The following is a 57,671-nucleotide window of genomic DNA, read 5'->3' on the forward strand; positions in this document are numbered from 1 at the left end:
ATAAATTTTACATTACAGTGATATTTATTCCTAAAGGACTGGAAGGCAGGGAGAAAAATTTTAAACATTTGTTTGGAGAATCGGGGTGAGAGCGTGGGAGAGTTTGAGGGTTTGAGGGGGAGAGAGGTATGATTCGGGGTGCGGGATGCGGGGTTTGGAACATCAAATAAGGTATCTATAATAAGGTGCAGGTTTGAATTGAATTCAGATGGAGGGAGTATCTTTATTAAATGGGATTCATTAGACTAAGCTCAGGATTTTAGCCCGTTCCCTATTGACATATATAATAAGTTAAGGGAAGGTTTTCAATAAAGCCTGTAAAAAATGTGACTGGAAAAACATTTGAGCTAAAACTCAATACAAAGATTATATAAAAGAACGGGCTTCAGCCCGTTCATATTGTTGATTTATATAGGCCAAAACCTACAATTGTTTAGTATAGAATGTTTCTAAGGTTTGATTTCCTTATATATTACGCTCAAAAACTCAGCGTAGGATTTCTCCAGACCAATAATATCCCCGGATTTCAGATTCAAACCACCCACTCCTGAGTTGTCTGATTTTACTTTCAGGGAGGAAACCTGAAAATAAAGATTGTCATCATTGGCTTTTGGCTGAACTTTCACTGTAGAGCCTAAAAGCTTTTTGGTTGAAATCGTATAGATTTCTCCCGGAACCACTTTTAATTTTAAAAATGATCTGGGAGAAATAATATAGTCTTTACGGTTAACATTTATTTTCTGATCTTTTTCAGAAGATGCAAATATATACATCTCCCCATTTTTAGCCGCCAATTTTTCTTTAGGTGTGTAATATAAAGCAATTTTATAATTGGCAGCATTGAATGTCTGCGGAGTACCATCAACATTTTCGAAAGGTTTTAATTCAAATGTATTGGCACCAATCTCTTTTGCTTTTTTATATACCATGGAAAATACGAGTGCGTCATCTTTTGAAACCCCCTGTACTTCTACTTCTCCTAAATAAACAGCCTCTGCAGCGGCAGCATCTTTTCTGTAGAAGAATTTATCTGCATTGTCATTTGTTTTTTCAACTCTGGTCATATAAACATTCTGTGCGCTCCACAGCTGGATACATAATACGGAAAAGAGGATTGTAATATTCTTCATATATATATTATTCGTGTGAAAGGATTTCAACACATTCTTCAAGACTGTTTTCCCAATGTTTGGGTTCTATTTTATAAACTTCTTCTATTTTATCCAGAGACATGGTACTTCTGACTGGTCTTTTGGCAGGAGTTGGGTACTCTTCGGTTGTCAATGGATTTAATTTTACTGATGATTTTGAAAATTCAGCAATTTTTTTGGCAAATTCAAACCAGGTTGTCTCCGGATAGTTTGAGAAGTGAAAAATGCCGTAGGTTTTCTGTGGTGCTTCGATAATTCTCATAATAGCTTCTGCCAGATCGTTGGCATTGGTTGGTTGTCCAAACTGGTCAGCAACGATTCCCAATTCTTCTTTCTGAGAGAAAAGATTCAACATTGTTTTCACAAAGTTCTTATTAAACTCGGAATACAGCCAAGATGTTCTTATAATGATTGTTTTTGGGTTGATTTCCAGAGCAAGCTCCTCTCCTTCTTTTTTTGATGTTCCGTATACACCTATGGGATTGGTAAAATCATCTTCAGCGTATGGAAGATTTGTGGTTCCATCAAAAACATAGTCTGTAGAAACATGAATCAGAACAGATTTATAATCTGCACATGCCTGAGCAAGGTGGGCTACTCCGCCGGCATTTACTGCAAAGGCTTTTTCTTGTTCCTTTTCTGCCAGATCAACTGCAGTGTATGCGGAGGCATTGATGCAATAATCAGGTTTGTTATCATAAAAGAAATCGTTCACCTGCTCTTCATTGGTAACATCTAAAGTAGATGAGTCCGTAAACAGGAACTCATATAGATGTTCAAAATCCGGGGCAATCTTTTTTATGCAGTTTCCCAATTGTCCGTTACTACCTATTACTGCTATTTTTTTCATTTGTTTATTATTAATTTTAAATTGGAACCTTCAATAAGAAATGGAGTTAAGAGTTCTTGGCATTCTGAGATCTTAAGAACTTCACCCTTGACTGGAAGTCTTTCTGGATAAGATCTACATAAAACTGATCAAAAATTTCTTTGATATCTTCTGGATGAACTTCAGATTTTCTTGTTTTAACATTAAAATAAATAACAGTCACCCAAAGTACAGCATGAATTGTTTTTTCATCCAGACTCTTCATCAGAATTTCCACTTTTGCCGTTCTATCCTGTACATCGATGGTCTTGCTGCTGATCACTACCTGTGTATTATATCTTACTTCTTTGAGATAGGCTATTTCGTTCTGAATAGCAATCCAGGTACAGCCGGTTTTCTTGGTATATTCTTCATAAGTGAATCCATAAAATGTTTCCACGTGATCTTCTCTGGCATTGAACATATACTCAAGATATTTTACATTATTCAAATGTCCGATCGGATCACAATCACTAAACCTAACTTTGACCGTAGTTGATACTTCTTTTTCCATTCCGCAAAAATAAAAAAACCACCTCTAAAAGAGGCGGTTGGTTTTATAAATCTTTGTTAATTTGCTGAAATTATTGAATTCCTAATTCTTTCTTCACAGCTGGAGTTGCGTCTGGTCCTCCTTTATAAAGGAATGCTGTTGAGTTTGCATCCATAATATAATCGTATCCGCCAGCTTTAGCTACTTTTTCTACTGCATCGTTTAGTTTTTTCTCAATAGGACCAAAAGCTACATCTTGCTTAGCTTGTAGATCTTTTTGAGCTTTTTCCTGCATTTGCTGGATTTCTTCAGCTAATTTTTTCATTTCTGCTTCTCTAGCATTGTTTTCGTCAGCTGTTTTCTTAGGAGCTTCAGTTTGGTATTGCTGATATTTAGTTTGAGCTGCGTCAGCTTTCTTCTTGATCTCAGCTTGTTTAGTATCTAAGAATGTTTTAAGATCAGCATCTGCTTTCTTTTTCTCCGGCATCGCGTTAAGAACTCCCATTACATCTAAAGTAGCAATTTTTTGAGCTTTTGCCATACCTACAGATACAACCATCATTACTGCTGCAAATAATACACTTAATTTTTTCATAACTGGTAAATAAATAATTTAATTTGTTTTTAGATTTTAAAATATAGCAAAAGTTAATTCTTTTATTATTTTTTGCCTTTACTATTTGTTTTTTCCTTCTTGTCTGTTCCTTTTAATAAGATAGACAATACTTTTTCGGTGTAATCATATTTTGACTGAAGGAAAATAACACTAATGTTATTGCTTTTATCAAGAACTATGCCCAAGCCATTTTTTTCGGACATTGTTTTGATGGCTCCCCAGATCTGATCCTGAAAAGGCTGAACCAGATTTGTTCTCAGTTTTGTAATTTCACCATTCGCTCCAAAACGTAAGCTTGTTGTCGTTTTAATATTTTTATCTAGGTCTGTAACTTCTTTTTCTCTAAGTTTAAGCTGATCACCTATCAATAAAACTTTTTCACTTTCAAAAGCAGCTTTTTTTCTTTCATATTCAGACTGAAGATTTTGAAGTTCAGACTCCCAGGTATCGATCTGAGAATTTAATCTTGCTTCGGCTTCTTTATACTGAGGTAATTTATTTAAAATTTCATTAGTATCCACTACTCCGATTTTCTGGGCATTGTTCAACCCGAAAAGCAAGAGTAATGCGAATGTGAAAATTATTTTAAAGTGCTTCATATTTAATAATTATAATGTTTGGTTCATCAAGAAGTGGTTTCTCCATCCGGACTTGTCACCTGATAATGTCTTATCAAGACCTAGTGCGAAGTCGAATCCGATCAATCCAAATGCTCCCATATAAACTCTTACACCAACTCCGACTGATCTTTTCAACTGAAATGGGCTGTAAGAACTCCATGAGTTCCATACGTTACCACCCTCTGCGAATGTCAGGGCATAGATTTTTGCAGTCTGGCTCATTGAGATCGGGTATCTTAATTCTAAAGTAAATCTGTTATAAATTGTACCTCCTCCTCTTTGAGTAATATCATCGGCCTGACCTCCTTCTGTACTGGCATTTTCATACCCTCTTAAAGGGATCAATTCTCTACCGTCATATCGACCTCCGAAAAGACCTGTACCTCCCATATAGAATCTTTCAAACGGCGGCGCTCCCAGCTGGCTGTTATATCCATCCATGAATCCCATTTCAGCAGAAGACCTTAGCACAAGTTTTCCAATGATCTCATTGTAAACATCTGCTTTGAATTTAATCTTATAGAATTCCATCCACTTATATTTGTCAATAGGTGACATTGTGGAGTAATCTTTCTTCTTAAACAATGAGTATGGAGGAGTCAGTTTTGCTGAAAGCTCAATATTGGATCCCATTGTTGGGAAAATCGGGTCAATACCTGCTGAGTTTCTGCTCAGTCCTAAATTGACACTGAAGTTATTGGCAGTACCGTTATTTTCTGTGGTATCCCCAAACTGGAATGGATAGTTCTTGAAGTCATACTTCTGGAACTGTAAACCTGTATAAAGAGAGAAGTAGTCATCCGGCCAGTTCAATAGTCTGTTCAGACCTACTGAAGCAGAGAAGATGTTCAATTTCTGGGCTTCTCCATATTGATCTGTGTATCTTACTCTTGAGTTATTTAAACTTACAGAAAGTGCTGTTGGTCTAGTACCAAATAGCCAAGGCTCTGAGAATGATACTCCATAGTTCTGGAAATACTGTCCTGCCTGTACCTGAATAGAGAACGTTTGTCCGTCTCCCTGAGGTACCGGTTTGAAATCTTTAAACTTAAGGAAATTCTTTAATGAGAAGTTATTAAATGTTAATCCTAAAGTACCGATAAAACTGTTACCTCCGTAACCTGCCTGTAACTGAACCTGTGAAGATCCTTTTTCTACAAGCTTCCAGTTGATATCTACAGTATTATCCACCTGGTTTGGCTGGATATCCTGTCCGACCTGCTGAGGATCAAAGAATGACATTCCCGCTAAATCGAAATAGGTTCTTTTAATTTCTGTTTTTTTGAATAGCTCTCCCGGTTTTGTTCTTAGTGCTCTAAGAATTACGTGGTCATGGGTTGTTGTATTTCCCTGCCATGTTACTTTATTCCAGGTAGCCTGTTCTCCTTCATTAATTCTTACTTCAAGATTTACGGCATCTCCTGAAACTGATTTTTCAACCGGCGTTACATTAGAGAAAAGGTAACCGTTATTCATGTAAACAGATTTAATATCTGAATCATCTTCTTTACCTCCGTCTTCCCCAACTTTTTTGTTGAAACCTACTGCATCGTAAATATCCCCTTTCTTATATCCTAATAATCTCTGTAAATATTCTGTTGCGTATACGGTATTACCCGTGAATGTAATATCCCCGATGTAATATTTTTTACCCTCGCTAAGTTTTACATTGATTTCGTAGTTATTTCTTTTGTTTCTCCATACTGAATCTGAAACGATTTTAGCGTCTCTGTATCCCAAGGAGTTGTAATAACTGATAAGGCTTTGCTTATCTTCCTGGTATTTATCTTCAATGAATTTTGAGGATTTCAAAATACCACCGATTCCGAAACGTTTTTGTTTGGTTTCTTTGAAAGCTTTATTTCTAAGTTTGCTATCGGTTACATTATCGTTTCCTTCAAATTCGATATGGTCAATTTTAATTCTTTTACCCTTATCTACATTGATTGTCCAGTCTACCAACGCGGGATCTCCTGCATTTACTTTATCCTGGATAGTAATTTTGGCATCTGCAAAACCTTTTTTGATGTAGTCTTTAGGGACATTGGTTTTAAGGCTTGAAACCAAGTTCTGAGTGATCTTAGTTCCTGGTTTAAGGTTGTTATCCTTTGCCAGTTTTTCACTTTTAGATTTACCGATTCCTTTTCCTGTAAATTTCACTTCTCCAAGTTCTTTCAGATCCTGCAGATAAAATTTCAGAACGATCGTCTGTCCTTCAATGCTTTGAACATAAACTTCCACTTCAGAAAAAGATTGGGTATCCCAAAGTTTTTTTACAGCGTTGCTGATTTTCTGTCCCGGAATGTCTACACTTTCTCCTTTTGTAAGGCCCGTAAATCTTAAGATCTGAGCTGGTGTATATTTTTTTACCCCATCTACAACGATGTCTTTAAGTGTATAAGTTCCTGCCTCATTTTCTGCATGTACAGCATTATTTACTTTTGTGCTGTCTTGTGGAGTTACTTGTCCATAAAAATGTGCAGAAGCAGCAAACATAATGATGGGTAATAGTCTAAACTTCATTTTATCGAGTCTTTCTTTTCTTAAAAATTTATTGGCCTTTTACCTGTTCACCGGTTAAACCATATCTTCTTTCCTTGTTTTGATAATCCACAATACACTGGAAGAAAATATCTTTGGTGAAATCCGGCCACAGAACATTTAAAAACTGTAATTCAGCATAAGCAATCTGCCAAAGCAGGAAATTGCTTATTCTTATTTCGCCGCTGGTTCTGATCAGTAAATCTACAGGAGGAAAATCTTTTGTATAAAGATAATTTTCAAATAAACTTTCGTTTATATTTTCTATCTCTACTTTTCCTTCTTTTACATCAGAACTTATGTTTTTTACGGCTTCCAGTATTTCATTTTGTGAGCCATAGCTAATAGCCAATACAAGGTTTCCTTTTGTGTTTTCTTTTGTGAGTTCTACCACACGTTCCAACTGCTCTCTTACTAATGCAGGCAACTTATCAAGATTCCCTATAACATGCATTCTCAATCCTTTGCTGAAAATCTCTTCTGCTTCCAGCAGTAAGGTTTCTACCAACAGATTCATAAGGGTATTCACTTCTTCGCTTGGACGATTCCAATTCTCTGAAGAGAATGTATACAATGTTAAGTAAGGAATATTAATCTCATTACAAGCATTAATAGCATTTCTTACTGCATTAATGGCATTTTTGTGACCGAAAGTTCTTTCTTCGCCACGAGATTTTGCCCATCTTCCATTACCATCCATAATGATGGCTACGTGTTTTGGTAAATTCTCAGAATTTATTTTTTCTTTAATCAACGACATATTATTCACAATAACATGGAGGTCTTCCGAACGAATATGTCAGTCCTAAACTGAAAGTATTTATCCAGTCTCTGGATCTGTCATCTCCAATATTTCTCTTTTTAATAAACTCTGCTTCTCTTTCTTTAGAAACCGCATAATAATTTCCTGACTGTAATAATGAACCGCCTGTGGCAGGATCCAAAATATCAGCATTATAAGAAGTTTTTACATCTTTGGAAAGGATCTTGCTGTGATCCAACTGATCCGTCAATGTATATCTGAATGTAGCTTCTGCAAATATAGCCCAGGAATGGTTGAATTTATACTTTAAACCAACACCAAAAGGGATATGCATTGTTACTTTTTTGCCCAAGGAATAATCTGTGGTGGTTGTAAAATCCAATTCATTGACCGGAGCCTGTGCCACACCATCAGCATCTCTTCTGAAGTCATTCACAAGAGTAGCTTTAGGAGCATCAAACATCAAAGCACCGACACCTCCGAAGATATAAGGGCTCAGCATGCTTATCTGCTCATTATTTACCGGGAAAAAGTTATATTCAAACATTAAACTCGCCTCATACACATTATTTTTTCCGTATGAGTTTCTATTTCTTCTATAATCTTCTTTTGCCGCTTTATCACTGAACTGGATCTGGTTGTATCCTAAATCCAATCTGATAGTCTGATGCGGGTTAAAATTAAATCTATATAATAAACCACCATAAAATGGGACTCCCCAATCTGACGTTCTGCTTAAATCCAACGGCTTCTGTAAAATATAATTTGTCCTTCCTACATCTCCCACTAGGTTACTCATACCTAGACGAACTCCCAATTCGTTTCTTTGTGCTTTAACACTTACCACTCCAAGGAAGGCAAGGAAGCTAAACAATAATTTTTTATTCATAAAAGAATATGGATTTATGGTTATTTTAAAATTTAATTTTTGCAAATATAAAACATTTTTATATTAATGATAATCTTAATGTTTAGTTAAAAATAAACAAAAAAACATAATTTGTTATAAAGTAAACGGCAAAGTGGCAAAAATATTCTTTTTTTCATAGAATGAAAATACTTTACATATGAAAAAACCCCCATTAAATGAGGGTTTAATGCTTTATTTTTTATTAAATAATACCTGTACTTTATTTCTGATCCTTATCAGTAACGGCTCTTTATAATTTTTATCTTCATCGAAATAACCATAACCATAGCCATAGCCGTAACCATAGCCATAGCCGTAGCCTTGTTTGGTATTATAGTCATTATAGACAAGTCCCAGATTATTGACTTCATCGTTATGATACTTTTCAGTAATCATTTTCAGCATATATTTTTCTGTGTATTCATGGCGTACAACATATATATTAGCATCAGAATACTTCATCAGTTCATACGAGTCTGCCACCAGACCTACAGGTGGTGAATCTATAATAATGAAATCGTATTTTTCTTTGAGTTCTTCTATAAATCTGATATTTCTCTGACTCATTAAAAGCTCAGATGGGTTTGGCGGAATAGGACCTGAAGTAGCAACATCCAGATTAGGGATCTTGGTCTTGTTAATTATCTTGTCAATATCTACTTCTCCTGTAAGATAATTGGAGATCCCATATTTATTATCAATCTTAAAGTCTCCAAAGATTTTCGGTTTTCTAAGGTCCATTCCTAACAAGATTGTTTTTTTATCACTTAATCCTATTACGGATGCTAAATTGATGGAAATATAAGTTTTTCCTTCTCCTCCAATGGATGAAGTAATCAAAATAACTTTTCCCTTTTCACCTTCATTGTCCATCAGAAATCTCATATTGGCTCTTATTCCCCTGAAGGCTTCTGATACAGATGATTTTGGCTGCTCCAGAACGGTAAGCATATTTTCATTGCTGTTATTTCCAATGACTCCAAGAAGCGGAATTTTCGTTGCACTTAAAAGTTCTTTAATATTTCTGATTTTACTATCTAATACTTCACCTACAAAGATAAAAAGTAACGGAAGCAGCAGCAATCCTGAGATAATGGCAGTTTTCGCTAACTTGACATTAGGTGCAATAGGTCTTTGTCCCAGATTTTTGGCTGGGTCAATCACTGTAATATCAGATTGATTGGTCGCCATTCTCATTTTAGTATCACTCTGTCTTCCCAGAAGACTATTATAAGTCGCCTCAATCATATTATATCCTCTTTCTGCATCCAGATATCTTCTTTCTTTTTCAGGGTAAGAAGCTAAGTCCGAGTTGGCTCCTGAAATATCACGATCAATTTTGTTGATCTCCTCATAATATCTGTTATAGTATCCTCTTAAACTGTTCGATGATCCCATTCTTGCCTCATCAATAAGCCTGTTGATTTCTCTCATAGGCTCTGATGAAGGTTTGTAAATAGAAGCCATTTCTGCTCTTTTGGTATACAGAGCTTTAAGTTCAGTAACTGTTGCTGAGAATACTCCATCTTCAAAACCTGCAGCATTGGTTCCAATCATTTTATCAAAATTCTGAGACTGCAGCGTGTTTTTTATATTGTTAAGAGAATTGATTTTGCTTATGATATCTGCTTTTTTAGCCTCGAGTTCTTTTATTTTTTCAAGAGATTTTTCGTCTCTGTCTTTAATATTATAAAGTTTTTCCGAAGTTTTTAAATAATTGAGCACACTCGCACTTGAATCAAGTTTTTTACGGATGTTATCCAGATTATCCTTTAGAAAGATATCGGTATTCTTATTGACTACATTTTTATCAGCCAGTCTCTTTTTTTGTAACTCTGCAACAGATTTATTAAGGAAATTTACTGTGCTGTTGAGATTATATCCTTTTTTAGTAATAATCATAATGGACCTGATTTCTTTATCAAAGTCAACACCTGTAGTAGAAACAATTTCGTTTACACTTTCATTGACCGATTTCAGGTTTACAATAATATTATCCAACTTAATTTTAGAAGGAACAGGATTTTTAAGTAATCTGAACCTCAGGTTCGGAGCATTGTACCATTCGTTGATTTTAATGATTTTATCAGCGGGTCTGCTATAATGATTGATAGTCTGAAAACCTTCCACTTCATAATTATACAGGTTAGTGGATTCTCCTTCTTCTGGTAAAACTACCTGATATGCTCCATCGCCTTTGGGGATCAGGGTAATAGGATAATCAATCTGCTGAAGATGTTTTTTATCAATCTGAAGAAAAACCGGTGAATCATCTTTATCCAGGTAGGTGGATTTTATCAGTCCTTTGGTAGAATAATTAACAAAAAGATCCAGTTCTTTTACCAAAAATTCATTGTGTGATCTTGATAAAAGCATTTTTTTCAGATAAAGCCCATCCTGATTTCCGGTATCACCCCAGATGAAGTTGATGGATTGGTTAGACTGTGTTGGTAAGAACTCAGAACCTTTACTGGAGGTACTTAATGATAAGTCTGATGCATAAATATTTTGTGCATAGTATTTACTGTATACCCATGCAACGGCATAGCCGATAAAAAACATCAATACAAACCAGTACCAGTTTTTAAGGACTCTTCTTAAAAAGTGTTCTAAATCAAATAACGCAAACGACCCATACTTTTCTTTCTGAGAATTATTCTTCTCTGCAGCGGTTACTCTTTCTGGAATCATGACTAAAGATTTTTAAGAAGTAAATAAATAGACAATGCCGTAGTAATTACCGAAACTCCTGTTGTTAAAGTCTGAATAGGATCTTTTCCGAATCCGTTCAAGCTTTTTGCTCTTGTGCTCAGATAGATTTCATCTCCATTCTGCACATAATAGAAAGGAGAGTTCATAAGATCTTCTCTGGTAAGATCTATTTTGGCAATTTTGATTCCTTCCGGAAGTTTTCTGTGGATAACGATCTCTTTCTTATCAATCGTCCTGTTTAGCCCGCCATTAATGGCTAAAGCTTCAGTAATGGTAAGTGTATTTTTATGAACTACTTTCTCTCCTGAAAGACCTGTAGTTTCAACATCACCAAGAATATAATAAGTGATACCGTCTGTATTGAGTCTTACTTCAGATTTACCTTCCTGGAAATTTTCATTTACCTTTTCCTGAATTTCTTTTCTGATATCCTCTAATGTTCTTCCCTCAGCTTTTACATAGCCAATTCCAAAAACATTGATATCACCATTGGAATCTACCTTGAGTCCGTTAAAATAGAAATTCGTATTTCCTCCTCTGCTCATCCCGGAAGTAGTACCAACTCCTCCCCCTACAGAACCACCGCCAGACATGGCCGGACTTGTTACAGCTCCGGTTCCGGTCCCTCCTGAGGAATTGTAAGAAGAATAAAACTGTGCAGCATCTCCTTTGGGAGTTGTTACAATGTTAAGATTGAGGATATCATTTTTGGTAATCCTGTATACAGGGATATTGTAGGGAACAAGACCTTCTTCATTAATTACGAGACTCTCACTTGGTTGTAAGTATCTTACATCCTTTGTTGTAATACATGAGGTAACTAAAAGAGGGAATATTAAAAATAAATATTTAAAGTTTTTCATCATATATATATAATATTGTTTACAAAAGTAATATTTAATTGTTAATTTTTGTTATTTCTTACTCGATATAGTAAATCTGGCAAATATGCACCAAAAAAACCCAGTGAAACAATCACCAATAATAAAAGATTGACATTAATATGTCTTAAATAATAAGCCACTCCAACAATCATCAGATAGTAAAGAATAATATAAAAAGTTGATCTCCTATGGGTAAGATTCAATTTCAGCAGTTTGTGATGAATATGGTTTTTATCAGCATCAAATGGTGACTTTTTGTTGTAAAGCCTGATCATAATGACATTCAGAGTATCTACAATCGGAAGAATCAGAATAGCTACCGCTACTACAGGAGCAGACTGAAGGTGATATCTGGGAACATCGATCAGTTTTTTATCTATAAAAATATCGATAAAACAGATGGATGTAAAAGCCAATAAAAAGCCAAGGAGCATAGAACCGGTATCTCCCATAAATATTTTGCGGGTACGGTAGTTTGACAGATTATAATACAAAAATGCCAGCACAGTTCCAATAATAACAACAGACAGTATTACCAGCGGATAATTATATTCCCCCAGACGGTAATAGCTTATTCCAAATAAAGCACTACAGATAACGGAATAACCTCCTGCCAGCCCATCGATCCCGTCAATCAGATTGAACGCATTAATCAGAATAATAAATGTTACGATACTGAATATCACACTTACGAAATACTCCAGTTCGTATACGCCGAAGATTCCGAATAAACTTCTTATTCTGATATCCGAACCAATAACAATCAGGGAAGACACAACAATTTGTGCAACAAGTTTTTTGTAAGCTCTCATTACAACAATATCGTCCATTACCCCCACATAGAGCAGGATAATTAATGAAGCAAATAAAAATTTGTAGAGATCAAACAATTCATAGGCAAAAATAGAGGCACAGATTCCTATTGAATAAAAGATGGCGATTCCACCAAGATTGGGAATTTCTCTAAGATGCGAGCTTCTTATTCCAGGCTCATCCATCAGATTCTTTCTTCTTGAAATCTTGACAATGGTAGGAATAGAGAAAAATGTAATTAAAAAGGAGAATACGAAGCCTAATCCTATTTTTATATAGAAAATAGGTATCCCCGATCCGCTTAAGAACAATTCAAAGTTTTTCATTCTTTTCTAATTCAGCACTTGTATCTCCAAAATAAAAAATCATAACAGGAACTTTATTATCATTTTCTATTGACCGAAACAATAGTACTTACATTTGTGTTTACTAAATCAACTTTCTTATCAATTTTTTTTGTCCTCCAAAAAACAACAGATAAAAAATCTTTTTCTTCAAAGGCAAAGATAAAAGATAATTCTTACCAAAACGACTATACTTCAATATATCTTGAATTTTTATTTGTCTTTCCTTCATAAAAAGGTCTAACTGATCAGACATACTGTAAAATATTTCGTCTTTTTTCACATACGCCAGGTAGGCCAAAAACGAGTAAACTCCCTCAAAAATCTGGAAATTTTTCAATTCCTTGCTTTTATTGGAATAGGAAGATTTACCGAATACCTGCTCTACATCAGAAACTGCCTTTAACATATCAAGCCCTTTTTCTGTGTGGGTTTTTGTAATAGAATCAGTACGTTCAAGATACTGATAATGAAAATTCTGAGTCTGCGCAATGGTTTCACATTCCAGCAAAAGCTGAGGAATCAGCTGAATATCTTCAAAGTGAACTCCTTTTTTAAATCTTTTCTGATTAAAAAGTTCTTTTTTGAACAGCTTATTGCATGCAAAATAGCTGATATCAGAAAATACAGAAAAGTTATGTTCAAGGGCTATTTTCTCCGGCATATCGGGAAGCTGTGTCAATTTTTGTACAATTTTTCCGTTCTCATCCACTTTCTGAATATTACAGATGACCATTTTTGCATGATGCTTTTCCGCTAAAAGAAACATTTCTTCAAACATGTTTTCAGTAACATAATCATCACTGTCTACAAAACCTATATAATCTCCGGCAGCCCTGTCGATTCCAAAATTACGGGCATCACTCAGTCCACCGTTTTCTTTGGTAAAGGCTTTTATTTTATCAGGATATCTTTGTGCAAATTCTTTAATTATTTTTTCAGAGTTATCTTTGCTTCCGTCGTTTACTACAATAATCTCGATATTAGAAAGGCTCTGCTTTACCAGAGAATCGAGGCATTTTGCCAAATAGTTTTCGACATTATAAACGGGAACAATAATGGATACTCTTGAGGGAACATTTGTCATACATTAAATTTTCGTCAGTCTTGCATTCAGCCAGCCCTTTTTAGCTTCATCAAAATCTTTTCTGGAGCAGGGAATACAGTTTTCTATATTTTCATCATCACCAAAATACCACAAATTACTGAAAGTATCACGTCTGAATGCATATTGTCTGTCATCTATCAAAACGTAGAACAGCTCATAATGCCTTTCTTTCGGATGGGAATGCTGGATATTGATTCCTTCGATCAGGTACCACAGCATCTGTGCTAAGAGCTGATGGTTCAACTGGTTTTCAGAATAAATATTATAATTAAAAATTCCGACAGATTTCAGGTTTTCACTCAATCCGATTTCCTTCATATAGGCACAGATCTCTCTTCTGTTCAAACCATTTACCTGTGGATTCATTGAAAAGGGCTCACTAAAGCTTTCAATAGCATCACAGTTTACGGTCACCAGATCTGCTTTTCTGAAGAACGGTTCTGTTTTTTCTGTAGAATTCATCATTTCAGCCAGCCGGATAATATCAAATTCTACTTCTTTGATCAGCCTTACAGAATCCAATTCATTCAAATGCTTCTGGTAGCCCAGATGATGGTAGTTTTTAATGGAGAAATTTTTGGCTCCGAAAATTTTGCTCAAAAAAGTATTTTCATTGATGGTTTCACCTTGCTGAAGGGAAATAATATTACTGATCTGGGTATAGTTGATGCTTTTCTTATGGAAATTCAATGCTGAAAATAATGAGAAAGCAAAGTCATTGGAGCCCCCGATAATTACCGGAATAGCTCTTTTATAATGACATGCCGACAGGACTTCCTGTAAAATATAGTGAGTATCCTGAACAGATTTCCCAGATACCAGATCACCAAGGTCTACAACAGGAATTTCGAAATCCATCTGTGAAAGCTTGTAAAATTCTTTTCTTACCGCCGTAAAGTCCTGCACTTCCGCATCGCCGCCCGCCCCTCTGTAGTCTGATACAAACAAAAGAACAATACTGTCTTCTCTGATATCTTTTGTAATCCGATTTCCTATCTGCCAGCTTTCAGTTTTAAAATTTCTTGGTGAAATGATAAAGTCTTCGAAATCCATATTTTAATTTAAAGTGTAATAATTGATTAATTGCTTGATGTAACAAACATACAAAAAACATAGAAACTGAGAAGACATGTTTCTCTTTGTTCATAAAAAAAGCCGTCAACAGGTGTTGACGGCTTGTATTGTAACCTTAAGGATTATTTATTTTTTCGCTGCAGGTTTCTTAGCTGCAGTTTTTTTCGCTGTTGTGGTAGTCTTCTTAGCTGTAGCTGCTTTTTTAGCTGCAGGTTTTTTCTTTTCTGCAAAAGCTTTTGGATCCTGATCTGTAATCCACTTTTTAACCTCATCAAGAGAAAGTTCTTTCAGTTCCTCAGCTTCATATTTTGTATCGTCAGCTTTTTTCGGAATTTTGAACATGGCTTTTCCAAACTTGATGAATGGCCCCCATCTTCCGTTTTCAATGGAAATTTTTTCTTTTTCCCACTGCTGGATATATCGGTTGGCTTCTTTTTCCAATTTAGCATCAATCAGCTCATTGATATCGCTTTGCGAAAGGTTTTCGAAATCATATCTCTTGGGAACATTTACAAAGATATCTTTGTACTTGATAAATGGTCCGAATCTTCCTGATCCTTTGGTTACCGGTTCTCCTTTATACGTAGCAATTGGAGCATCAGCAATTTTCTTTTCATTGATAATTTCCTCTGCACGTTTCTGATCTACAGAAAGCGGATCTTCACCTTTCGGAATACTGATATACGTTTCTCCCCATTTCACATAAGGCCCGAATCTTCCTACTCCTACAGAAACCGGCTGTCCGTCAACTTCGCTTAAGTCAAACGGCAGTTTAAACAGTTCCAGCGCTTCTTCAAAAGTAATGGTTGCAATATTCTGCCCTGTCATTAATGAAGCAAAGATTGGTTTTTCCTCATCATCCGTTTCTCCGATCTGAATCATCGCTCCGAATCTTCCGATTCTTGCATGTACATTTTTACCGGTCTTAGGATCTACTCCTAAAAGTCTGTCTCCTGTTGCACGATCTGCATTTTCTTCTACATCTTCAATTCTCGGGTGGAATTTTGAGTAGAAATTCGTCATCATTTCTTTCCACTTCTGATCACCACTTGCAATTTCGTCAAAGCTTTCTTCAACTCGTGCCGTGAAACCGTAATCAAGGATTTCCCTGAAGTTATCTGTAAGGAAGTCATTAACAACTTCACCAATATCTGTAGGAACGAATTTATTTTTATCACCGCCAAACTTCTCCTCAAGAACTACTTTTTTGATCTTATCTTTTGTCAGAGACATTTTGATCACTTCACGGGTGTGTGGTTCTATTTCTCTTTTATCCACATACTCTCTGTTCTGAATAGTCTGAATGGTAGGCGCATAAGTAGAAGGTCTACCAATCCCTAATTCTTCAAGTTTTCTCACCAACCCGGCTTCAGTATATCTTGCACTTGGTCTTGTGAACTTCTCAGTAGCAGTAATGGTTTTATAGCTCAAAACTTCTCCCACGCTTACTTTTGGCAGCAGCTTATCGTTGTTTTCATCATCATCGTCCTCTGTTTTTACAATTCCGTAGGCTTTCAGGAAACCGTCGAAGATGATAACTTCTCCTTGTGCCTCAAAATGATGCGGTAATGATGTATTTCCTATTTCGATCACTGTCTTTTCAATTTTGGCATTAGCCATCTGAGAAGCAAGTGTTCTTCTGTATATTAATTGATAGAGTTTGTTCAGCTGTGCATCTCCTATGCTTTTCACTCCAAAATCCGTAGGTCGGATCGCTTCGTGGGCTTCCTGTGCTGAAGCTGATTTTGTGGTATAGTTTCTTGGAGAAGAATATTCCGCACCGTATTCTGAGATTATCTGCTTCTTAGCTCCTTCAATAGCTTCCTGGGATAGATTTACGGAGTCTGTTCTCATATAGGTAATAAACCCTTCTTCATATAATCTCTGTGCCAGACGCATGGTATTGGTCACATTATATCCAAGTCTTGACGAAGCTTCCTGCTGTAAAGTGGAAGTTGTAAACGGAGCTGAAGCGGAACGTGTACCTGGTCTTGTTTCAACATTGAGAACTTTAAATTCTGCAGTTTTAGCCTGTTCCAGGAATTTTTCAGCCTCTTCTTCCTTTTCAAAATCTTTTTTAAGCTTAGCAGCAATTTCCTGCTCTGTTTTATTTAAAAAGATTCCGTCCAGCTTAAAGCTTGCTTTTGGCGTAAATTCACGGATCTCTTTTTCTCTTTCAACAATTAACCTCACTGCTACAGATTGTACTCTACCTGCAGACAGTCCCGGTTTTACTTTTTTCCATAATACGGGAGACATTTCAAAACCTACGATTCTGTCCAGCACTCTTCTTGCCTGCTGGGCATTTACTAAGTTCTGATCAATATCTCTTGGGTTGTCGATTGCTTTTAGAATGGCGTTTTTGGTAATCTCGTGGAAAACAATTCTTTTTCTGTTTTCAGGCTTCAGCTTCAATTCATCCGCAAGATGCCATGCAATAGCTTCTCCTTCGCGGTCCTCATCGGAAGCGAGCCATACCATATCGGCTTTCTTTACGGCAGCCTTTAATTCGGTTACCAGTTTCTTTTTGTCTGCTGAAACTTCGTAATCAGGACTGAATGTAGCAAGGTCTATCCCCATTCCTTTTTTAGGAAGATCCCGGATATGTCCGAAACTGGATTTCACTTCAAAATCCTTTCCTAGATATTTTTGAATAGTTTTTGCTTTTGCCGGGGACTCTACGATTACTAAATTTTTCGACATTCTAACTAAAAATTTTTGCAAAAGTAAAGCTTTTTTATTATATACTTTTTGTTAAAAGGGTTTAATTTAATAATCAGGGCGCTTTATACTCTCTTTCAATACTCATTTTTTGAATAAACAAATCCTTTGTAGTATAGGTTTTAGACTGTTATACAACAATCAGCATTCATTGATATAGAATTTTTCATCAGCCATAATAGATGTAAGAAATATGCCGGCTCATACAAAAGCAGAACAAGAAGTCTTATTCTGCTTTTTAGTATCTTATTTTATTTATTGTTTTACAATTTTTACATTCGCTTCAGAATTATTTATTCTTATTAAATACACTCCTGCGTTTAAAGATGAAAGATCTGTCTGATTATTGATAAAATGCCCAGACCTTACAAGTTGTCCCAGCATATTAAAAATCTCAAATTTGTACTCTTTATTTTCTGCAGCCCTGATGTAAAGAATATTAGAAAAAGGACTCGGATAGAGTGAGATCTTGTTATTAATCACCGTAGATTTTGCATTTTCTTTAATCAATTTATAGCTATTGGGTATAACTGAAATTCCTGATGCAGGACCCTCTTCATTACCATTAGCATCATATTTTATTTTCACACATCGGCATCCTGTTCCGAAGTAGGGGTCATTATTGTCATGAAAGACAATCATTCTGTTAGTGGTAGAAGCTGCATCAAACAACAGATTAATAGATCTTCCGATATAATTTGAATTTAAAGCAGCCGTCCATACAGCAGGATACTGAAAGTTTAGCATATTAAATGTTCCCTGAGCACTTTGATTAGCCATCACACTTCTGAATCCTCTTGATCCGGAATCAGGATAATTTCCTATGGAATATGCCGGATTATTAAAGATATATCCTACTGTAGCATTGGCAGAATTTCTTACTCTTATACCTGAATAATCTGTGGCAATACTGTATGAGGTTGCTATATTCTTATCTTTTTTGTACCATGGTGTCTGTCCGAAATCTGCTCCGGAAACCAACGCGACATTTGTAAGGTCCGGAATTCTCCAACCTTCAGGACAAGGATCAAAAGGTGATTTTTTACCCCCTCTTCCCCATCTGTCAGGAGCTAAATTGGGTTCCTGTGCCAGCCAGTCTGTACCGTTGGTATAATTGGGTGTTGTACTGTTGTAAGGAGCAAAAGTACTTGGAATCATATATACCAGAGGATTCTTCACAGAATAGGATATGATCTTGGAGATTTTTTCTGACGGTTTATCGGTTACCTGTACATTTGACAGTGAGGCATAAGTACTGTAAGGTACAATATAGTTTCCTGAAAGATTATTATAGTCAGACTGATCAAGCGTACTGTACGAAACTGCTCCCTTGGGAGCAGGAGTTCCCAGAAATACATTATAAAAACTCCTGTTATCTGCATACTGGAATGGGGGGATAGGGTCTTTCCTTCCCCACTGATAGTGCATTCCTGTAGAGGCACGGATTTTTAACAGTTCATCAGCAGTTGGAGCCTGAGGATTGGCAACATTGGGAAAAGCATCTGTTGCCCCCAGATTACGATCCATAAAAACGGTTTGTAATGGAACATCAGCTTTGTTGACATAATTCACATAATTTGTAACTGCTGCAGGAATTTCTGTAGTGTAAGAATAAGATCCCACAGGAGAATCCGTAACCCAGATATGCCAGCTCCAATATACCGGTGAAGATGCACTGCCGTTATGCAATGTAACTACAGCATTTCCACTTTCATTGGGAGCAATTTCTACAGATATTTTAGAATTGCTGATATCCTGTAGTGATAAAGGCGAAGGATTCACTATTAAGACCCTGCTGATTAAAGCTGTATTGGTCGTCCAGAGAACATTAGTTTTTAAATTATTAAAATTGGAAGGGTTTAATATCTCAATATTATCCAGCAATTGGCTTTGCACAGAGAATGCTTTACTGACCGGAATTTCAATAGTAGTACCTGTTTCGCTTTTAACAACCTGGTAGGTATTCGGATTGTTCAAACCTTCGTTATATTCTGTAACTGCGGGCAGATATTCTGTTGGAAAATCATAATCGTTAATGGTGTAGAGCGGATCTTTTATACATCTGCAGCCGTTTGCATCTGAAGTATACATTCCGGCCATAGGAAAATAATAATACCGTCCTTTAATATTGGGATAATTAGGGTCCGGAATATCAGGCTGTGTTTTATCCGGAATCATAGAAAGCCCCCTTACAGTAACAGCAGGAGAAGTATCAAACAACCGGGCTAAAGTAGCAGTCCACAATGCAATATGATGCTGATCACTATACTGCCCTGAATGAGCTCCTCTGATAAGCTGCCCGTTTCCGGGAAAGATCCCCATATTAAATCCGCCGACTGCCGAAAGATCAAAGCCAAGATTAGGGTAAATTCTGAATCCTGTCATAAAGGAAGGAACTCCTGTATCAGTAGGCTTTATGATATAATATTTATTGGTCTCAAAAACATTTTTTGCCATACTGGTTCTTACCCCAAAAGGCGAAAAGTCTATTCTGATATCATCCACATAAGAGGGAGAAGCCAGATTTGCCACCAGCATTGAAGGGATACGCCATCCATTGGGACAAGGATCATAAGGAGATTTATCTCTATAAGGTTTTGTTTTATCATTGGTATTGTAAACGGTTTCAATTTTCCCCTGTGCATTATCAGACCAAAGATTGAGTTCCGAAAGTCTGTTACTGGGCAATGTTGTAGATTTTCCAAACCAGTTGACCGGAAGATTGAGGTTATTGTTATAATAAGCCTGTCCTGAGTTATCATCTTTATTGACATAAATAAGGCTCATAGGATTTTTTACAGAAAGCCTTATATTATTGGTAACCTCCGCAGCGGAAAGCAGAACAAATTTTCTGAGATCATCAATACTCACAGCATTGGTCATATTTTTGGCTCCTCTATGTCTTACTCTGCCTATCGATCCAGAAGCTTCATAAAAATCATTTCCTCTTGTAACCAGGGGTGGAATTGGATCTTTTCGACCCCATTGATAAAGAAGTCCGTTACTCCGATTCCAGTCTGATGCCGTGATAGAATTTGTGATTGCTCCCAGATTTCTGTCCATCCATTTCCAGTCGGAATCCGGAATAATTTCCGTTGTTCCGTCCGATCTCATTCTTTTTATGTTGCTGAAACTTTTATAGGAAACTCCATTGGTGGGATCATCCGTTACCCAGATATGCCAGCTCCAATAAATCTCACCGTCTACCCTGAAAACAACCACAGCATTTCCTTTTTTTGTCTTATTGACAGGCACTTTAATCTTAGCATCCTGCCCTGTTCCTATTATTTCAAGAGCGTAATTCACTCCGGATTTTATAAGTCCGTGAACATCTTCCCATAAAACATCCGCAGTTACCGTTCCTGCCGGGATACCGCTCCCGTTAAGATATCCGCCACCCTCCCACATCGCATAAGCTTTTTTTACGGGAACCAGCAATCCTCCGCTGTTCTGAGTGGGATCAAAAATGTAACTGTTAGGTGCTTTTTTCCAGTCTGGAAGCAATAATCTCATCGGCTCATGAACCGGTTTCAATGAGTCTGTATTCTCACTAAGCCATATTGCTTTTACATGTCCAATCGAGGGAAGATTCCCTCCTATATTACCTTTGGAAGTGATTCCAAATAATATCAGGCATATGACTGCCGCTAATTTTCCAGCTAATCTTTTCATACCTTAGGTTTTAGTGTCTTTAGCAGAATACAATTATTAAGCCCATTTCTATTAAAAGTGATTTATTATACAAATAAAAACACACATATTTGAATTATGTTATTAATAATATAAAATAAAACGCGATAAACAGTATAAAAACCAACAAGGTATTTACATAAAAAAAGACAGCCCTAAGCTGTCTTTATATTTTAAGATTCAAAATTCTAAGGAAGAATATGGTTTTGATACCGGTCAATCGAAAATCGCCCGGCCGTGATATTATTAAATATAGAAAAGACAACAAAATTGAAGACGACCAGTGCGATTATAAATGCATAGATCATATTCTTAACTCTTCCTGAAACCACATACATGGCATTCGGAATAATAATGTATGAGAATCCGATAAACGCTCCTGCCAGCCTGGAAGAGAAGATAGGGTTATTTCTGAAAATAAAATAAAGGCATATCCCGATTACAGCATAGTTTCTATGGTATTCATAGTAAGGATAAAGTTCTTTCATTTTATTATCAAAAACGAAAAGGAAGAAAGTAAGGATTGCCATCATCACCTCTGGAATTCCGATACCACCATTAAGTCGTTGTACCGTTTCATCCATATATCCATTAAACCCTTCAACAAGTGTACTATTAGAGGCCATCCCATCTAAGAAACCACCGAAACTTCTATATATTTCAAATGGGGACAGAAAAACAGAACCGATAATCATAATCAGCATTACCGTTTTGTTTAACGGAACGCGGGCCAGCCAATACATCGGCAGGAATAAGTAACAAACACTGTGTATACCCGACCCTATGAATATAAAAAACAGGTAATGCCAGAGTTTCCGCTCTTTAATATACCGTATTGCAAAATACACGATAAAAGTCCCGAGGTTTTGTCTGATCTGCCCACTTTCCCCGATAAAGAAATTGGGAATAAACATGAAAAGGGTAAAAGTAAAGGGATAAAAAGTATTATCCTCAGTATATTCTACTTTAAAGATCATCGCAAAAATAGCAATAACCAATGTTACCATATAAAAAGGTGCATCAAAAAAATTGAGAAGGATCTTATTAATCAAAGTATACAGCCATTCCACGTCCAGCGTTTCCGGTCCTTCCATATGGAGCATCTTCATAAAGATACTGTAATAGCTTTTGGTATCGGAGTAAATATAGATTCCTTTATAACTTCCGTAATCCGGGCCTACACTGTCTCTGAAACCAACAATAATAATAAAGTAAACAGCAAGGAACCAGAACCACTTTTTATCAACCTTCTTTCCATACACCTCCTGAACACTGAAGAACAGCATATAGACGATGGCAATTATATAATATGGATGTAGTAAACTCATGCTAACTTTCTGATGTTTTTTTAAACTGATGATATGCTGTGATGAGTCCGGTCAGAATTAAAGGCAGGAAAAGCCTCACTTCCCAGAAAAGCCCTACTAAAGTAATCATAAGAAGATAAGGAATGGAAAAGAAAAAATATTTTCCAAAAACACTCTTGTTTTCCTCTGTACAAAGGCCATATATAAAATAAATCACAATTAATGCAAAGACCAGTCCTGCAAGATTGAAAGGGCTGGAAAAGTTTCTGTTGATATAAAAGCCTTCCACAAAAGTCGTTTCATCCTGAACAAGTATAGCTCTTAATCCCAGATAGGGAATAAGGAAAGCAGCAACCAGCGGTATAATTTTCCAGATTACCTCATAATTTCCTTTCTTCAGCTCATCAATATTGAAAAATACGGCTGCAAAAAAAGCTATATTCAGACATGCTGTTTCTCTTACTAAAGTAGAGATCCCGATAAGTCCAATGAGGGTAAAGAAGAAAACATTTTTTCTGGTTTCCAGATATTTCAGAGTCAGAAATACACCTGACAGATAACAAAAGAGCGCGATGGTATCACAATTTGTCGGCGCATACTGTGTGATCACAATGAAAAATACACATAAGAGATGAATAATCCTTCTTGCATTAACATTCAAAAGAAGCCCTGTAGATTTCATCCGGAAAACAGCATTCAAAATCAAAGAACACAAAACAAAGAACACGCTGTTCATAAGAAAAAGCCCATGATAAAAAGGAGTTCCGTTTTTGGACAAAAAATCTTTGAAGAAAGAAAGCGGACCATTGATCAGATTATACATCAAATCCGTCACCTGAACACTCAGATAATTGGGAATCACTCTGTAAGCATATACGGAGGAAAATAAAAAATCAGGGGTTCTCTCTGATGTTTTCAGTCTTGTGTAGGATGATTCAAATCCATAATAAGACATGGCAAACAACAGAAGCGGAAGTACTATTACAAATAGAAATCCGTTTATTTTTTCATCATTTCTTTTCAACATATCTAAAACAGATTCTTATTTTTTTAATAATAATGGTGGTTTAAAATACATTTTTTCAAAAGGGAACTTTTGCAAAAGTAGAATATTTTTTCATTCTTCCTAGAATATTTTATTGATTTTCAGTTAAAACTTATCGCTAACTATTTTGAACTAATACTTAAAAAATTAAATTTGCAGACTTGATTTAAATGCAATGCATCGCCTTTTTATATTTTTATATTATCTGATTTCCAAAAATAAAATTCTATCTGTACTGACAGCTCTTGGAATTGCCGCTTTATGCATTTTCTTTGCGTCGAAGATCAATTTTGAGGAAGACATCAATCAGATTATACCCAAAAATGAAAAGTCGGATCTTACTGCAAAAGTTCTTAAACAGCTTAATTTTTCGGATAAGATTATTGTTATTATCGAGAACAGATCCGGCGAAGACAGCTTCCAGCTTTCTGAAACGGCAGATACTTTCCTGAAAAAAATTGAGCCCTTACAGAAATATATTGGTTCTGTTCAGGGTAAAGTGAACGATAATGAAATTTCTGAAACCTTTGATTTCGTTCATCAGAATCTCCATTTATTCCTTAATGAGAATGACTATAAGGAAATTGATCAGAAACTGCAGAAAGACACTATTGCAAAACAGGTAGAAAATAATTACATCTCGCTGGTTTCTCCAACAAGCCTTGTGACCAAAGAATTTATTAAAAAAGACCCTCTGGGACTTACTTTTCTGGGAATCAAAAAATTAAATGCTTTAAACATCAGCAAAGACTTCAAACTCGAAGACAGCTATATTGTTACCAAAGACGGGAAAAATCTTTTGCTTTTCATTGATCCTAAAAACAAAAGCAATGATACGAAAGCCAATGAGGCATTTGTGGATCAGCTCAACACCATCAAAGATGGTATTAACAAACAATTCAAAGGAAAAACAGAGATCAGCTATTTCGGTTCTCCGGTAATTGCTGTAGCCAACGCAAAGCAGATCAAAAAAGATATTCAGAACACGGTGGCCATTTCCATGACGGTTCTTTTAATCCTTCTGATCTATTATTTCAGAAATATTTTCACTCCCGTCATTGTATTTCTACCCACCGTATTTTCAGTACTGCTCGCTCTCTTAATCCTTTATTTTATTAAAGATAAGATTTCAGCTATTTCACTCAGTGTAGGAGCGATTCTTATTGGTATTACGATTGATTATGCCCTGCACATCCTTACCCATTATAAGCATAACAACAATATTGAGGAGCTTTACAAGGAAATCACGCAGCCTGTTATATTAAGCAGTGCAACAACAGCCGTTTCCTTTTTGTGTCTCGTTTTTGTTCGTTCTGAAGCATTAAAGGACTTAGGTCTTTTTGCTGCCATTACTGTGATTCTTTCTTCAATCACAGCATTGATTATTGTTCCTCAACTTTATAAACCAAAAGAAAAGGGAGAACACCTGAACACAAATTTCATTGACAAGATCGGCTCTTATCCGTACGAAAAAAATAAGCCTTTGATTATTGGGTGTTCCATTATTATTCTTGCCTGCCTGTTTGGATTCAGACATGTAGGTTTCAATGAAGATATCGGGGATCTGAATTATATTCCGAAAGAATTAAAAATCAGTGAGGCAAAACTGCAGAAACTTTCTGATATTACCTCAAAATCAATCTATACTATTTCTTATGGAAATTCTGAAGAAGAAGCACTGTCCAGAAATTCCGAATTGAGCAGTTTCCTGGACAAAGAGAAAAAAGAAGGGAAGATCTTAAGCTATAATTCTATCGGAAGCGTTGTTCTTTCAGAAAAGGATCAGCAGAAAAAAATTGACCAGTGGAACCGTTTCTGGAATGACCAGAAGAAAAGCCTAGCCATTTCCGAACTGATCAGTAACGGGAATAAATTCGGCTTCAACAGTTCCGCGTTTGACAGTTTTGATGAAGCTTTGCGTAAAAATTATTCTGCATTGAGCCTGAAGGATTATCAACAAGTGAAAGCGCTTCAGATTTCAGAATTCATGAGCAGCGAAAATGGTTTCTACACCGTTTCCAATGTAGTAAAAGTAGACGAAAACAAAAGAGACACTTTCATCAAAGATATTGAGAAACAGCATGATGCCATTGCTATAGACCGGCAGCAGATGAATGAAAATTTCCTTGGTTTGCTGAAAAGGGACTTCAATACACTTATCAGTTATTCTCTTCTTGCCATTATTTTAACGATCATCGTTTTCTTCAGGAATTTTGAATTAACAGTTCTCACCATGTTCCCGATTGTTTTAACGGGAGTTGTTACAGCCGGAATCCTTTATTTTCTGGGATTGGAATTAAATATTTTCAGTACTGTAGTGTGTACATTGGTATTTGGAGTGGGAGATGACTTCAGCATCTTCCTGACACAAGCTATGCAAAAAGAGCATACTACCGGAAAGAATGAATTACCTACGTACAGAATTTCTATTATTCTTGCTGTTTTCACAACAATTCTTTCCATCGGATCTTTGATATTCGCCAAACATCCGGCATTGCATTCTCTGGCATTAGTAGCCCTGATCGGAATGTTCTCCGTTATTATTATCACCTCTACCCTATATCCTTTCTGGTTCAGATTATTCATTACCAACAGGGCGAAAAAAGGACTTTCTCCAATCACATTCAGATTGTTTGTATGGTCAGTATTCTCATTCCTTTATTACGGATTAGGTGGACTGCTGTTTTCTGCCTTCGGAAGTTTTTTTGTTAAAAATTCCAAAGGGCAGACCCTGAATATCATCAAACTTATTTTAGCCAGATTTTTAACTTCCGTTCTTTATTCTAATCCTTTTGTAAAGAAGAAGGTCATTAAAAATACATCTGAAGACTTCAGCAAACCTGCAGTTATCATTGCCAATCATACTTCTTTCCTCGATACGCTGGCTATTGCAATGGCTACCCATAAAATCATTTATCTGGTGAATGACTGGGTATATCAGTCTCCTGTTTTCGGAAAACTGGTAAGAGCACTGGGCTTTTATCCCGTTTCACAGGGAATCGAGAATGGAATGGACAAACTGAAAGAAAAAGTTGACCAGGGATATTCACTCGTTGTGTTCCCTGAGGCAGAACGTTCTTACACCAACGATGTGAAAAGATTCCATAAAGGAGCTTTTTATCTCGCTGAACAGTTCGGGCTGGATATTCTTCCACTCTATATCCATGGAAATTCTGAGGTGCTGCCGAAAGGAGATTTCATTATCTATGACGGAAGTATTACCGTAAAAGTAGGCAACAGAATCAGCAAAGATGACATGAGTTTTGGACAGAACTATTCTGAGAGAACAAAGAAGATCAATGCTTATTTCAGAGAAGAGTTTGCCAGACTGCGCGAAGAGATTGAGAATGAGAATTATTTTAAAAAGAAATTATTCCTGAGCTACCTGTATAAAGACAGTGAAGTGGTAAAAGAAGTAAAAGAAGACTTTAATACCAATAAATCAGTATATTTCGAACTGAATAAACATATTCCTCATGATGCCAACATTCTTCATATCGCTACGGATTTTGGACAGAAAGATGCTTTATTAACTCTATATCAGGCAAGCCGAAGAATTTTTTCTCTGATTCAGAATGATGAAAAAAGAGCAGTGGCAGCCCATAACTATCTGGTAAAAAGAAGAAAAATACAGTATATTAAAGACCTTTCTGAAGTAAACAAAAAAATTGATGTTCTTTTGATTTCGGATGAACACTTTTCCATGAATGAAATTCAGGATCTCTCTGAAACAATCATTTTTGTAAATACAAAAAACACTTCGTTTGAAAGTGATAATTATGCACTAAAATTTAGTTCTGAATCATTAAAAGTATTTAAAACTAAATAATAAATATGAAAAACATACTTTTGTAAACGCTAAAGAAAACTAATGAAGAAAAATATACTTGTCATATATTATTCACAAACCGGACAACTCGAAGATATCGTGAAAAATATAGCCCAGCCTTTTGAAGCGAAAAAGGAGGCTTATGATGTTACGTATTACAACATTCAGCTGAAGGAAGATTTTCCTTTTCCCTGGCCAGGCGATGTTTTTTTCAACACTTTTCCTGAATCTTATCTTCAGATTCCAAAAGAAATCCTTCCTCCTTCGGAAGAAATTCTGAACAAAAAGTATGATCTTATCCTGTTTGGGTATCAGGTATGGTATCTCACACCATCCATTCCTATTATTTCTTTCTTAAAGAGTGATTATGCAGAGCGAATCCTTAAAGACACTCCTGTAGTAACCATCTCAGGAACCAGAAATATGTGGATGCTTTCCCAGGAAAAATTAAAGGTTTACCTAAGAGATCTGAAAGCTAAACTCGTAGGAAATATTGCTTTGGTAGACAGGCACGACAATTACACCAGTGTATTAACGATTCTCCGATGGCTTACCACAGGTCAGAAAGAAAAATCGGGAATGCTTCCCGCTGCAGGAGTTTCAGATGAAGAAATTGCAGGTTCTGTAAAGTATGGCGAGATTATTGAAAGACATTTTAATAATAATGACCTTAATAGTTTACAACCGGATCTTGTGAAAAACGGAGCGATTGAAATCCGTGCTTTTTTAGTACGGGTAGAAAAGGTTGGAAATAAAATTTTCACAGTATGGTCTAACCTGATTATCAAGAAAAAAGAGAAACGTCCATTGCTGATAAAATTCTTTAAGGTATATTTGATGGCAGCGATATGGATTATCTCACCTGTCGTTTTGGTATTACACCTGCTTACAACCCCTATATTTTGGTTTAAAAGACAAAAACAAAAAAGATATTTACAAGGAATTAATTTAAAATAGAATGTACGACGTATTTATAACAAAAGCATCAACATACTTACCCAATGAGCCGGTAGCGAATGATGAAATGGAGACTTATCTTGGGCTTATCAATGATGCGCCATCTAAAGCAAAATCACTTATCCTAAGAAATAATAAGATCACAACAAGATACTACGCTTTAGATAAAGAAGGAAACCCTACCCACTCTAATGCACAGCTTACTGCAAAAGCTATCGAAGGACTTTTTGACGAAAACTTCAAAAAGGAAGATATGAAATTATTATCTGTAGGAACCACTTCACCGGATCAGATCCAGCCTTCTCACGCATCCATGGTACATGGCGAACTGAACATCGGAAAATCTATTGAAATTAATACTTCAACAGGTCTTTGCAACTCAGGAATGAATGCCCTGAATTATGGATTCCTTTCTGTAAAAGCCGGTGTACAGGACAACGCAGTATGCGCAGGTTCTGAAAGAATGTCTGCATGGATGACTGCTGACAAGTTCAATCATGAGGCTGAAAATTTAAAACTACTGGAAGAAAGACCTATCATTGCTTTCAAAAGAGAATTCCTGAGATGGATGCTTTCTGATGGAGCAGGCGCTTTCCTTTTAGAAAATAAACCGAGAGAAAACAGCACTTCCCTAAAAATAGAATTCATTGATTTCTATTCTTATGCCCACGAAATTGAAGCTTGTATGTATGCAGGATGTGATAAGCTGGAAGACGGAAGCCTGAAATCATGGGCAGACTACCCTTCTGACGAATGGTTGAAACAATCTATTTTTGCGATTAAACAGGATACTAAAATCCTTGATAAATACATCCTTGTAAAAGGAGCAGAAAGTTTAAGATCATCTTTTGACAAACATAACCTGGATCCGGAAAAAATTGACCACGTACTGGCTCATATTTCTTCCGGATACTTTAAAGACGGACTTAAAGAAGAATTTGCCAAAAAAGGAATGGATTTCCCCGCAGAAAAATGGTTCTATAATCTTTCTGAAGTTGGAAACATCGGAGCAGGATCTATATTTATCGCCCTTGAAGAACTGATGAATTCCGGAACATTGAAAAAAGGAGAAAAAGTACTTCTTTGTGTTCCTGAAAGTGGAAGATTTGCTTATTCTTGTGCTTTATTAACGGTTTGCTAATGGAAAACAGACTGCCAACATCCGATAAAGATTTTGTAGAAAGTCTTATTCCCCAAAGGTTTCCTTTTGTGATGGTGCATGAATTGTCAGAATATTCGGAAAGCCATCTTTTATCCGGTTTTGAGATAAAGGAAGACAACCTTTTTATCCAGGACGGATTATTCCAGGCTTCAGGACTGATTGAGCATCAGGCGCAGAGCGTTGCCCTTCATACCGGATATAAATATTATCTGCTGGGAAAAGATGCTCCAACCGGATATATCGGAGCCATCAAATCTTTTGAAGCTGAAATACTGCCTAAAGTGGGAGATCAGCTGAAATCTGAAGTAACCATCCTTAATGAAGTAATGGGAGTAACCCTGGTAGATATCATTACGAAACTGAACGGTGAAGTGATTGCAAAATCTCAAATGAAAACCGCTGTAAAATAAACTGGAAATGGAAATAAAGGAAGAAAATATCATCAATATACACAACTTTTTACCGCATCGTGAACCGATGCTCATGGCAGACTATATCCTGGAACTGACCAAAGAAAAAGTAGTGACTTCCTTTGAAATCAAAGAAGATAATATATTTGTTCACAACAATGAGTTTGCGGAAGCCGGCTTGATCGAAAATCTGGCTCAGACCTGCTCTTCTATCCTTGGGCAAAGCTTCTTTGAAAATCCTGAAGCAGATACAAAAGTGATCGGGTTCATTACCAATATCAAGAAGATTGAGGTTTTCGGTCTTCCGAAGGTGAATGACAAAATTATCTCCAGGGCATCACTTATATCACAGTTTGAGAATATCTGCCACATATTTTGTGAAACATTTCATAATGATGAATTGTTAATCAGAGCGGAAATCAACCTGTTTATTCAGGAAGTAAAGTCGTAAAGTCAATTCAACATAGACATAGAAAAGCTGTACGTTTTTGTACAGCTTTTCTCTTTTAAATCAATTTTATATTCTCTAATAGATTGGTGAACATTTGTGCATTCATTTGTTTTATTCGTGTTTAAAATATAGGTTTTGGCTACAGTCAATTAATTTTTCTCTTTTTTTAAGCGAGCTAAAGCCCACTCCTATTGAATTGATTATAAAAACCCTAGATAAAAACTCCGTTTTTGTTTATTTACACATTCACTACTTCTTTATAAATCAACTAATAATCAGCTTGATACAACCATTAAGATCTCATCATCAGATGAATTATTTCACGTGAAACATTCACAAAATCCGTGAAACTCTGATCCTTAGAGAGAAACAGTTTTTAACCACAAAAATTTAGTCTATAATTTTTTTAATACGGCCTCAGTTTTGAAGTAGTAACTCCTCAGATTTAATATGATTTACATATAATGTATTTTCACTATTTTAGCCACCTGATTAAAAGAATCAAAAACAGGTGAGCATATTTCATCTGGAATCTAAAAATATAAACATTATTTAGATGAAAAAACAAGACCTGCCTCAAGACGAAAGTAACCTGAAATCCGCCAATATGACTGAAGTATTGTATGTGACGGATGAGAACGACAACTACACGACAGCAAACAGCACCGGCTGGGATGCCAAAAAAGCTGCTCTGGATGAATCGATGGAACTTATTTATGAAAGAATTGAGGAAGCAAAACAAAATGTGGCCAATAATACAGCAAGTCCCATTGTTTATTTTATGGAACTGAACAAAATGGATATTGGCGTTCTTGCTTCATATGTAGGAATGTGGCAATGGAGGGTAAAAAGGCATTTTAAACCCAAAGTATTTAAAACACTAAGCGAAAATGCACTGAAAAAATATGCCGATGCGTTCGGAATTTCAGTGGATGAATTAAAAAACTTCAACGGGAAATAAATGAAACAAGGCTAAATATAATGCCTGGTATCATTTGACCAATGAAAAGATACAATCAGCAAATGAAATTAAACTTTGAACACCATCAGACTGCGCATTGCGAAAACGGTGTTGCTTCTAATCTACTGCTTAACAAAGGACTGAAACTAAGCGAACCTATGATCTTCGGGATCGGTTCAGGACTGTTTTTTGTCTATCTCCCTTTTCTAAAGGTGAATTTTGCTCCGGGCTTCAGCTATCGTCCGATGCCGGGTGCTATTTTCAGTAAAGCAGCCAAAAGATTAGGAATTAAAATCAAAAGAGAAAAATTCTCAAATCCTCAGGATGCCCAAAAAGCTCTTGAAAGAAATCTGGAACAAAATATCCCTACAGGACTTCAGGTGGGCGTTTTCAACCTTACTTATTTTCCTGAAGAATACAAATTTCATTTCAATGCCCACAACCTTGTGGTGTACGGAAAAGAAGACGGAAAATTTCTGATCAGTGACCCTGTAATGGACTACACGACTTCTCTTTCAGAAGCAGAATTGGAAAAAGTAAGATATGCCAAAGGAGCACTTCCTCCGAAAGGACATATGTACTACCCTGTTTATGTTCCGGAAAATGTGAACCTTGAAGAAGCTATCAAAAAAGGGATAAGAGATACCTGCAAAAATATGCTGGCGCCCGTACCGCTTATTGGGGTAAAAGCCATGAGATGGGTAGCGAAAAGCATCCCGAAATGGGCAGAAAAGAAAGGAACGAAGGTTACCAACCATTATCTGGGACAATTGATCAGAATGCAGGAAGAAATCGGAACCGGAGGCGGAGGATTCAGGTTTATCTATGGAGCTTTCCTCCAGGAAGCAGCTGCCATTCTCAAAAATGACGAGCTAAAGGAATTATCGAAAGAAATAACCTCTATTGGTGACCTTTGGAGAGATTTTGCCGTTGATATTGCCAGAGTGTATAAAAACAGAAACTCGAAAAGCAATATTTACAATGAACTTTCAAAAACAATGCTGCATATTGCAGACCTGGAAGAAGCTTTCTATAAAAAACTGAGAAAAGCGATCTGATATGGCGGAAAATATGATTGAGATTAAAAACTTATACAAAAAATACAAAAATTCTGATGAGTTTTCTGTAAATGATATTTCTTTGAGCATCAGTAAAAATGAAATTTATGGAATTCTCGGGCCCAACGGAGCCGGGAAAACAACGCTGATTTCCATGCTTTCAGGATTAATCAAACCTACTTCAGGACATTTCACCATTAACGGTTTATCTCCCCAGAAGGATGGGTTCAAAATAAGACAGATTATCGGAATTGTTCCCCAGGAATATGCTTTATATCCTACACTTACCGCCAAAGAAAACCTTATGTTTTTCGGAAGTCTTTATGGTTTAAAGCACAACCAGCTTAAAAAAACCATTGATGAATCCCTTGAAATCATGGGACTTTCAAAATTTGCCAACAAGCAGGTAGGCCAATTTTCAGGAGGAATGAAACGCCGCTGCAACCTCATCGCAGGAACGCTTCACAATCCTAAAGTTTTATTCCTGGACGAACCTACCGTAGGTGTGGATGTTCAGTCCAAAAAAGCAATTATTGATTATCTTCTGGATTTAAATAAACAGGGAACCTGTATCATTTATACTTCCCATCACCTTTCTGAGGCTGAAGAATTCTGCACAAAAATAGCCATTATCGATCATGGAAAAATTCATGCTGTAGGAACTCCTGAAGAACTCGTGAACAGAGTAGCAAGCGCTGAAAACCTAGAAGACGTTTTCATTTCATTAACCGGAAAAGAATTAAGAGATGTTGTTGTATAAACTGTGGAGAAGTTTTATTAAGGAAATTCTTCTGCTGAAAAGAGATATCGGAGGAATTGTTATCATCTTTGTGATGCCTTTGCTTTTGATTGTCACCATTACCCTTATTCAGGATTCTACCTTTAAAAACCTTGAAGGATCAAAGATTCCTATTATCTTTATTGATCAGGACAAATCTGAAGTTTCAAAAAATATAAAAGCAGAACTGGAAAACAGCAAAACATTCCAGCTGCTGACCAACTTCAATGAAAAATCTGCTCAGGAGGCTGTTTTTTCCGGAGATTATCAGATGGCGATTGTCATTCCTGAAAATTTAACGAAAGATTTAAATTCCAATATTGATTCGAAAGTTCAGACCATTGTAAGTTCATTCGGGCTGGAAGGAGATTCTGCAAAAGTAAAAACAGCAGTTCCCAAAGCCAAAGAAATTCATTTGTACTTTGACCCTGCTACCAATGTGGGCTTCAAAAATTCGGTGATGAATTCTGTCAACAAAATGGTTTTTGAAATTGAAAATAAAAAGATTTACAAAGCCTTCCAGGATCAGCTGGGAACAACGGAAAATCTTGACGAAAATAAAAACCTGATCAGCTTTAAAGAAATCACTCCCAAAAAAGGAGCAATGGATGTCATGCCAAATTCCGTTCAACACAACGTTCCTGCATGGACACTTTTTGCGATCTTCTTTATTGTTGTCCCTTTATCCATCAATCTGGTAAAAGAAAAAAGCCAGGGAACAAGTGTAAGAGCAAGAATAAGCCCTACTCCTTATTTTGTCCATATTTTAGGAAAAACATTTACCTATCTTATCATCTGCCTTATTCAGTTTTTACTGATGGTTGCCGTAGGAATTTACCTTTTCCCTTATATGGATCTTCCGGCTTTTGATGTATCCGGAAAAATGTTCCAGCTTCTGACAGTAACACTGTTTGCAGGACTGGCAGCTATTGGATTTGGAGTTTTATTGGGAACTATAGCCGATACACAGGAACAATCTGCTCCATTTGGGGCGACTTCTGTAGTGGTTCTGGCAGCCATTGGCGGAATCTGGGTGCCTGTATTTCTGATGCCGGAATTCATGCAGACCGTAGCGAAATTCTCTCCTATGAACTGGGGACTGAATGCTTATTATGATATTATTTTAAGGAACAGCGGAATTGGTGGGATTGCCAAAGAACTGGTTTTCCTCTTCTTATTCTATATTGCCACCGTAGCTATTTCTATTTTTTACGAAAAAAAACAAAATGCAGTCTAAAGAAAATATATTAACCTGTACCGAAGAAGTAAGAGTACGCTTCAATGAAACAGATCCGCTGGGCATTGTCTGGCATGGGCATTATATCGTGTATTTTGAAGACGGAAGAGAAGCTTTCGGTCGTCTGCATGGTCTTACCTATCTTGATATTCAGAATGCAGGATTTGTAACACCGATCGTAAAAAGTACCTGTGAGCATTTTCTTCCTTTAAAGTATGGAGAAACATTCAGAATTGTGACCACTTTTATTAATTCTGTATCTGCCAAACTTATTTACAGATATGAGCTTTTCAATCAGGAAGATCAACTGGTATGCAGCGGAGAAACCATTCAGGTATTCCTCGACAGCAATGGAAGCTTATGCCTGTATAATCCGGAATTTTTTCAAAACTGGAAAGATAAAATGGGATTATCATGAAGAAGGAAATTTATATCACAGATTACAATTGTGTAACTCCGCTGGGCTTCAATGTTGAGTCCAACTGGAACGCTCTTTTGGAAGGAAAATCGGGAGTCGCTTCACATACAATCATAAACAATCAGGAGGCTTTTTATGCTTCTATGATTGATTCTGAAAAACTGAATGAAGAATTCAACAGATTCTTCGCTCAGCATACAACTGATTTCACAAGACTGGAGAAGATGCTTCTTTTAAGCTTACAACCTCTTGTTGAAAAACATACCGTTTCGGAAAATACGGCTTTCATCCTTTCCACAACAAAAGGAAATATCAGTCTGTTAAAAAACCAGCCGGAATTACCGGAAGGTGTTTATTTATCAAAATTAGCAGAAAAAATTGCTTATTTCTTTGGATTTAAAACCAAACCGATCATCGTTTCTAACGCCTGTGTTTCAGGAGTAATGGCAATGTCTGTGGCTAAAAATATGATTCAGGCAGGAAAATATAAAGATGCCTTTGTGATTGCAGGTGATGAGCTTTCTGAATTTGTTATCTCAGGATTCAATTCATTTCAGGCAATAGGATCAGGGCCTTGCCAACCTTATGATAAAAACAGAGACGGAATTAATATTGGTGAAGCAGCCGCCGCAGTTTATATCACTTCAGGTCTTTGCGAGGAACAAAGTGACGAAGCAATCTCACAAAACGAAAAATTCAGGTTTAAAGTCCTTGGAGATTCAGCAGTGAATGATGCCAATCACATTTCCGGACCTTCAAGAACAGGTGACGGTTTATATGCCAGTATCAAAAATGCTATGACTGAAGCGAATATTTCTGCTGAACAGATCGATTTTATTTCTGCCCACGGAACAGCCACTTTATATAACGATGAAATGGAGGCTATTGCCTTCAACAGAATGGATCTCCAACATATTCCGCTCAACAGTATGAAAGGATATTACGGGCACTGCCTGGGAGCGTCAGGGCTTTTGGAAAGTATTATCTCTATGGAAAGTGCTCTTCACAGCATTTTGATTCCTTCAAAGAATTTTAAAGAAACAGGAGTAACTCACCCTTTAAATATCATCAGAGAAAACCAAACTGCAGACATTAAATATATTCTGAAGACCGCTTCTGGTTTTGGAGGATGTAATGCAGCTGTTGTACTGGAAAAATGTTAAACTGAAAGTGATGAAGAAAATAAATACCTGTACCATAGAACATTCAAAAATAACCGTTGACGGAAATCTTATTTTTGAAAGCCCAAGCGAAACCTTTCAGGAATTTGCCAAAGAAGCCTATAAAAGTTTAGACCTCAGCTATCCAAAGTTTCATAAAATGGATCATTTGAGTAAATTGGCCTTTCTTTCCGCTGAAACCATTTTGAAAGATGAAGACCACAGCAGAACAGCCATTGTTTTTGCCAACAGATCGTCCAGTCTGGATACGGATTTCAAATATCAGGAAAGCATCAACGATCAGGATAATTTCTATCCGAGTCCTGCCGTTTTTGTGTATACTTTACCCAACATCTGTGTAGGTGAAATCAGCATTAAACACAAAATGCAGACAGAAAATGCTTTTTTCGTACTGGATGATTTTGATGAAGAATTTTTGAATGATTATTCTGAACAGATTCTTCTATCCGGAAAAGCCGACAAAGTATTGTGCGGCTGGGTGGAATTGTATCAGGAAAATTACAAAGCTTTTGTATATTTGCTCACATTATAATTTAACAATGTACCAATCTGATAATGTACCAATGCTAAAGGCAATAACAACCATTGGTCAACTGGTACATTGATATATTGTTACATTAAAATACTATTTATGGAAAACTTAAAAACAGAATTGAAACACAAAATTATCGAAGTTCTTAACCTTGAAGATGTATCTGTAGAAGAGATCAAAGATACTGACCCACTGTTCGGAGGTGGATTAGGATTAGATTCTATCGACGCTTTGGAACTGATCGTTCTTCTTGATAAAGACTATGGAATAAAATTAGCAGATCCTAAAAAAGGAAAGGAAATTTTCCAATCTATCGATACGATGGCAAAATTCATCGAGGACAACAGAACAAAATAAATTAATATAACAATCTAACAGTGTAACAATGTAGCAATTATTGGTAAATTATTCGATTGATACATTGTTACATTATTGAATACCATGAGTCAAAAAATTGCCATAACGGGAATGGGCATCATTTCCTCCATCGGAAACAATGTGGAGGAAAATTTTATTTCATTGCAAACCGGAAAACATGGAATTTCAGATATTGAAATGTTTGAAACCCGCCACGCCGGAGCCATTAAAACGGGTGAAATAAAATTATCCAATGAAGAGCTTGTACAGAAACTTCATCTTGATGAAGACAACAATGTCACAAGAACTTCCCTATTGGGAATGATTGCTGCTAAAGAAGCTGTAGAAAGTGCAGGAATTTCAGATATCAATGGTTACAGAACCGGACTGATCTCTTCTACCAGTGTAGGAGGAATGGATATTACTGAAAAATACTTCTACTCTTACGAAGACTTCCCTGAAAAGCAAAGGTATATTGACGCACACGATGCCGGAAATTCCTCATTGGCGATTGCCGGTTATCTGGGATTAAAAGGAATGGTTTCTACCATTAGTACAGCCTGCTCATCAGCAGCCAATGCGATTATAATGGGCGCAAAGCTCATCAAAAACGGAGTTTTGGACCGTGTTATTGTAGGGGGAACAGATTCTCTTTCAAAATTTACTTTGAACGGATTCAATACGCTGATGATTCTTACGGATTCCTACAACACTCCTTTTGACAACAACAGAAAAGGGCTGAATCTTGGGGAAGCTGCGGCTTTCTTAGTCCTTGAATCTGAAGAAATGGTCAAAAAAGAAAACAAAAAGGTTCTCGCTTATCTTTCCGGATATGGAAATGCTAATGATGCCCACCATCAGACCGCATCTTCGGAAAACGGACAGGGCGCATTTTTAGCAATGCAGCAAGCCCTGAAAATTTCCGGCGTGGAAAAAGAGCATATAGATTATATCAACGTTCACGGAACAGCTACTCCCAACAATGATTTATCTGAGGGAATTGCCATGATAAGAATCTTCGGAGAAAACCAGGTGCCTGAATTCAGCTCCACAAAAGCATTTACAGGACATACTTTGGCTGCAGCAGCAGGAATTGAAGCCGTATTTTCAATTCTAGCCATGCAAAACAGTGTGATTTTCCCGAACCTGAATTTTAAAACAAAAATGGAAGAGTTTGACCTTACTCCTGTTACCGAATTGAAAGAGAAAAACATCAATCATGTGCTTTCAAACTCATTTGGATTTGGAGGAAACTGTTCCACCTTAATTTTCTCAAAATCATGAGTGCAGTATACATCAACAGTGCATCCTGTATCTCTGTTCAGGACACTTTAAACGAAAATATTCTTCAGAACCTTACTCCTGGAAGTTCTTCAAACATCATTAAAGCGATAGAACCTAATTACAAAGAGTTCATTCCGCCCGCAATGATCAGAAGAATGTCTAAAACCGTAAAAATGAGTTCTGTAGCCTCTCATTACGCATTGAAGGAAGCTGGAATTGAAAAACCGGATGCTATCATCGTAGGAACCGGAATGGGCTGCTCACAGGATTCTGAAAAGTTTCTGAAAAACGTGATTGACAATCATGAAGAGTTCCTTACGCCTACCTTTTTCATCCAGTCTACCCATAATACAGTAGCAGGACAGATCGCTCTGGGATTACAATGTCATGCTTACAACTTCACGTATGTAAATACTTCTTCTTCACTGGAGTTTTCGTTACTGGATGCCCAGCTTCAGATCAATGACGGAGAAGCAGAAAATGTTCTGGTGGGTTCTACAGACGAACAGACGGACAGAACCATGGAACTTTACTGCTTAAATAATACGATCAAAAAAGAAACAGATCTTCCTGCAGATTATTTACATACCACTACCAATGGAGTGATCTGGGGTGAAGGTGCCAGCTTTTTTGTAATTGGAAAAGATAAGACCGAAAACTCTTACGCTAAGCTTAAGAATATCCAGATCAGCAACAAGGTTGAATTGAATGAAGTAAAGGATTTTATCCAGAATTTCCTGGTTCAAAACAATCTTTCCACTCATGATATTGATGCGGTTATTTTAGGATTCAGTGGAGATGCACAATCAGATATGTATTATACAAAAGCAATGGAACTGTTTCCTGATTCAGCACAGCTGTATTATAAACATTTGAGTGGAGAATTCAATACAGCAAGTGGTTTTTCAACCTTTATGGCCTGTCATATCCTGAAGGAACAGCAGATCCCGGAAATTATGATGATCAATACAGAAAAAAAGGAAAGTATAAAGAATATACTTCTTTACAACCATCTGGCAGGTCATGATCACAGCCTGGTGTTATTGGAAAAGGCATAATTGTTGAAATTGAAAATTATACGGTCTATCTGTCATTCAGAGCGAAACGCAGTGAAGCGTGGAATCTAAATTAGAAATTAGTCTGGACTCCTACGGAGTGACAATGGTATACAATAAATATTACGACTATAAAACTTGTAATAAAACAATCAGCAATGAAACATTATCCCTTCATCCTGTTCTACCTTTTCTGTAACGTTTTTATTTATGCGTTCCACGGAAGTATTTGGGTATATCTGTTTTGTTTTTTTGCTTTTTCTGCAGTAGTTGTCTGGGGTTCTTTTGACATTGAACTGGGATATTTTGTGAACAGTATTACTCATAAGCGTACCAGAATAAAAGAAGTGGCCCTTACATTTGATGACGGACCTACTGAATTTACCCCAAAGTTTTTAGACCTGCTTAAAGAACATCAGATAAAAGCAACTTTCTTCTGTATCGGAAAACAGATTGAAAAATACCCTGAGACATTTCAGAGAATCATTGCAGAGGGACATACGATTGGAAATCATACCTTATCACATTCCAATTCTACAGGATTTTTATCGACTTCAAAAATGATTACAGAGATTGAAAAATGTGATGAAGTCATAAAAAATGTGGGAAATATCAGCACCAGCCTCTACAGACCACCGTTCGGGGTAACGAATCCCAATATTGCGAAAGCAATTAAAAAAACGAATAAAGTAAGCATCGGTTGGAATGTCCGGTCATTGGACACCATCATTGATGACGAAAAGAAAATCTACAACAGAGTGACAAAAGGCCTGAAAAACGGGAGTATTATTCTGCTTCATGACACTTCGGAAAAGACCTTTCGGGTGCTGACCAATTTATTAGTATTTTTGAAGGATAAAAAATATTCAACCTTTACTGTTGATACAGTGATAAATTCAAATAGAAATGATTAAAAATATTGCTTTCGGAGCATGCTTACTGGTTTCCGGTTTCTTTTTTGCACAAAATACAGCAATGTCAGGAGCTGAAGCCAAAGCATTTGTATCAAAGGTTTCTTCAGACACGAAAGAAATTAAAACGTTGCAGAGTGATTTTACCCAGACCAAAAAAATGGATTTCCTGGATAAAAGCATCGTTACTTATGGAAAAATGTCTTTGCAGACGCCCAATATGTTAAGCTGGAAATATACCAAGCCTTATCAATACAGTATTGTTTTTAAAAGCAATAAAATCTTCATCAATGATCAGGGAAAAAAATCTTCTGTGGATGCGAAAAGCAAAACATTTGAAAAAATCAATAAACTTATTGTAGGAAGTTCGAACGGAACCATGTTCAATGATCCTGAGTTCACCGTTACCTACTTTAAGAACGGAAATTACAATGTGGCGAAGTTTATCCCAAAGACTTCTCAGTTGCTGAAATATATTAAACAGATCGAATTGTTTTTCCCTAAAAACCAGTCGACAGTTTCACAGGTCAATATGACGGAGGCTTCCGGAGATACTACGAATATTGTTTTCAAAAATACCAAGATCAATGCTTCAATTCCTGCGTCAGAGTTTACTTTATAGCCTGATTCTGATCCTGGCTGTTTCCTGTAAAACCTATAAGTTAACAGAAGCAAAACCTGCCTCATCTTCTGAAAAGATGGTGGAAAACTTATATTTCTCTTCCGGTGAAGATTATGTTTACAAATGCCAGATGGATATTTATAAAAACCATGTAAGCGGCATTCTGATCATCAAAAGACTGAATGAAACAACACATCGTGTTGCCTTAACTTCTGATTTCGGGAATAAACTGATAGATTTTGAAGTCTCTGATAATGATTTCAAGCTGAATTATGTACTTCCTGACCTGGATAAAAAAATAGTCATCAATTTCCTGAAAAACGACTTTCAACAGCTTCTGAAAAGAAAATATCCGGTCAATGAAAGTTTTGAAAATGAAAATGCTAAAATCTATCTTTCAAAAATCGAAAATAAAAGCTATTATCTGTTTTTCAACAAAGAAAGTAACTTGCTGAGGCAGATTATCTATACGAAAAACAACAAGGAGAAAATCGATTTTACTTTTGATGCAAAAAAACCTATCTTCGCGGACAGCTTAAACCTGCAGCACAAGGACTTTAAGATCAATATAAAGCTATTTCAAATAACCGAGACAGAATAAATTTCACATGAAAAAAATATATTTCTTGCTTTTTGCACTTTTCTCCGCCTTATCTTTTGCCCAGGTCACTTTCAATCCGGGAATCAGAGTAGGTGCCAATATTTCACATATATCTGACGGACCTGCTTATGAGTCCTTTTATTATAATGACAATCAGGGATATCACTATGGTACCAATGCTTATGATATCAAATCAAAAGTGGATTTCTACATAGGTTTCCAGGCCAATATCCGGTTTGCAAAATTCTATGCTCTTCAGCCGGAAATTTATTATACCCGCCAGGGCGCAAGATTTGAAAGCCAGAATCCTGCTGTTTCTTCAAAAACAGCAACACTTTCTTATGTAGGAGGAGCAGTAGTGAATAAATTCTATTTTGAAAAGTTTAATATTCATTTTGGTCCGACCTTGGAACTTCTGACAGATCATAAAAATATCGATTCGCCTATTGAGGCAGATTTGGGACTGTTATTTGGAGCCGGTTATGATATTACAAAAAATATAGGCGTTGAGGCCCGAATTAAAAAAGGTTTTGTGCATATTAACAATGACAATACCAACGTAACATTCCAGGTGGGAATGTATTATACATTTAATCTTAAAAAATAAGATCATGCAAACGATTCTTACAGACTTTTATACTTTAACATCATACGATAAGACAGAAGACGGAAAATTTACCGCTCATATTCACCTGAATAAAGACCACGATATTTTCAAAGGCCATTTCCCTGGAAATCCGGTAACTCCCGGTGTTTGTATGATGCAAATTATTAAGGAACTGACTGAGGAATTTACAGGTTCAAAGTTATTTCTGAAAACAGCTTCCAATGTAAAGTTCATGGCGATTATCAATCCTTTTGAAACCCCTGATCTGGTACTTCAGCTGGATATTGCTGAAAATGAAGAAGATGTTAAAGTAAAAAACACAACTTCTTTTGGCGAGACTATTGCATTGAAATTGTCTGTAAGCTATAAAAAAATATCATCATGAAACTAATCTTATCATTCATAGCAGCATTTGTTTTTTTCTTTCAATCTGACCTTGAAACGCTGAGAAACAGCTATGCTAAGGCGAACGAATCCACTACCAATACTGCGAGCTTTATTGAAACTGCGGAAAAACAATCCGGCTCTGATGCTGTAACTGTAGGATACAGGGCCGCAGCAAAGATTATGGAGGCGAAAATTGCCAAAAGCAACAGAAAAGCTCTGGTAAAGACAGGCGCTACAAGTCTTGAAAGCATTATTAAAAGTAATCCTAACAATGCAGAACTTCGTCTGATCAGAATGAGTGTTCAGGAAAATATTCCGAAGATCGTAGGATACCGCGGGAGCCTGAAGGATGATAAAGCTTTCCTGCTGAATAATTACAGCAAACAGAATACAGCTCTGAAGGGCTATATCAAAAGGTTTGCAATGCAATCTAAAACCATGACAGAGGCGGAAAGAGCCACTTTAAAATAAAAAAATGTTGCTTGCTGAAGTACAAAATGCTATTTCTGAAAAGAAGATATGCGTTTTAATCCCTACCTACAATAATGAAAAAACTCTGAAGAGGGTTATTGACGGCGTTCTGGACTACACCGAAAGTATTATTGTGGTTGATGATGGTTCTACAGATTCCACGCCTCAGATTCTTGCTCAATATCCTCAGATCACTATAATTTCCTTACCGGAGAATAAAGGGAAAGGAAACGGCCTAAAAACAGGTTTCAGAGCAGCAAAGAAATCAGGATATGATTACGCCATCACAATAGATTCGGATGGTCAGCATTATCCGGATGATATTCCGGTATTTGTAGAAGCTCTTCTTCAGGAAAAAGAGGAAGTTCTTCTGATCGGAAACAGAAATATGTCTCAGGATGGGATTCCTAAGAAAAGCAGTTTCGGAAACCGTTTTTCCAATTTTTGGTTCTGGTTTGAAACCGGTATCAGGCTTGAAGATACACAGTCCGGCTACAGACTTTATCCTTTGCATAAAATTCCAAAGAAATATTTTACCCCAAAGTTTGAATTTGAAATAGAAATTATTGTAAGAACTGCATGGCGACATGTTCCGGTAAAAAATGTTCCGATCAAGGTTTTATATGATCCGGCAGAGCGGGTTTCCCATTTCAGACCTTTCAAAGATTTCACAAGAATCAGTATTCTGAATACAATTCTGGTAACGATTACTCTACTTTATATTATTCCGAGAAATTTCGTGAATAATTTCAAAAAAAAAAGCTTTAAAAGATTCATCCAGGAAGATGTCTTAGAAAGTGACGGAAGTAACCGAACAAAAGCATTTTCCATAGCTTTGGGAGTGTTTATAGGGCTTTCTCCTTTCTGGGGATTTCAGACACTTCTGGTGATCAGTTTATCTGTACTTTTTAAGCTTAATAAAGTCCTTGCATTTGTAGCCTCCAATGTGAGTCTTCCTCCTTTTATCCCTTTCATTATTGCCGCTTCTCTGTTTCTGGGAGCTCCCTTTGTAAGTAGAAACAGCGATATTCTAAGTCAGGATTTAAATTTCGAACTGATCAAGAACAATCTTCTGCAATATGTGATTGGCAGCTTTATCTTAAGCACAACACTTTCGGCCATTGCAGGAATAACCTCTTTTCTGTTTCTGAATAAGGTAAGCCCGGAAAACAATTAAAAAAGCCCGGAACAAAGTTCCAGGCTCATTATAGCAATAATCTTATTGTATTTATTTCAGAATAAAATCTGTAATGTCTTTCAAAAACTGTTCATCCACTTTTCCTTTTATTTCATAATCTTTTGGAGATGGTTTTCCGGAACCTTCAATAAATAAGTGACTTAATGCAGGATAAAACTTAAATACAACAGTCTTATCATTTTTCAATGTTTCTTTCCAAAGGTTGAAATCTTTCTCGGTTACCTGATAATCTCTTCCTCCCTGTGCGAAAAACATCGGAGCTTTGATTTTTTTAACTTCGTTAAGCTGATTATAATCCTTCAAATACTTCCAATATGCGGCAGACTGCCCCAAAGGAAGCTCTGATGAAGGAGAATGTAAGTTAAATTGGGATGAGTTTAAAAAAGCAGCCTGCTTTTTAATTTCCTGAACAGCTTCGACTGTAACTTTAGCCGGATCCATCGTATGAAGATATTCATATTGCTCAACAAGAAGATCCTGCAGCGGTCTTGCATTCCCGGCCATAAAAACATATTTTGAAACCTGTGCCTTTTCTGCAATTTTTGGCATCATATACGCTCCCTGGCTATGACCCAGAATAACGATCTCATATCCTTTATAATCAGAACTGTTTTTAAAATAAAGAGCTGCGTTTACGGCATCATTGATGGTCTCTTCTTCTACAGTAGACTTTTCAGTGAATGCTTCAGGAGAAGAATATGTTCTTTTATCATATCGATAGGAAGCAATTCCGTTGTTTAAAAGATATTCTGCAATGTCTTTAAACGGCTTGTTTTCTCCAATGGTTTCATCTCTGTCATGAGGTCCGGAGCCGTGAACGAAAATAACCAACCTCTTTTTATTGTTGGAAGGTGGAATTAATAATGTTCCGTTCAGCTCAATAGCATCACTTTTTATTTTCAGTGTGGTTTTCTCATCTCTTTTTTCAAATGTTTTGTGAGGAACCAGGAAGAAACCCAGCAATTTATTATTCTCACTGAAAGTAAGCTGAATATCCAGTTTTTCCTTTTCAAATTCAGAATAGTAATAATAGGTGTTTCCTTCGTTATTTACTTCAAGGATCTTTTTCAATCCTCCAATCTGGCCCAGGAGCTGTTGCGGAATCGCTTTGAGCTGTTCCACCGGAATTTGTTCCGCTACGGAAGGATCAAAATAAGAATGTGCTTTTTCTATATTTTGATCAACCAACAAAGCTTTAATGAAAATATTTCCGATCTCTTTTCTATCCTGAGAAAAAGCTGGCAGAAAATACACGATAAAGAATAAGGTTAAAAGTTTTTTCATAATTAATTATTTAAAAACCACATCGGAAAATGAAAGTGGCGTCATCATGATGGTAACAAATATCGCAATTATTACCAAAGCCAGTTGTGTGATACGATATGTTTTTTCCCTTTCCTCTTCCTTCATTTCAAAGGTAAATTTTATTTTATCCGGTCTTCTGATAATCAACCAGATAAACACAAGAACAGCCAGATTCATCAATACGGGAAACACAAGAAATAGTTTACTCCCATAGCTGTCTTTCATACTTCCGTAACCGTGGATGATGATCGTGTCTGATATTGAGCTGTACACGGTGCACAAATACACAGAATAACAGATGATAATAACAAAAGGAATACAGAACAGCAGTCTTATATATTTGGGGATCATTTCAGTTTCTTTAAAGTTTTCTTCAGGTATTTTTCTACATTCTTTCTATCCGGAACCGTCGTAATTTCTTTAGTCAGCGCTTTTTCAAACTCAATTTTAGCATTTGAATATTCTTTTTTGCTAAAATAGTATTTTCCGGATTGATAATAGATCAGCCAGAAATCAGGATTCATAGCCTGGTAGGAATGAATAATATCATCTGTCAGCAGTGTATTTTTATTGCCAGCAGCCTCACTGATTTCTTTCCCGTACATTTTAGACAACTCATAGTTTTGAAATTCTTCAGAATCCGCAAATGGATCTCTTGGAATATTTAGCCCTGATTTTGAAAGGTCATCAGGCTGCAATCCTTTGTCTGAAAAGATTTTGTTCAGATCATAGCAAACAAATTCTCCCAGCTGATAAGGATTGGAAGAAACCCAGACCAGTTTTTTCTGAGGCGAAAATATAACAGCATGGTGTGCCAGTAGCTGATTGAGTGCTTTTTCATTACCGTAACCGATGCTTTCATCTTTTAAACCGGATCTGTTCCTTAAAATGGAAGCCATCTTTTCCGGTGTTATTTTCTTTTCTTCCTGCAAAAGCTCCTGAAGCCTTTCATAACGGTATTCAGAATGACTTTCCTCAATATGTTTCTGATTTCTTTTGTCATCTTTATAAGCTTCCGACTGAAAATGATTGGTACAAAGAACTATACTGGTATTCTGTACGTTATATACACCGAAATTCTTAGGTGAAACTTCAATGATTACCGCATTTTTGTCTGCAGCGCTTCCCACAAGGATAGATTCCGAAACAAATACTTTTCTTTTTTTAGCAATCGCAATGGCTTCTTCTATATTTTTAGCATATTGCAGAATTTCTCTTGTTACAAGGGAAATCGGGGTTTTTGCTGTTAAAGGAATTTTTGATTTCCCCGCATTAATGGTTACTGTAATTCCTTCCTTATTCATTCCTGAAACCACACCAATCATTCCCGGCCAGCTTACCGACATGTAAGGAATTCCTTCATCTGGCTGAACAAATTCTACCAGCTTGTTCCTTGAAAAATCATCGCCTACATAAAAATCAAAATTTCTTCCGATCAGCAAATCCCCATCTTCGGTGTTTTCGTTCCATACAGCAAGAGAAGTACAGCCCACCATGGCCAGATCCTGCATCGCATGTCCTATATCATGAGCTCCGTGCAGATAAAGGCTTCTTAAATATTTGGGAGCAATAAAATCATACTGATCCGAGGAATATTTTGACAAACCATATAATTCTGCCTGATAATCTTCTCTTACATTGAGGTACATTTTTCTGTTATACCATTTTAAAAAGCCTCTTAATATCCTTTGTCTGAATTTTGAAGGGACAAAACTTTCCACTTTTGAAAAGAAAATGCTTTCCTGCTTCTGCATTAAGCTTTGTGTCAATGCTCCATTATTATATCCTAATTGTAAAGGATTTCCCTTAATATAAAGTTCCCAGAGCTGTTGTTTATTTTTGGTAAGATAATTCTGATTATAGCTGAAAGTGCTGTCGTTGATTCTGGTAATTTTGGGAACGTCCAGAGCATATTGATTTACCTCGGGAATATGCCGGATAGATTTTGATATTCCGCAGGATATGAGGAAAAAACAAAGAGTGAGATAAAGAAAGGTTCTTTGAACGGATGTATAAATGGTTTTAGTTTTTTTCACTTTAGTTTTTATTAATCATTTGTGTCAACCGCATGTCTATCGTTTCTTTTCCAATAATCTCGGCACAGGTATTAAAGGCTCCGATCGTAACACCTAAGATGCCATGCATATTCACGGATTGTCCCGTCAAAAAAAGATTGTCAATTTTCGTACGTGGGGAAACCATTGTTTTAAGAGGGTTCTCTGAACTTTTCATATATCCGTACATATTTCCTTCAAAATTACCAATATAGTCCCTGTAAGACAAGGGAGAAGAAGTATAGAGTGTTTTAACAGCGTGTCTTATATTGGGAATCTTCTTTTCCAGGGCATCAAGCATTTTCTCAGTCTTTTCAAGCTTAAACCTTTCATAAGTTTCTCCTCTTTCATGCTCATCCGCAACTGTATTGAATGTATTTTCCCATTCTTTAACCTCATCAAAATCCATATAAGAAATCGCGGTAAGACTTTCTGCAAATTCAGGATGATGTTTTGAAGGGGTAGATGAAAGCATATAAGTTTCCGGCCACGACTCTTTTTGGTATTGGGATGCATTCCAGACCTGATCTTCCGATGAATAGTGGTATCTGTTGTAATTGAAATTCGGAAGACTGTGAGGTTTTAAAACCAGATAAATACTAAAACACGAAGAAACAGGCTTCCAGCTTAAAACCCTGTTCAGAAAGGATTTTTTCAGTCTTTCCTCGCCTATCAGTTTGATGGTGGAGCGTATTTCTATATTTGATATAAATTGTTTTGCCTCGTATTCTTTTCCTGCTTTCGTCTTTACAGAAGTCAGTGTATTATTTTCATTAAAAACAAATTCTGAAACTTCCGAGTGCTTGTGTACTTCGGCTCCATATTCCCGGAGTTTTCTGATTAAAAGTTTAGAAATCTGACTTCCTCCTTTCACACATTTGTAAGCACTTTGAATGTAAGAATTTACCGTCAGAGCATGTACATAAAAGGGAACATTCTCCGAGTCTCCGGCATATAAAAAGTTGGAACCCAGTAAAACTGACTGCAATTTTTTATTCTGGGTAACAGACTCAATGAATCTTTTAGTATTGAGGTGCAGGATTTCTTCGTTGTAACTGTCCTTTCCTACTACATGATATCTTGGAAACTGGCTGCATACATATTGAATTTCTTCACAGTAGTTTTCAAGGTTTTCTTTTTCTTCGGGGAAATATTTTGAAAGCTGTTCAACAAAATTCTGATAGCCCTGTGCATGAGGATATTCTATTTCATCATCACCGAAACTGATTCTGTCATAGCCATCTTCATCCATCAACTGAAGTTCAAGGTCATCCATGATTTCCAGATAGGAAAAAAACTGATTCAGGTTTTGCCCTTTGGATAAACCTCCCAGATAGTGGACTCCTGTATCGAAAATAAGCTTATTCCTTGAAAAAGTCTGAAGATTTCCGCCATATTGGTTATTTTTCTCGAGAACACATACTTTCAGACCTTCTTTCGCCAAAATAAGAGCCGAAACAAGACCTCCCAATCCACTGCCGATTACAAGTATGTCGTATGCTTTCTTCAAAAGAGAATGTGCTTTTAATAATTAAGAAACAGGGAATTTAAGATATTTAAAGTTTACTTTGGTAAAGTAAGCATAGAAATTTTATGGGTTCTCTTAAATCTCGGTAAATCTTAATGGTTTTTTAGTTTTTATTCGTTTTTCGGGATAAAAATAGAAAAATTAATCAACATCATCCCAAAAATCAAAATAATTAAACCATTGAAGCGGGTATTTTTTCACCATGGTTTCAAGATTCTGAACATAAGACTGTAAAAGTCCCTGTGAATCACGGTTTTTGATATTCTGTGCCACTCTTGCGTACAGATGGTAATGAAGATTATTCTCCTTCATCACATAGACATATACTACGGGAACGCCTAACCTTGAGGCGATCAAAAACGGGCCGGCCGGAAATTTTGCACTTTTACCCAGCAGTTCTGTTTCCAGATATTTGGAACCTTCAAAATAACGGTCTCCGGTAAAGCAGATGAGTTCATTATTAGACAAAGCCTGATTGATCTCAAAGATATGAGACATGTCCTCCTTCACGTAAATAAACTTAATATTACTCTTTTTTACCGCAACACTTTCCAGATATTCCTTGATCACGGTCACTTCCTGATCTGTGGTTACCAGATTGATCTGGCAGTCGAAGTCGATATCTGCAAAAAAGTGTTCTGCAATTTCAAAATTACCGATATGGGCACTGATGAGCACACCTCCTTTTTTAGCAGCTAAAAGATTTCTGAGGTTTTCAATACCGTCAAATTCATAGGTATATTTTTCTCTGAGTCCTGCTGAAATAGCTGTTTTATCAATCAGAACTTTTCCGAAGGTAAAATAGCTTTTAAAGATGGAAGCTTTGGATTTCCAGTATCCATAGTTCAATCTTTTCTGAAAATAATAAAGAATGTATTGATTGCTTTTCTTCTGAAACAGGGAATAATAAGCGGCTACAAAATACAGCACCCCATATGAACTTCTGATCCCGATATTTCTAATACACCAGACAAATATTCTGTATCCGAGTACTGTTCCTTTAGATTTACCTTTCCACTTGTTCATATCTAGAATTTAATATAACAGAGAGCCAATGTAATAATACCTTTTTGAAGTGTCCGTTACCGGATCACTGTGATATTGTTACATTGGCACATTTTATAGAATAAAGATTGACTCAATAACTACACGTTTTTTTCAGCAATCTTATGTTCAATCGTTGTATAGAAATCATCAAATGTCACCATTTTTTTGAAATCTGCTTCTCCTAATTTCACGCCGAAATTGGATTCGATCACGACTACCATGTCGATATAATCTAAGCTGTCTAAGCCCAGTGTATTTTTAAGGTTGGCATCGTTACTGATTTCGTCTCCGTCTACCTCGAATTCGTTTACCAGAAAATCATTAACAATAGCAACAATTTTTTCCCTTTCCATGTTTTTAATCAAATTTTTTAACTATTAGTGCAGAATTGGTTCCCCCAAACCCAAAAGAATTCGACAAAAATACATCAATTTTTTGATTTTTTGTTTTTGCGACTAAATTTATCTTTTGTGCTTCATTATCAGGGTTTTCCAGATTGATATTGGGAGCAACAAAATCGTTCTGCATCATCAGAATGGAGTAGATAACTTCACTTGCACCTGCCATCCAGCACTCGTGTCCGGTCATAGATTTGGTAGAACTTACCGGAACTTCACTGCCGAAAATCTCATAAATGGCTTTCGCTTCGTTCGCATCACCAATTGGAGTAGAAGTTGCGTGAGCATTGATATAATCGATGTCTGAAGCTTTTAATCCTGACTGTTTTAAGGCTCTGTCCATTGCCAAAGCCGGCCCATCTACATTAGGAGTTGAAATATGACCTCCGTTGGAAGAAAAACCATATCCGATAATTTCAGCAATAATCGGAGCGCCTCTTCTTTGGGCAGATTCCAAACTTTCAACAATCAGACTGGCTGCTCCGCCACTTGGAATCAATCCGTCTCTTTCTGCATCGAAAGGTCTTGATGCTTTTGCAGGCTCATCTTCTCTGGCTGAGAACACTCCCAATCCGTCAAAGCTCGCCATGGAATATTTGTTGGTTTCCTGAGCTCCGCCGCAGATAATCATATCCTGGAAACCATTTTTAATCATCATATAAGCCAGCCCTAAAGAATGAGAACCGCTTGCACATGCTGCACTGATGGTAAGATTAATCCCTTTCAGCTTAAAAATCGTTGAAAGGTTCATCGTTACTGTTGAGTTCATTGATTTGAAAATCGCTCCCGATCCCATCAATGTTGTATCTTTCTTTTCCCTTGCAATATCGATAGATTCTACGACTGCCTGGGAAACACTGTCATTTCCGTACAAGATCCCCACTTCATGAGCCTCTAAGAATTCTTCATCCAGATTCGCCTGTTTTAAAGCATCCAGGGTAGCAAGATAAGCATATTCGCTTTCTTCTCCCATACTGATACGCTGGCGTCTGTTTAAAAGATTTTTAAGATCAGGCTTCGGAACTACTCCTGTGAGGCCAGACCTGAAACCAAATTCTTTTCTGTCCTGATCTAAAACAATACCGGATTTTCCTTGATATAGGGATTCCCTGACCTCTTCTAAAGACGTCCCGATGCAGGAATAAATTCCCATTCCGGTAATTACAACCCTATTTTCCATTTGTTTATATTGAATTTAACAATGTATCAGTCTAGTAATGTAACAATCTTTTCATTGATATCAATCAACATTGGTACACCGGTACATTGGTATATTGTTAGATTATTTATGAGTAAATTCCTCCGTTAATATTAATCACTTCACCTGTTATGTAGGAAGATTTTTTAGATGCTAAAAATGCGACAAGATCTGCCACTTCTTCTGCTTCTCCGAATCTGTTGGCAGGAATCATTGCTTTAAGCTCATCTTCATTAAACTCCTGGGTCATATCCGTTTTGATGAAACCCGGCGCAACTGCATTTACCGTAACATTTCTTTTGGCAACTTCCTGAGCAAGAGCCTTTGTAGCTCCTACCAAAGCTCCTTTCGCAGCGGAATAATTCGTCTGGCCGGCTGTTCCTTTTACTCCGGATACAGAAACCATATTGATGATTCTTCCGTATTTGTTACGAAGAAGCTTTTGAATAAAGAAATTGGTCACATTGAAGAAACCATCAAGACTTGTATTGATCACATTATTCCAGTCTTCTTTCTGCATCCACATAAAAAGGCCGTCTCTTGTGATTCCGGCATTATTGACAATCACTTCCACCACTGCATCAGGGTTTTTCTCCTGCCACTCCGTTAAAACAGCTTGTGTTTCTTCGGTGTTTCCTACATCAAATTTAAGAATTTCTCCGGTAGAACCCAATTCTTCCACTTTAGCCAATGTTTCTTTGGCTGCCGTTTCATTTGAAGCGTAGTTGATAAGGATGTGATAGTTTTTCTCTTCTGCCAGTTTTATACAGATTGCCCTCCCGATTCCTCTGGAGCCACCTGTTACAATTGCACATTTCATGCGTTAGTGTTTATATCGTTTTTAGTTTTTTAAGTTGATGCTGGAAGCCTTTTTTAAAAGACAATTGATGGCAACCAGTAGTTACATTCCTTTCAGGTATTTCTTTACTTCCTCCAGATACGGATACATGACCATATCGTCTGAGAAAGCAGGAATAATTTTTCTGATATCATCATACAGTTCTTTTGTAGAGGATGAAACCTTATCCTGGAATCCAAGATATTCCACAGCCTGAATAATGGTAATCGCTTCAATCGCCAATACTTCAAAAGCATTTTCAATGACTTTTCTGCAAATTACCGCAGCGTTTGTTCCCATACTAACGATATCCTGATTATCGTTATTGTTTGGAATACTGTGAATATACATAGAATTTGACAGCATCTGGCTTTCTGCCGTAGTAGAAGTTGCCGTAAACTGTACTCCCTGCATCCCGAAATTGAAACCTAATTTACCTAAATTGACAAAAGGAGGCAAAATTTCATTGATTTTCGCATTCAGAAGGTAGTTTAACTGTCTTTCTGCAAGCATGGTCAGTTTTGTCACCACGATTTTAAGCTTGTCCATTTCCAGAGAAATATAATCTCCATGGAAGTTTCCTCCATGGTAAACATGCTGGTCTTCAACATTGATAATTGGATTATCATTCGCTGAATTAATCTCATTTTCAAGAACTTTCTCTGTATATTCCAATGTATCCAATACCGGACCTAAAATCTGAGGAACACATCGTAAAGAATAATATTCCTGAACTTTTTCCTTGAATACTTTTTCCTGCTCTTCAAAATGAGTATAAAGATGCTCTTCTCTTTTTCTGATCAACTTACTGTCTGCCAGATGAGAACGCATTCTTTCTGCCACTTTTTGCTGCCCATAATGTCTTTTGGTTCCGTTCAACACTTCTGACAGGTGATCATCATAAGCCTGTACAATCTCATTGATCGCACAGGAAAGCCTAAGGGAAATATCAACAAGCTGATTCGCTTTATAAGCATTCACAATACCAATTCCTGACATTACGGAAGTTCCGTTCATTAAAGCAAGTCCTTCACGGATCTCTACTTTGATCGGTTCTAAGCCTTCTGTTTCAAAAACTTCTTTGGTAGATTTTCTTTCTCCTTTGTAAAATACTTCTCCCTCTCCGATCAGTACCAAAGCCAGGTGAGCCAGCTGAACAAGGTCTCCGCTTGCTCCTACGCCTCCATGTTCAAAGATCAATGGGGTAATATCTCTGTTGATTAATTCCTGAAGAAGATAAATAACAGACTGGTGCACTCCTGAATTCCCTAAAGATAAGGTATTCAGTCTTGCCAGCATACATGCTTTTACTTCTTCCGCAGGCAAAGGGTTTCCAATTCCTGAAGAGTGGCTTCTGATCAGGTTATACTGAAGCTGGTGTGTATCTTCATCACTGATTTTAAACTGAGCCATGGGCCCAAAACCGGTGTTCACACCATATATTACTTTATTTTTTGAAAACTCTTTTAAAAACTGAAAACTTTTATCCACTCTTGATAAAAGTGATTCATCCAGTTCTATTTTTTCATTCTCAATGATAATTTTTTGAAAGTCTTTCAGTTCTAAAAAGTTATTTATTTTCATCAATTAAAAGTAATAGTTGATAATTTTGTAAAATATTAATTATTTGTCACTAATTTTGCGGCAAAGATAAAAGTTATTATTAAAATAAAAAATCAAAGATGAGCAAAGAATTTGTTGACGTTCTTGTAATCGGAGCCGGACCCTCCGGATGCGTGTCTTCTTCCTACTTAAAGAAGAATAATGTCAACGTAAAAGTAGTCGAAAAGACAAAATTCCCGAGACTCGTAGTTGGAGAAAGCTTAATTCCAAGGGTAATGGACCACTTTGAGGAGGCCGGACTTTTCCCTGCATTAGACAAAATGGGCTTTGAAAAAAAGCTTGGGGCTCGTTTCCTTCGTGGTGAGGAAGTCTGCATTTTTGATTTCAGCAACAAATTCGGGGAAGGCTGGGACTGGACCTGGCAGGTTCCAAGAGCTGATTTTGATAATACACTTGCTCAGGAAGTCATTAACAAAGGAATTGATCTTGAGTTTGAAACTGAAGTGATAGATATCAAATTTGACGGGACAGATTCTATAACTACGGTAAGAAACAAGGATGGAGAAACAAAAGAGATCCACGCTAAGTTTGTTATCGATTCCAGCGGATACGGAAGAGTACTGCCTCGCCTGCTTGATCTTGAAAAACCTTCAAAATTATCACCTCACTCTGCGATTTTCTCTCATGTAAATGATATCAACAGAGAACCGGGAGAAGAAGGAACTTTGATTTCTTTTGACATCATTGAAACTGAAGTATGGCTTTGGGTAATTCCTTTTTCCAACGGAAACACAAGTTTAGGAATTGTAGGGCCTACTGAATATATCGACAAATTGTCTGAAAACGGAGATACAATGGAAGCTTTAAGAAAAGCGATTTCTCTTTCTGAATATTATGTAAAACGTTTTGGAAACGTAGATTTCCTTTTTGAACCTAAACATCTGAAAGATTATTCCTGTTCGGTTAAAAGTTTATTCGGAGACGGATTTGCCTTAACAGGAAATGCCTCTGAATTCCTTGATCCGGTATTTTCTTCCGGAATGGCTTTTGCCACAGAATCCGGAATGCTGGCCGCAAAACTGGCGCTAAGACAATTAAACGGAGAAAAAATCGACTGGCAAAGGGAATACACAGACTACATTTTATACGGAGTGGATGTTTTCACCACCTATGTAAAAGAATGGTATACCGGAAATCTGCAGGAGCTATTCTTCCATCAGCCAGAAAATCCGGATGTAAAGAAAAAGATCTGTGCTGTTTTAGCAGGCTATGTCTGGAATAAAGACAATCCTTTTGTGAGAAAGCACGATACGGTAATTAAAAACCTTGCGAACCTGATCAAGCTGGAAAAACAGGAGCAGCAAAATCAAGCATAATAAAAACGGTCTGAAAAATTCAGACCGTTTTTGTTTATTTTATAACTTCTTTGATTTCCTTTCCCAATTTTTTTCCGGTAACTTCATAGGCTGCAGCTATTCTTCCGTATTCCCATGCAAATTCTTTATTCATTTGCTTGCCTCCTATTTTATCTGCTTGTAATCTCATCACTACTTTCGAAGGATCATCAGTTTCCACAAACTTCATATCTGCTGTTAATTTTGCTTCCTGAGAACCTATCATTCCGCCATACCAGCCGGCATAAATCCATTTTGCATCAATAATCAGCGTGTATTTTGTCTTTGCATCCTTTTTGAAAACTACTTTTTTGGATTTCCCATTTATGCCTTTAAGGAAATAGTCCAAATACTCAGAATTTTTAAACTGTCCCCACTGATAAATCCAGTTTTTCCATACAGCTTCGCTTTTTTTGGCTGTAATATCCGCTTTCCTGTTTTCCAGGTATTGAGCTTCCGTCATGTTCTTCTCCTGATAGGCTGCATTATCAAACACCAACTGAACATTCACTTCGTTTTGATCTTTTAAAAAATCAAAATTTCCGGACTCAACTTTAATTTGATTTTGGGCAAAAGCTACCACTCCAATTGCCATGAACAGCAATAACAATAATTTTCTCATATTTTTTAAATTAGTTTTTATTTAAGCGCCCAAAGATATTTACTTTTATTGATAAGTAACCGTAAAAAAACAGCCTGAAAGTTCAGACCGTTTTTGTACAAAATTATTTCAATTTATCTTCTTTTTTTATCTTAGCATCTTCTGCCATCATTTTTGTATGATCTTCTGTCATTTTTGTATGCTCCCTTATCAGTTCTTCATCCTCTTTCATCATTTGATCATGATCAGCTTTCAATTGATTGATGTCAAAATTTTCAGTTGCATGCTTTCTCTCCAATTCATCATGCTTTTTTATAATTTCAGAATGCCTGGAAAGCAGGTCTGCATGCTGCTGCAGAATATTCTTATGCAAAGCTTCAATTTTGTTATGCTCACTGGTAGCAGGTTCATTCTGCAGGTGATGAATACTGGTAAAAGCAGCATGTTCTTTTTCCATTACCGAATGAGCTGTTTCTAATTTGCTATGATCAGATTTCAATTTAGCATGTGCTGCCGAGAGTTCTTTTTCAAGTTCAGTACCTGTTTTTTTACATGATACTAATACAAGGCCTACTGTTAAGCCGACCATCAGAATTAAATTCTTTTTCATTTTTTTATGTTTAATTCTGATAAAATTACTAATTAAGACTCTAAATAACAGATTTTTGTAAAAAAACCATTTTATTTACATCGTAAGAAAAAATCCCGGTAATTTAAACCAGAATAAGTGTAAAATAAAAAGAATAAAATTAATTTTAAAGAAAAGCAAATCAGCGTAAATCAATAAAATTAATCGGTTTTCTGCTGTTTGGATTAAAAACTGCTTTAGAAAGAATATCAAAATCGATAATTTCAATTTTAGGACTTACTCTCAGTTTTGCACGGAAGTGGTCTCTTACTTCATTGACAAACCCTTCATGATCTGCTTCTGTACTCAGTTTAATGATAATCTCATCAAGTCCGATTTCGTTGGCCTGAATCACAATCTGGTAGCATAAGATATTATTAAAATCATTCAAAATATCATTCATGGCAGGAGGATACAATGTTGTTCCCTTATATTTGATCATCTGCTGCTTTCTTCCTACAACAGGTCCTAATCTCATCGTATTTCTTCCGCACTGACATGGTTCATAATGGGCTTTTACAAGATCTCCGGTTTTAAACCTCAACAAAGGAATGGCTTCCACTCCCAAAGTCGTAATGGTAAGTTCTCCGCTTTCTCCTTCTTTCACAGGATTGCCATCGTCATCCAGAATTTCTGTAATAATCAGTTCCGGATGGTGATGTCCTCCGATCTGGAATTCACATTCTGTAAAGGCAGTACTCATTTCCGTAGAGGCATAGGTGGAAAAGAGTTTGATGTCCCATTTTTCTTTGATTTTCTGTGAAAGAATATTATCTGTAAAATCCTGATTTTTGATACTTTCTCCAATACAAACAGCACCGTAAACACCGGAATTTTTATAATCCAATCCATGTTTTTCCGCATAATCAATCATTTTCAACAGAAAAGAAGGAACAGTGATCAGATATCTGGGTTTGTATCTGAAGATAGAATCCCATTGCAGTTCAGGAATTCCCGGTCCCATTCTTACTACGCTGGCACCCATTTTCC

Annotated in this window: 52 protein-coding genes (1 of these 52 running past the window's edge); 23 read left to right on the top strand and 29 right to left on the bottom strand. The window is 36.6% G+C overall.

Annotation, left to right across the window (positions count from 1 at the left end; translation table 11 throughout):
- Window positions 1-449: 449 nt before the first annotated feature.
- The 17 genes from AC59HC_RS09200 to AC59HC_RS09280 all read right to left on the bottom strand — a co-directional run bounded on the left by AC59HC_RS09200 (window position 450) and on the right by AC59HC_RS09280 (window position 23,642).
- Window positions 450-1,130, bottom strand: coding sequence for a hypothetical protein (locus tag AC59HC_RS09200; RefSeq protein WP_343642884.1), 681 nt, complete (start codon window positions 1,128-1,130; stop codon window positions 450-452).
- A 7-nt stretch (window positions 1,131-1,137) separates the two neighbouring features.
- Window positions 1,138-2,001 (bottom strand): dTDP-4-dehydrorhamnose reductase, encoded by an 864-nt coding sequence (rfbD, locus tag AC59HC_RS09205; RefSeq protein WP_202839840.1) that lies wholly within the window; start codon window positions 1,999-2,001, stop codon window positions 1,138-1,140.
- A 46-nt stretch (window positions 2,002-2,047) separates the two neighbouring features.
- Window positions 2,048-2,533, bottom strand: coding sequence for an acyl-CoA thioesterase (locus tag AC59HC_RS09210; RefSeq protein ID WP_110009820.1), 486 nt, complete (start codon window positions 2,531-2,533; stop codon window positions 2,048-2,050).
- A 70-nt stretch (window positions 2,534-2,603) separates the two neighbouring features.
- Window positions 2,604-3,107 carry an OmpH/Skp family outer membrane protein gene (locus AC59HC_RS09215; RefSeq protein ID WP_110009821.1) on the bottom strand — a complete coding sequence of 168 codons (504 nt, stop codon included), beginning with the start codon at window positions 3,105-3,107 and terminating at the stop codon, window positions 2,604-2,606.
- Between the two features lie 65 nt (window positions 3,108-3,172).
- On the bottom strand, window positions 3,173-3,727 hold the full coding sequence (locus AC59HC_RS09220; protein ID WP_110009822.1) for an OmpH/Skp family outer membrane protein: 555 nt from the start codon (window positions 3,725-3,727) through the stop codon (window positions 3,173-3,175).
- 9 nt (window positions 3,728-3,736) lie between these two features.
- Window positions 3,737-6,271: an outer membrane protein assembly factor BamA gene (gene bamA / locus AC59HC_RS09225; RefSeq protein WP_110009823.1), complete on the bottom strand. Its 2,535-nt coding sequence runs from the start codon at window positions 6,269-6,271 to the stop codon at window positions 3,737-3,739.
- A gap of 28 nt (window positions 6,272-6,299) precedes the next feature.
- Window positions 6,300-7,049, bottom strand: coding sequence for an undecaprenyl pyrophosphate synthase (gene uppS / locus AC59HC_RS09230; RefSeq protein ID WP_343642878.1), 750 nt, complete (start codon window positions 7,047-7,049; stop codon window positions 6,300-6,302).
- A 1-nt stretch (window position 7,050) separates the two neighbouring features.
- Window positions 7,051-7,941, bottom strand: coding sequence for a type IX secretion system protein PorG (porG, locus tag AC59HC_RS09235; protein ID WP_202839844.1), 891 nt, complete (start codon window positions 7,939-7,941; stop codon window positions 7,051-7,053).
- Window positions 7,942-8,154: 213 nt separating this feature from the next.
- A complete protein-coding gene (locus AC59HC_RS09240; RefSeq protein ID WP_202839846.1) occupies window positions 8,155-10,653 on the bottom strand; it encodes a polysaccharide biosynthesis tyrosine autokinase in 2,499 nt (832 codons plus the stop codon).
- A gap of 2 nt (window positions 10,654-10,655) precedes the next feature.
- Complete coding sequence (locus tag AC59HC_RS09245) at window positions 10,656-11,540, bottom strand: polysaccharide biosynthesis/export family protein (protein WP_110009827.1); 885 nt, start codon at window positions 11,538-11,540, stop codon at window positions 10,656-10,658.
- Between the two features lie 38 nt (window positions 11,541-11,578).
- Window positions 11,579-12,697 (bottom strand): glycosyltransferase family 4 protein, encoded by a 1,119-nt coding sequence (locus AC59HC_RS09250; RefSeq protein ID WP_202839848.1) that lies wholly within the window; start codon window positions 12,695-12,697, stop codon window positions 11,579-11,581.
- A gap of 103 nt (window positions 12,698-12,800) precedes the next feature.
- Window positions 12,801-13,802, bottom strand: coding sequence for a glycosyltransferase family 2 protein (locus AC59HC_RS09255; protein ID WP_202839851.1), 1,002 nt, complete (start codon window positions 13,800-13,802; stop codon window positions 12,801-12,803).
- 3 nt (window positions 13,803-13,805) lie between these two features.
- Window positions 13,806-14,876 (bottom strand): formimidoylglutamase, encoded by a 1,071-nt coding sequence (locus AC59HC_RS09260; RefSeq protein ID WP_429812298.1) that lies wholly within the window; start codon window positions 14,874-14,876, stop codon window positions 13,806-13,808.
- A gap of 147 nt (window positions 14,877-15,023) precedes the next feature.
- Complete coding sequence (gene topA, locus AC59HC_RS09265) at window positions 15,024-17,600, bottom strand: type I DNA topoisomerase (protein ID WP_202839854.1); 2,577 nt, start codon at window positions 17,598-17,600, stop codon at window positions 15,024-15,026.
- A gap of 273 nt (window positions 17,601-17,873) precedes the next feature.
- Entirely contained in the window at window positions 17,874-21,290 is a 3,417-nt protein-coding gene (locus tag AC59HC_RS09270) for a T9SS type A sorting domain-containing protein (protein WP_496558476.1), read from the bottom strand.
- A gap of 206 nt (window positions 21,291-21,496) precedes the next feature.
- Entirely contained in the window at window positions 21,497-22,636 is a 1,140-nt protein-coding gene (locus AC59HC_RS09275) for an EpsG family protein (RefSeq protein WP_228406498.1), read from the bottom strand.
- 1 nt (window position 22,637) lies between these two features.
- Entirely contained in the window at window positions 22,638-23,642 is a 1,005-nt protein-coding gene (locus AC59HC_RS09280) for a hypothetical protein (RefSeq protein WP_496558477.1), read from the bottom strand.
- A gap of 193 nt (window positions 23,643-23,835) precedes the next feature.
- Here AC59HC_RS09280 and AC59HC_RS09285 point away from each other — a divergent pair, with 193 nt between their 5' ends.
- The 22 genes from AC59HC_RS09285 (at window position 23,836) to AC59HC_RS09390 (ending at window position 44,106) form a co-directional block, all read left to right on the top strand.
- Window positions 23,836-27,489: an MMPL family transporter gene (locus AC59HC_RS09285; RefSeq protein WP_496558478.1), complete on the top strand. Its 3,654-nt coding sequence runs from the start codon at window positions 23,836-23,838 to the stop codon at window positions 27,487-27,489.
- A gap of 42 nt (window positions 27,490-27,531) precedes the next feature.
- Entirely contained in the window at window positions 27,532-28,446 is a 915-nt protein-coding gene (locus tag AC59HC_RS09290; RefSeq protein WP_227942583.1) for an EVE domain-containing protein, read from the top strand.
- Window position 28,447: 1 nt separating this feature from the next.
- Window positions 28,448-29,587 (top strand): dialkylresorcinol biosynthesis protein DarB, encoded by a 1,140-nt coding sequence (gene darB, locus AC59HC_RS09295; RefSeq protein ID WP_110009837.1) that lies wholly within the window; start codon window positions 28,448-28,450, stop codon window positions 29,585-29,587.
- A complete protein-coding gene (locus tag AC59HC_RS09300; protein ID WP_202839862.1) occupies window positions 29,587-30,018 on the top strand; it encodes a hotdog family protein in 432 nt (143 codons plus the stop codon). The genes darB and AC59HC_RS09300 overlap by 1 nt, the downstream gene beginning before the upstream one ends.
- A gap of 7 nt (window positions 30,019-30,025) precedes the next feature.
- A complete protein-coding gene (locus AC59HC_RS09305; protein ID WP_202839863.1) occupies window positions 30,026-30,469 on the top strand; it encodes a hotdog family protein in 444 nt (147 codons plus the stop codon).
- Window positions 30,470-31,025: 556 nt separating this feature from the next.
- Complete coding sequence (gene DarG, locus AC59HC_RS09310; protein ID WP_411414521.1) at window positions 31,026-31,430, top strand: flexirubin biosynthesis protein DarG; 405 nt, start codon at window positions 31,026-31,028, stop codon at window positions 31,428-31,430.
- 62 nt (window positions 31,431-31,492) lie between these two features.
- On the top strand, window positions 31,493-32,488 hold the full coding sequence (gene darH, locus AC59HC_RS09315; protein ID WP_496558479.1) for a BtrH-related acyltransferase DarH: 996 nt from the start codon (window positions 31,493-31,495) through the stop codon (window positions 32,486-32,488).
- A 1-nt stretch (window position 32,489) separates the two neighbouring features.
- The gene (locus AC59HC_RS09320) at window positions 32,490-33,248 is read left to right on the top strand and encodes an ABC transporter ATP-binding protein (RefSeq protein WP_496558480.1); all 759 of its coding nucleotides are present in this window, start codon (window positions 32,490-32,492) and stop codon (window positions 33,246-33,248) included.
- Window positions 33,235-34,503 carry an ABC transporter permease gene (locus AC59HC_RS09325; protein WP_202839867.1) on the top strand — a complete coding sequence of 423 codons (1,269 nt, stop codon included), beginning with the start codon at window positions 33,235-33,237 and terminating at the stop codon, window positions 34,501-34,503. The genes AC59HC_RS09320 and AC59HC_RS09325 overlap by 14 nt, the downstream gene beginning before the upstream one ends.
- Window positions 34,493-34,921 carry an acyl-CoA thioesterase gene (locus AC59HC_RS09330; RefSeq protein WP_105684190.1) on the top strand — a complete coding sequence of 143 codons (429 nt, stop codon included), beginning with the start codon at window positions 34,493-34,495 and terminating at the stop codon, window positions 34,919-34,921. Before AC59HC_RS09325 ends, AC59HC_RS09330 begins: the two co-directional genes overlap by 11 nt.
- On the top strand, window positions 34,918-36,084 hold the full coding sequence (locus tag AC59HC_RS09335) for a beta-ketoacyl synthase N-terminal-like domain-containing protein (protein ID WP_411414519.1): 1,167 nt from the start codon (window positions 34,918-34,920) through the stop codon (window positions 36,082-36,084). Before AC59HC_RS09330 ends, AC59HC_RS09335 begins: the two co-directional genes overlap by 4 nt.
- A 10-nt stretch (window positions 36,085-36,094) precedes the next feature.
- Entirely contained in the window at window positions 36,095-36,634 is a 540-nt protein-coding gene (locus AC59HC_RS09340; protein ID WP_120233325.1) for a 3-oxoacyl-ACP synthase, read from the top strand.
- Window positions 36,635-36,733: 99 nt separating this feature from the next.
- Entirely contained in the window at window positions 36,734-36,991 is a 258-nt protein-coding gene (locus AC59HC_RS09345) for a phosphopantetheine-binding protein (protein WP_034692439.1), read from the top strand.
- An 84-nt stretch (window positions 36,992-37,075) separates the two neighbouring features.
- Window positions 37,076-38,275: a beta-ketoacyl-[acyl-carrier-protein] synthase family protein gene (locus tag AC59HC_RS09350; RefSeq protein WP_496558481.1), complete on the top strand. Its 1,200-nt coding sequence runs from the start codon at window positions 37,076-37,078 to the stop codon at window positions 38,273-38,275.
- Window positions 38,272-39,333: a beta-ketoacyl synthase N-terminal-like domain-containing protein gene (locus AC59HC_RS09355; RefSeq protein ID WP_496558482.1), complete on the top strand. Its 1,062-nt coding sequence runs from the start codon at window positions 38,272-38,274 to the stop codon at window positions 39,331-39,333. The genes AC59HC_RS09350 and AC59HC_RS09355 overlap by 4 nt, the downstream gene beginning before the upstream one ends.
- Before the next feature lie 155 nt (window positions 39,334-39,488).
- Entirely contained in the window at window positions 39,489-40,244 is a 756-nt protein-coding gene (locus tag AC59HC_RS09360) for a polysaccharide deacetylase family protein (RefSeq protein WP_496558483.1), read from the top strand.
- Window positions 40,237-40,863: a flexirubin biosynthesis/transport protein LolA2 gene (lolA2, locus tag AC59HC_RS09365; protein WP_496558484.1), complete on the top strand. Its 627-nt coding sequence runs from the start codon at window positions 40,237-40,239 to the stop codon at window positions 40,861-40,863. Before AC59HC_RS09360 ends, lolA2 begins: the two co-directional genes overlap by 8 nt.
- On the top strand, window positions 40,829-41,464 hold the full coding sequence (gene lolB2 / locus AC59HC_RS09370) for a flexirubin biosynthesis protein LolB2 (RefSeq protein WP_343642829.1): 636 nt from the start codon (window positions 40,829-40,831) through the stop codon (window positions 41,462-41,464). Before lolA2 ends, lolB2 begins: the two co-directional genes overlap by 35 nt.
- A 7-nt stretch (window positions 41,465-41,471) precedes the next feature.
- A complete protein-coding gene (locus AC59HC_RS09375; RefSeq protein ID WP_114821701.1) occupies window positions 41,472-42,071 on the top strand; it encodes an outer membrane beta-barrel protein in 600 nt (199 codons plus the stop codon).
- A 4-nt stretch (window positions 42,072-42,075) separates the two neighbouring features.
- On the top strand, window positions 42,076-42,456 hold the full coding sequence (locus tag AC59HC_RS09380) for an ApeI family dehydratase (RefSeq protein ID WP_110009849.1): 381 nt from the start codon (window positions 42,076-42,078) through the stop codon (window positions 42,454-42,456).
- Window positions 42,453-42,929: a hypothetical protein gene (locus AC59HC_RS09385; protein WP_110009850.1), complete on the top strand. Its 477-nt coding sequence runs from the start codon at window positions 42,453-42,455 to the stop codon at window positions 42,927-42,929. The genes AC59HC_RS09380 and AC59HC_RS09385 overlap by 4 nt, the downstream gene beginning before the upstream one ends.
- A gap of 4 nt (window positions 42,930-42,933) precedes the next feature.
- Window positions 42,934-44,106 carry a DUF2062 domain-containing protein gene (locus AC59HC_RS09390; RefSeq protein WP_496558485.1) on the top strand — a complete coding sequence of 391 codons (1,173 nt, stop codon included), beginning with the start codon at window positions 42,934-42,936 and terminating at the stop codon, window positions 44,104-44,106.
- A gap of 51 nt (window positions 44,107-44,157) precedes the next feature.
- On the opposite strand, the gene AC59HC_RS09395 is transcribed toward AC59HC_RS09390, so the two are convergent.
- The 9 genes from AC59HC_RS09395 to flxA form a co-directional block, all read right to left on the bottom strand.
- Window positions 44,158-45,411: an alpha/beta hydrolase gene (locus tag AC59HC_RS09395; RefSeq protein WP_496558486.1), complete on the bottom strand. Its 1,254-nt coding sequence runs from the start codon at window positions 45,409-45,411 to the stop codon at window positions 44,158-44,160.
- A gap of 6 nt (window positions 45,412-45,417) precedes the next feature.
- On the bottom strand, window positions 45,418-45,783 hold the full coding sequence (locus AC59HC_RS09400; RefSeq protein WP_496558487.1) for a hypothetical protein: 366 nt from the start codon (window positions 45,781-45,783) through the stop codon (window positions 45,418-45,420).
- Complete coding sequence (locus AC59HC_RS09405) at window positions 45,780-47,468, bottom strand: C45 family autoproteolytic acyltransferase/hydrolase (protein WP_496558488.1); 1,689 nt, start codon at window positions 47,466-47,468, stop codon at window positions 45,780-45,782. The genes AC59HC_RS09400 and AC59HC_RS09405 overlap by 4 nt, the downstream gene beginning before the upstream one ends.
- Window position 47,469: 1 nt before the next feature.
- Window positions 47,470-48,996: a phytoene desaturase family protein gene (locus AC59HC_RS09410; protein ID WP_202839892.1), complete on the bottom strand. Its 1,527-nt coding sequence runs from the start codon at window positions 48,994-48,996 to the stop codon at window positions 47,470-47,472.
- 159 nt (window positions 48,997-49,155) lie between these two features.
- The gene (locus tag AC59HC_RS09415) at window positions 49,156-50,040 is read right to left on the bottom strand and encodes a lysophospholipid acyltransferase family protein (RefSeq protein ID WP_202839893.1); all 885 of its coding nucleotides are present in this window, start codon (window positions 50,038-50,040) and stop codon (window positions 49,156-49,158) included.
- Window positions 50,041-50,159: 119 nt separating this feature from the next.
- Window positions 50,160-50,414 carry an acyl carrier protein gene (locus AC59HC_RS09420; RefSeq protein ID WP_202839895.1) on the bottom strand — a complete coding sequence of 85 codons (255 nt, stop codon included), beginning with the start codon at window positions 50,412-50,414 and terminating at the stop codon, window positions 50,160-50,162.
- 4 nt (window positions 50,415-50,418) lie between these two features.
- Window positions 50,419-51,639 carry a beta-ketoacyl-[acyl-carrier-protein] synthase family protein gene (locus AC59HC_RS09425; protein WP_202839897.1) on the bottom strand — a complete coding sequence of 407 codons (1,221 nt, stop codon included), beginning with the start codon at window positions 51,637-51,639 and terminating at the stop codon, window positions 50,419-50,421.
- A 106-nt stretch (window positions 51,640-51,745) separates the two neighbouring features.
- A complete protein-coding gene (gene flxB / locus AC59HC_RS09430) occupies window positions 51,746-52,477 on the bottom strand; it encodes a flexirubin biosynthesis SDR family reductase FlxB (RefSeq protein ID WP_202839899.1) in 732 nt (243 codons plus the stop codon).
- A gap of 81 nt (window positions 52,478-52,558) precedes the next feature.
- Window positions 52,559-54,079, bottom strand: coding sequence for a flexirubin biosynthesis tyrosine ammonia-lyase FlxA (flxA, locus tag AC59HC_RS09435; RefSeq protein ID WP_496558489.1), 1,521 nt, complete (start codon window positions 54,077-54,079; stop codon window positions 52,559-52,561).
- Window positions 54,080-54,177: 98 nt separating this feature from the next.
- On the opposite strand from flxA, the gene AC59HC_RS09440 reads away from it, so the two are divergent.
- A complete protein-coding gene (locus tag AC59HC_RS09440) occupies window positions 54,178-55,434 on the top strand; it encodes an NAD(P)/FAD-dependent oxidoreductase (RefSeq protein ID WP_496558490.1) in 1,257 nt (418 codons plus the stop codon).
- Window positions 55,435-55,468: 34 nt separating this feature from the next.
- On the opposite strand, the gene AC59HC_RS09445 is transcribed toward AC59HC_RS09440, so the two are convergent.
- The 3 genes from AC59HC_RS09445 to flxY all read right to left on the bottom strand — a co-directional run.
- Window positions 55,469-56,074: a hypothetical protein gene (locus AC59HC_RS09445; RefSeq protein ID WP_202839905.1), complete on the bottom strand. Its 606-nt coding sequence runs from the start codon at window positions 56,072-56,074 to the stop codon at window positions 55,469-55,471.
- Between the two features lie 103 nt (window positions 56,075-56,177).
- Entirely contained in the window at window positions 56,178-56,663 is a 486-nt protein-coding gene (locus tag AC59HC_RS09450) for a hypothetical protein (RefSeq protein WP_343644120.1), read from the bottom strand.
- Between the two features lie 160 nt (window positions 56,664-56,823).
- Window positions 56,824-57,671: the 3' portion of a flexirubin biosynthesis putative acyl-CoA ligase FlxY gene (flxY, locus tag AC59HC_RS09455; RefSeq protein WP_202839909.1), read on the bottom strand. It continues 445 nt past the right edge of the window; only the last 848 of its 1,293 coding nucleotides appear in the window; the start codon falls outside the window, past its right edge — the gene reads right to left on this strand; the stop codon is at window positions 56,824-56,826.

This window comes from Chryseobacterium sp. DZ-32 (assembly GCF_059587025.1).

Excerpts from the sequence above, each read along its gene's own strand:
- AC59HC_RS09200 (WP_343642884.1), bottom strand. The coding sequence starts at position 1,130 with ATGAAGAATATTACAATCCTCTTTTCCGTATTATGTATCCAGCTGTGG.
- rfbD (WP_202839840.1), bottom strand. The coding sequence starts at position 2,001 with ATGAAAAAAATAGCAGTAATAGGTAGTAACGGACAATTGGGAAACTGC.
- AC59HC_RS09210 (WP_110009820.1), bottom strand. The coding sequence starts at position 2,533 with ATGGAAAAAGAAGTATCAACTACGGTCAAAGTTAGGTTTAGTGATTGT.
- AC59HC_RS09215 (WP_110009821.1), bottom strand. The coding sequence starts at position 3,107 with ATGAAAAAATTAAGTGTATTATTTGCAGCAGTAATGATGGTTGTATCT.
- AC59HC_RS09220 (WP_110009822.1), bottom strand. The coding sequence starts at position 3,727 with ATGAAGCACTTTAAAATAATTTTCACATTCGCATTACTCTTGCTTTTC.
- bamA (WP_110009823.1), bottom strand. The coding sequence starts at position 6,271 with ATGAAGTTTAGACTATTACCCATCATTATGTTTGCTGCTTCTGCACAT.
- uppS (WP_343642878.1), bottom strand. The coding sequence starts at position 7,049 with ATGTCGTTGATTAAAGAAAAAATAAATTCTGAGAATTTACCAAAACAC.
- porG (WP_202839844.1), bottom strand. The coding sequence starts at position 7,941 with ATGAATAAAAAATTATTGTTTAGCTTCCTTGCCTTCCTTGGAGTGGTA.
- AC59HC_RS09240 (WP_202839846.1), bottom strand. The coding sequence starts at position 10,653 with ATGATTCCAGAAAGAGTAACCGCTGCAGAGAAGAATAATTCTCAGAAA.
- AC59HC_RS09245 (WP_110009827.1), bottom strand. The coding sequence starts at position 11,540 with ATGATGAAAAACTTTAAATATTTATTTTTAATATTCCCTCTTTTAGTT.
- AC59HC_RS09250 (WP_202839848.1), bottom strand. The coding sequence starts at position 12,697 with ATGAAAAACTTTGAATTGTTCTTAAGCGGATCGGGGATACCTATTTTC.
- AC59HC_RS09255 (WP_202839851.1), bottom strand. The coding sequence starts at position 13,802 with ATGACAAATGTTCCCTCAAGAGTATCCATTATTGTTCCCGTTTATAAT.
- AC59HC_RS09260 (WP_429812298.1), bottom strand. The coding sequence starts at position 14,876 with ATGGATTTCGAAGACTTTATCATTTCACCAAGAAATTTTAAAACTGAA.
- topA (WP_202839854.1), bottom strand. The coding sequence starts at position 17,600 with ATGTCGAAAAATTTAGTAATCGTAGAGTCCCCGGCAAAAGCAAAAACT.
- AC59HC_RS09270 (WP_496558476.1), bottom strand. The coding sequence starts at position 21,290 with ATGAAAAGATTAGCTGGAAAATTAGCGGCAGTCATATGCCTGATATTA.
- AC59HC_RS09275 (WP_228406498.1), bottom strand. The coding sequence starts at position 22,636 with ATGAGTTTACTACATCCATATTATATAATTGCCATCGTCTATATGCTG.
- AC59HC_RS09280 (WP_496558477.1), bottom strand. The coding sequence starts at position 23,642 with ATGTTGAAAAGAAATGATGAAAAAATAAACGGATTTCTATTTGTAATA.
- AC59HC_RS09285 (WP_496558478.1), top strand. The coding sequence starts at position 23,836 with ATGCATCGCCTTTTTATATTTTTATATTATCTGATTTCCAAAAATAAA.
- AC59HC_RS09290 (WP_227942583.1), top strand. The coding sequence starts at position 27,532 with ATGAAGAAAAATATACTTGTCATATATTATTCACAAACCGGACAACTC.
- darB (WP_110009837.1), top strand. The coding sequence starts at position 28,448 with ATGTACGACGTATTTATAACAAAAGCATCAACATACTTACCCAATGAG.
- AC59HC_RS09300 (WP_202839862.1), top strand. The coding sequence starts at position 29,587 with ATGGAAAACAGACTGCCAACATCCGATAAAGATTTTGTAGAAAGTCTT.
- AC59HC_RS09305 (WP_202839863.1), top strand. The coding sequence starts at position 30,026 with ATGGAAATAAAGGAAGAAAATATCATCAATATACACAACTTTTTACCG.
- DarG (WP_411414521.1), top strand. The coding sequence starts at position 31,026 with ATGAAAAAACAAGACCTGCCTCAAGACGAAAGTAACCTGAAATCCGCC.
- darH (WP_496558479.1), top strand. The coding sequence starts at position 31,493 with ATGAAATTAAACTTTGAACACCATCAGACTGCGCATTGCGAAAACGGT.
- AC59HC_RS09320 (WP_496558480.1), top strand. The coding sequence starts at position 32,490 with ATGGCGGAAAATATGATTGAGATTAAAAACTTATACAAAAAATACAAA.
- AC59HC_RS09325 (WP_202839867.1), top strand. The coding sequence starts at position 33,235 with ATGTTGTTGTATAAACTGTGGAGAAGTTTTATTAAGGAAATTCTTCTG.
- AC59HC_RS09330 (WP_105684190.1), top strand. The coding sequence starts at position 34,493 with ATGCAGTCTAAAGAAAATATATTAACCTGTACCGAAGAAGTAAGAGTA.
- AC59HC_RS09335 (WP_411414519.1), top strand. The coding sequence starts at position 34,918 with ATGAAGAAGGAAATTTATATCACAGATTACAATTGTGTAACTCCGCTG.
- AC59HC_RS09340 (WP_120233325.1), top strand. The coding sequence starts at position 36,095 with ATGAAGAAAATAAATACCTGTACCATAGAACATTCAAAAATAACCGTT.
- AC59HC_RS09345 (WP_034692439.1), top strand. The coding sequence starts at position 36,734 with ATGGAAAACTTAAAAACAGAATTGAAACACAAAATTATCGAAGTTCTT.
- AC59HC_RS09350 (WP_496558481.1), top strand. The coding sequence starts at position 37,076 with ATGAGTCAAAAAATTGCCATAACGGGAATGGGCATCATTTCCTCCATC.
- AC59HC_RS09355 (WP_496558482.1), top strand. The coding sequence starts at position 38,272 with ATGAGTGCAGTATACATCAACAGTGCATCCTGTATCTCTGTTCAGGAC.
- AC59HC_RS09360 (WP_496558483.1), top strand. The coding sequence starts at position 39,489 with ATGAAACATTATCCCTTCATCCTGTTCTACCTTTTCTGTAACGTTTTT.
- lolA2 (WP_496558484.1), top strand. The coding sequence starts at position 40,237 with ATGATTAAAAATATTGCTTTCGGAGCATGCTTACTGGTTTCCGGTTTC.
- lolB2 (WP_343642829.1), top strand. The coding sequence starts at position 40,829 with ATGCTTCAATTCCTGCGTCAGAGTTTACTTTATAGCCTGATTCTGATC.
- AC59HC_RS09375 (WP_114821701.1), top strand. The coding sequence starts at position 41,472 with ATGAAAAAAATATATTTCTTGCTTTTTGCACTTTTCTCCGCCTTATCT.
- AC59HC_RS09380 (WP_110009849.1), top strand. The coding sequence starts at position 42,076 with ATGCAAACGATTCTTACAGACTTTTATACTTTAACATCATACGATAAG.
- AC59HC_RS09385 (WP_110009850.1), top strand. The coding sequence starts at position 42,453 with ATGAAACTAATCTTATCATTCATAGCAGCATTTGTTTTTTTCTTTCAA.
- AC59HC_RS09390 (WP_496558485.1), top strand. The coding sequence starts at position 42,934 with ATGTTGCTTGCTGAAGTACAAAATGCTATTTCTGAAAAGAAGATATGC.
- AC59HC_RS09395 (WP_496558486.1), bottom strand. The coding sequence starts at position 45,411 with ATGAAAAAACTTTTAACCTTATTCTTTATCGTGTATTTTCTGCCAGCT.
- AC59HC_RS09400 (WP_496558487.1), bottom strand. The coding sequence starts at position 45,783 with ATGATCCCCAAATATATAAGACTGCTGTTCTGTATTCCTTTTGTTATT.
- AC59HC_RS09415 (WP_202839893.1), bottom strand. The coding sequence starts at position 50,040 with ATGAACAAGTGGAAAGGTAAATCTAAAGGAACAGTACTCGGATACAGA.
- AC59HC_RS09420 (WP_202839895.1), bottom strand. The coding sequence starts at position 50,414 with ATGGAAAGGGAAAAAATTGTTGCTATTGTTAATGATTTTCTGGTAAAC.
- AC59HC_RS09425 (WP_202839897.1), bottom strand. The coding sequence starts at position 51,639 with ATGGAAAATAGGGTTGTAATTACCGGAATGGGAATTTATTCCTGCATC.
- flxB (WP_202839899.1), bottom strand. The coding sequence starts at position 52,477 with ATGAAATGTGCAATTGTAACAGGTGGCTCCAGAGGAATCGGGAGGGCA.
- flxA (WP_496558489.1), bottom strand. The coding sequence starts at position 54,079 with ATGAAAATAAATAACTTTTTAGAACTGAAAGACTTTCAAAAAATTATC.
- AC59HC_RS09440 (WP_496558490.1), top strand. The coding sequence starts at position 54,178 with ATGAGCAAAGAATTTGTTGACGTTCTTGTAATCGGAGCCGGACCCTCC.
- AC59HC_RS09445 (WP_202839905.1), bottom strand. The coding sequence starts at position 56,074 with ATGAGAAAATTATTGTTATTGCTGTTCATGGCAATTGGAGTGGTAGCT.
- AC59HC_RS09450 (WP_343644120.1), bottom strand. The coding sequence starts at position 56,663 with ATGAAAAAGAATTTAATTCTGATGGTCGGCTTAACAGTAGGCCTTGTA.